Here is a 56971-nt window from a genome sequence, read left to right as displayed (position 1 = left end):
AGCGACATCGAAGCGGCGCGCGCCGAGCTCATCGCCCGCGGCGTGGAGGTGAGCGAGGTGTTTCACCGCGGACCGAAGGGCAATATCAGCGGTCCTGATCCGGATTGGCCGAGCTACGGCGCGCTGGCCACCTTCAACGATCCCGATGGCAACCAATGGCTGCTCCAGCAAATCACGCAGCGTCTGCCCGGACGGGTGAGCGCGGAGGCGACGACATTCACATCGCCGACAGATCTTGCCGCCGCGCTCCGTCGCGCAGCGGCGGCGCATGGCGAGCACGAGAAGCGGACCGGCGGGCACGACGCGAACTGGCCGGACTGGTACGCCAACTACATCGTGCGCGAGCAGAGCGGCCAGCAACTGCCTGAGTGAACGCCGGCAATGTGACCGCCGACCGTCGCGTTTGCTGAGCGGTCGGCGCAAGTTCAGGACTGTCGTCAAAGTCGATGCAACCGGCCGGATCGCGGAAGGAGACGACCGATGCCTGAGATGATCTATCCATCCGAGAGGACCGCGCTGCTCTTCGTCGATCCCGCCACCGCTGCCTTTTCGCACGACATGATGCACGCCGCCCACGACCTGAACGGACCCACCTTCGCCCACGCCATCCTGACGACAGACGAGGTGATCGCGGCACTGCCGCAGGCCACGCATTCGAAGGAGACAGTGAAATGAACACGATCGCGAAGTCAGCAGTCGCAACGCACCCGAACTCCGATGAGGTCGACCTGGACAGGCGCCGGCTTCTCGCCGGGGCCGCCATAGGACTGGCTGCAGCAAGTGCAGCCAGCATCTTTCCAGTAACTCCGGCGCGGGCCGCCACGAATGATGCGGTCCGTCCGTTCCGTATCGATGTGCCCGAAGATGACCTCGTTGATCTCCGCCGGCGCCTGGCAGCCACAAGGTGGCCCGACCGGGAGACCGTGAGCGATGACGCCCAGGGCGTGCCGCAGACCATGCTACGCGATCTCGTGCAACATTGGCAGACCGACTACGACTGGCGGAAGGTCGAGGCCCGGCTCAACACGCTGCCGCAGTTCATCACCGAGATCGATGGGCTCGACATTCATTTCATTCACGTTCGCTCAACACACGAGAACGCATTGCCTCTGATCGTGACGCACGGATGGCCAGGTTCAGTGATCGAGCAGTTGAAGATCATCGATCCGTTGACCAATCCAACTGCGCATGGCGGCAGTGCATCCGATGCCTTCCATGTGGTGATCCCGTCGATGCCCGGGTACGGATTCTCGAGCAAGCCGATCGCGACGGGCTGGGATCCTCAGCGCATCGCGCGCGCATGGATCGTGCTGATGCAACGCCTTGGATATACCAGGTATGTGGCGCAAGGCGGCGATTGGGGCTCGCCCGTATCGAACGAGATGGGCAGATCGGCGCCTCCGGAATTGTTAGGAATCCACGTCAACCTGCCGGGCGTGGTTCCGCCCGAAATCGTCAAGGCGGTGGCGTTAGGTGATCCCGCACCGGCTGATCTTTCTGCGGAGGAGAGGCACGCCTTCGACCAGCTCAAGGTTCAGTTCACGAAGCGGCGCGCCTATGCGCAGATCATGGGGACGCGTCCGCAAACCCTATCAGGGCTGGCGGATTCTCCTGCAGGCCTCGCGGCCTGGCTGCTCGATCACGGCGACGGCTATGCGCAGCCGGCGGCAGCGATGACCTCGGCTGTGCTGGGCCACGCGGTGAACGGGCACTCCGCGGGAGCGCTGACGCGGGACGACGTGCTCGACAACATCACCCTCTATTGGCTGACCAACACGGCGATTTCCGCGGCGCGGCTCTATTGGGAGAACAAGATCAACCTCTACCTGCCGGCCAACGTCTCGATACCGGCGGCCGTGACTGCGTTTCCGGGTGAGAGCTTCGTCGCACCGCGGAGCTGGGCCGAGAAGGCCTATCACCAGCTGATCTACTTCCGTCAGGCCGAGGCCGGCGGTCACTTCGCGGCGTGGGAGCAGCCTGAGCTGTTCAGCGCCGAACTACGCGCCGCCTTCAGGCCGCTGCGCCGCGCGAGCTGAGCGGCCGACGCGCACAGACATGATGATCAGCACGCGGCACCGCCGCGCTGATCGTCCTGCTAATAGTCCTTCAACAACCGCTCGATGTAGTCCAGCTCGATCTGCGGCCGGGACGGATCGGCGAGCCGGCGGCGCAGCTCTTCCAGAATGCGGCGGACGCGCTGCACGTCGATCTCGCCGGGGACCTTCTGCGAGAAATCGTCGATATCGCGACCGGGATGCCAGGGACGGCCGAGCGGATCAGTCTGCCCATTGCCCGCCTGACGGCCGACGCGACTGCCCTGACCGTCGCCCTGCTGCTCGCCGTCGCCCTGCTGCATCGCCTCGGCCAGACTCTGCGCGCCCTTGCGCAGCGCGTCGAGCGCCTTGCCCTGGCTCTCCACGGCGCCGTCGGGATTGCCGTCTCCGAGCTGGCTGCCGGCATCGCCCATCGCGCTGTCGGCTTCATCGAGACCGTCGCCTTGATCTCCCTGGTCGCCTTGATCACCCTGATCGCCTTGGCCGTTCTGGCCCTGCTGACCCTTCTGGCCCTGCTGCCCTTTCTGTCCGCGCTGCCCCTGACCCAGGCCGCGCTTGGCAAGCTGGTCCTGAAGCTGCTTCAACCGATCGCGCAGCGCCTGCTGATCCTGCTGCAGGTCGCCGAAGCTCTGGTCCTGGTCGCCCTGCTGCTTGCCGCGCATGCGGTCGCGTCGGGAGTCCTGGCCCTGCTTGAAGGTCTTGTCGCGCAACTGCTGCTGCTTGCGGATCATGTCGCCAAGCTCGTTGAGCGACTGCTCCATCTCGTTGTCGTCGCCCTGCCCGGGCTGCGCCATCTGCAGGTTTTCCAGCATCTGCTGCAGCTGTTCGAGCAGCTCGCGCGCGCCTTCCTTGTCGCCGGAGCGCGACAGCCGCTCCATGCGGTCGATCATGTTCTGCAGGTCCTGCTGCCGCAGGAACTTGGTGTTGGGATCAAGCGGGCGCTGCGCCAGCTGCGGATTGTTGCGCAGCTGCTCGGCGAGCTGGCGCATGTAGTTGTCCATCGCCTGGCGCAGGTCCTGCGTCAGCTTCTTGATCTCCTCGTCGCTGGCGCCACGTTCCAGCGCCTGCTTCAACGCGTCCTGCGCCGCGCGCAGCGCCTTGTCGACGTCGGTGATGTTGCCGTCCTCGATGGTGACGGCGAGCGCCCAGAGGCTCGCGACCACCTCGCGGAGCGCGTCGTCGGTGCGCGCGGCTTCGAGTTGGCTGGTGACCGAGCGCAGCCCGAGATACTGCCCCGTCTCCGGCGTGAACAGCTCGGGCGCGATCAGCAGCGCATCGAGCGCGGTGAACACGTCGCCATTGCGGTTGCCGTCGAGCGCCAGGATGCGGCGCTGCTCGATCAGCGCACGCGCCAAGGGCTTGGTGAACAGCCGCTCCGGCAGCCGCGTCTCGAACGGCTCGCTCTTGCCCTCATTGCCGCCTTCGTCCTTGGCCGTCAGCGTGATCGTGACATCGGCGCCGGCGTAAGGATCCTCGCTGAGATCCTTCACCGTCTGCCCGACGCCGTTGCGGGTCCGCGCATTCGGCAGCACCAGCGGAAACTCCGGCGGCTGGAACAGCGGCCGCGGCGCTTGCGCCCCTTGCTGCTTGTCGGCAGAGCGCACGGCCACGTGGGCCTGCGCTTCCGAGACGCCGTAATCGTCCTCGAGCTTGTAGGACAGTTTCAGCGCGCCTTTCGCCTGGCGCTCTGGATCCTTGGCAAAGCTGATGGTCGGCGGCCGGTCCGCCGTCGCGGCGAACGCCCATTGCGGCTGGCCGGAGGGTGCGCGCACATGGACGGTGCCGTCGGTCGCGATGGTGTAGTGCTTCTCGATGGTGCCCTGGGGCACCGGCTCGGTGGTGGCCGCCTCGGTGATGCCGCCGCCGGTGACCACGTCGAGATTGGTGCCGCTCGCGCGCACGATCAGGGTGCTGCCCGCGGGCACCGCGAGCACGCCGCTGGGCGGCAATGCCGCGTCCTTGTTGGCGGCGGACAGGATGATCGGTGGCCGGCCGGTGTAGACCGGCGGGTTCACCCAGGCGTCGACGCGAACCGCGACCGGCGCCAGCACGCCGTTCCAGTCGAAGGCCGAGGCGACCCGCATGGCCCGCTCGTCGCCGGCTGCGACATAGGTCGCGACCATCAGCACCACGACCAAAGCGCGCAGCGCCCAGGGATCATGCAGCGACAGCCGCGGGTGCGGCCGGCCAGCCCTGATCCGCTTGATCGAGGCGAGCGTGCGCTCGCGCTGCGCTTGCCACAATGCGCGCGCGATCGGGTCCTGCGTGGACAGGGTGTCGGTCAGGGCGGTGGCCGGACGGTGCGCGATTCCGGAAGCGCGATCGAGCCGCGCCAAGCCCTCGTCGCGGGTCGGCCAGCGGAACCGGAGCGCCGGCACCAGCGCAGCCAGCGTGAGCAGGCCGAACAGGCCGACCCCGATCACGCGCGCGGCAAACGGCAGTGACAGCCAGAGCCCGGCCCAGGACACCACCAAGAACAGGCCGATCGCGGTCAACACGCGCGCCAGATGCGGCCAGCCGCGCTCCCACGCGATGGCGAGGCGCGCCTGCTGCAACGCCTGCGTCAGCTTCAGCCGCGCCAGCGCATCAGGGGTGGTTACCGGCCGAGCCGGATCAGGAGTCGCACCGCTCAACAAACTCTCCAGGTTGCCCGGACCGGTAGCGTACCACAAAGGCGCTAGCCGGCCACCCGTTCCTGCGGACTTTCCCGCCTTCGATGGTCCGATCACACGCGAGTGTGACCGAGTAGGTTCCCCGGGCATTTACGGGGCAATTCCAACAGCGAAGGACCACGGCGGCGCGGCCAGCTCGATTCCGCTCGCATATCAGAGGCCGCCGCTTGCCACGAACTCGAAAGATGGTCGTCACGCATAAACACGAGCGTTCGTTCTCGCGGCAGATTGCGCCCGAGTTTTGTCCGACAATGCCGCCCTCGTGAGTTGAGGGCGCAGGGAAGACCGGGCGCCGGCCGGCGCCCATGGTCCGCGTGCAGCAAGAAAGCACGCGGCAGAACCACAGGCTCAGCCGAGATCACCCGGCCTTCCCTGCGCGATGGTGTTACGATTTATACGCGCTCTTCCCGGGGACCGGCTTTGTTGCCCCCGTCGCCAGCGATTCGTCACCGCCGACTTGGCATCAGCACCGGGATGCCAGAACCACGCGACTTCACCGTCGCATCGGGATCGTTCGTCCGCACGAGACAATTCGCGCTGCGACCCGACACGCCCACCGCATCCCGCACCCGACGTCCGTGACGATCGCGAAGCGCCCCCTCGTTGGGACGGGATGCGGGGATAGAAGCACAATTTCGGAAAAAACGCAATGAGAAATATTTGATGCGAGTACCGGACGAGCTGTGGGGGCTTTGTCGTCGATCGCAAACGGAAAGCTCATCCGAATTCGTGGCCAGCTCGGCCCCAATTGTCGGCCTGATCGGGACATGCGGCATCGGCCAAACACTTAAGTGCAGGTCACCGTAACAACGCGACTTGATGCTCTGTCGGCCTTCGAGAGCGGCAGCGCAACCTGGAGTTCTTCGATACCCGGCAGTCTGAGACTGACTCCAAGCAGAGGCGGACCGTGCGGTCCGCGCGGCTAGCCCTTAAGAAGCTCTTGGAATGTAGAAAGATTGTTGCAAGGCTCGGTACCGAGCAGGATTTCGTGCGCCTTTCCGCTTTCGAAGGTGAAGACGTGATTGTCTCTGACCAAAATCCTGAGATCTCAGGGATTTACTATCGCTCGGGAGACACTTGCATCGTAGAACCACCTTCGGCGATCCTATCAGCGCAGAGTTGACGTCCCGATTGCGGTCGCGGACTCTATCGGCGTGCGTCCTCGGAGAAGATTATAATGTCGAATGGTCCAATCGCGGTCCTCTCGTCCGAAGAGATCGAAGCGCTTGCGCACGACGCCATTGCAGAAGCACAGGCGGGACGGAAACAGGCCGCCTGGGAGAGGTTGCAGCCGCTGCGAAAGGCGCAGATCCGACAGCCTGAAGCGGCGAGGGCATTGCTGGGGGTTGTCTACGAGCAGTGCCTGCAGAGGGACGTCGCGATCGACATTTTGTCGGAGGTGGCACAGTTTCACGATCAGGACTTTCGGGTGCTCTCGGCGCTTGGGCGCTGTCTCGAAGCGGCCAGCGACATTGACGATCTGAATGCGCCGCCGCCGGCCGATCCGGTCTTTCATACTGTCGTCGAAAAGCTTAACGGGTGGGCCAAGGTCTACGAAGGACAGCCCCAAGAGGAACCGATTCTCGAAGGCCTGGCCACGGCGGCGCGAATGTTGGCGCGTCAGTGCGATGCGATCGCCGAGAGCAGCCATCGGAGACTCACTGAGATCAATCCTAAAAAAAGCGCCTATCACTACAATCTCGGCCTTCTCTATAAAACACGAGGCCGATTCGCCGAGGGAGTGACGTCAAATCAAATTGCCGCGAACCTGGTGGACGAGGTCGTCGAGAGCTATGAGTGGAATCTTGGAATCTGCGCCACAGGATCAGGGAACGCCGCGGTTGCCCTAGACGTCTGGAAACGCATGGGGCAGGCGATCGAGATTGGGCGCTTTGGGTTACCGGAAGGGCGATATGCGCAATGCAAGGTGAAGCTTGCCGAGCGGCCGCTGGCAGAGCGTACATCCGAGCTGGACGATCCGGGTATGGAGGAAACGATCTGGATCGAAAGGCTGAGTCCCTGTCATGGGATTGTCCGCAGCGTGCTCTATCAACGTCTGGGTATCGATTATGGCGACGTCATCCTGATCGACGGAGCGCCGATTACGCATCACGCTTACGGCGAGGTCAAGGTGCCGGTCTTTCCTCACCTGGCGACGCTGCTGCGGCGAAACTACCAGGTGTTTGATTTTGCCGGCACGCAGGATACAGCACGACAATTAGCTGATATCAGCGCAGACCTGGACGAAGATGCCGTCGTCTATTCGCATTCTGAAGGTTTCAGGATGCTTTGCGCGAATTGCTGGCGCGACCCCGATGTGGATCACGACGAGCACGAGGGAACGAGAAAGCACGTCGTCACGGGCCGGATCGCCGCTCCGCCCGGTCTCGCACCTGCGCGACTTCTGGATCTGATCGACAAAGCGCTCGCGAAGCGAGAGCGGTGTCAGCTTTACGCGCCTGACCTTTGCGCAGCGGCGGGACTGACAGCGCGCGAGCGGATCGATAGACGTCGGTTTGCTTTGCTGACCAGCAATTAGCAGGCGTAGCCCGCATGAGCGTCAGCGACATGCAGGAGCAGCACCCGGATGTCGCTTCGCTCATCCGGGCCACGCTTGCTGCCGTTGAGCAGCCGCTCAATTTGCCCGTGCCAGCGGCTCTTGGCGGCAGACCAATTGCTGCTGGTCCACGCCCTTGTCTCCAACCGGATCGTGACTGCATTGGCGGATCGCAAGTTCGACACCATCGTGAGCGACCTCAATACTAACGAGCATTGGTGCATTCTCGCAAGGGTTCAGCACAATCGAGCCGACGCTCTTGCCGTTCACAAGAACCTCCGCACTGTCCGTCATCATGCAGTAGCTGGACGTCCGAGCATTCTTCCCACTATCGTAATGCCCAATCACCTCGACCTTGAAACCTTCGCGTTCCCTCGGCTCCCACCCGGGGACGGCATCCAAGTGCCGGACGATGCAGGTGACTGGGTGCGCGCTCAATCCTTGACTATCAAAGATACGGTATCTGCTTTCGAGAGCGTTGACTACCGCCGGCGACGGACTAAGGCCCTCCGTCAAATAGGGCCCCTTGTACGGCAGGTTCAGCATCAGGATCTTTCGGATCGAGAAATACCCGAGTTGTGGCACGCAGGCGACCTGAGCGAAGATCCAAGGCCCGTCTGCTCTTGCCGGACCTGAGCCAGCAAAAGCAAATCCCAAGAGCGAGATAAGGTTGAGAACTAGGCGGCGCATTCTGGAAGCGCTCACCCAGCGTAAGCAAATATGACGCGCTCGACTCCGGGGATGACAATGACAACCCCGAGTCTTCCGTACGAATAGAAACTCCCCGGCTTCGAAAGCGCATCATCGATCAGCGCTTCAACAGCCGATTCGACATCGATTCCAAATCCGTATTGGTTAAGATAGTCTGAGATTGTTTTCCCCATCGGGGTTTCATGCCACTCGGAATGCGTTCGCTGCATGTCAACGCGCCGGCCGACATTTTCTGATCGATAGAAGAAGCTCAGACCCTCGCGGGCTATCCTGTCCGCGATTGCATCGGGCATACCGTACATGAAAATGCCCGTCTCATTGTCGCCGGGCAGAGGCAGAAGAACTGAACCCCAATTTTGTTCGTTCGAATATAGAATGCCGGACACTTCGAGATCGGCCGGCACGAAGGCCATCTCAGACTTATATTCGCCGACCTTGAACGCGCCGTAAAACGCCGCAACGATGACGGCGATCGGCAGCACACAACCCAAGGCAAAGGTTCGAAATTTCCGTGCAAGGAGGAGCAGAAAAGGATACGTCAGCGCGAGAATGAGGATCATATCGAAAATAATGAACCTAGTCCGACTGTCAAACGGAGAGGGAACAAACACAAATAGCGGCGCGTAGACGAAGTTAATCGGCAAGTTCAGGAATGTGTCGATTGAGCGACGGGCCCAGCCATCTTCGCAGATGAAGCTGGGCATTGCTCCGGTCGAATGGCACGCAGTCGCTTCCGGCAATTTGGGGAAAGCAGCAAGCAGAATTGCTGCGATAGCGGCGACACCCACGATGCAGAAGCAAATCAGGCATATACCTCGGAAAGCCCTCAACATCGCTCTTCCTACCATTTACGCAAGAGTACCGATTTTTGATAACAGCTTGCGACCGCCGATGACCGGCGTGCGTTTGCAGATTTAATCCGTGACGACGACGCCCTCGACGGCAAGCGCCAGCGCTCGCGATTGCAGCCCAAAACGTCCGATCTACAAGCAGCGCATATGGTTGAATCTCGGCTTCCAGGTTGCGCACCGAGGATTTATTGACCATCCACAGACCATCGCAAGCGCCGATTCCGGGACAGTTTGGCCAAGATGGTCTCGCGGTGTGCGGTCTTGTCCGTCAATGTGAGCAGCCGTGCGGTGCGGTTGGGCTCACTTTGTTAAATACGTACTACAGCAAGCGTAGCCCGCATGAGCGTCAGCGACATGCGGGAGCAGGACCCCGGATGAGCTTCGCTCATCGGGCTACGCCTGCTGGGTCCCAAGTTTTGGGATTGTCCTCAATTTGTGTCCGGCACGGGGATCAAGTCCAATTCGCGGCAGATGCCCTTCCAACCGCACTTGGGGCACTCGACGGCGGCCAACTCATCAAATTCTTCCTGATACTCGACGTCCACGTTGCGACATTTCGGACAGCACGGCAAACCTGAGCCAAGTCGCTGGACAATTCTTTGCCAAGCCATCGGATTGTTCTTTTCGCATTTTGATTGAGGCCGGCTCAGTTGGCAGCCTCCTTCATTCGAATGTCAACTATTCGGCCGTCTGCGACTCCAGAGACACGGCTTGGTTGCCCCATTCGGATTTCCCGCGCTGCCAGTTGTGTTATTGAACTTCGACATAGCGGATGATGCTCTGGTTTTGAACGTTTGCGATCAATTCATCTGCGCGAGACAAAAGCCGGCGGAGCAAGGGGGACGAATTTGCCTGGTTGTATCCCAAGGCTAAATCGACTGTCGGAGTAACCCCATCCAGCGCTCTGGCAACAACGTTGGGCATTACGGTGACAGTGCACTTAATAGCGGCCCGGTCGGGTGCACTCATCAATCCTCCACCTCCGCTGGCTTCGGCCCGCGCTTACCGGGTTTGAGCGCCCGTCCGGTCAGCTTCTCGATGCGTGTGAGGAAGCGCTCGTTGCCGAGCGGCCGGCCGATGCTCTCGGCGGCACGCAGCCGGTCGAATAGATCATCCCCGTCCTCCGGAGCGTTGCTCAGCAGCGCGGCAATGTCCGGAAAGATATCCCTGACTGGAGCATGCGCGGTAACACCGTCGTCCTTGCCGCGCAGATGCGCGCGCGTGCTCGACCAGGCCCAGTCCTGCGGGCGCGCGACCAGGCGTGCGCGGACCGGGTTAAGGCTGACATAGCGCAGCGCGGCGGCGAGATGCGTTTCATCCATCGCCACGGCGCCGAACCGCCCCTGCCAGAAATGGCCACTGCGCCTGCGGCGCGCCTGGATGATGCCGGCATAGGCGCGATGGACGCGCGAGAGCGCCCGGCGCAGGCCGTCGGCGTCCGATGGAACCAGGATCAAATGCACATGGTTCGGCATCAGGCACCACGCCCAGACCGCGACGTCGGCGGCCGCGCAATGGGTCGCGAGCAGGTCGCGGTAGAGCGCATAGTCCTTATCGCCGAAGAACGTCCGCGCCCGCCCGTTGCCACGCTGGGTGACATGGTGCGGCAGACCGGGGACAACGACGCGGGCGAGGCGGGCCATGCTCCATCTTGTCCTGGTCTTGCGCGGATGTCAATTTAGTGCACTGTCACCGTAATTCTGATGGCAACAGTGGGACGTGAAGAATCACGGTAACGCTGCATCAAGCTGCTCTCGCAGATCTCCGTGGCGGATCAAATTGACCACGCTAGTTTAATGCACCGCAATTCCGCTGTCAGTTGGCGAGAGGCGTCTGCGGCACGATCTTGTTCTGCGCGATGATGGCTTCGGCGCGCGCGAGATTTTCCAGCAGGCGCTGGCTGGTCAAGACAAGGAAGTAATAGCCGAACTGCGGGTTTTGGAAGTAGATTTCGAGCAGCTTTTCATAGCTGATCGTCAGGACGTGGCCATCCTCGATACATTCGATCGTCGCGGTCCGGCGGTTGTCGGGCGTGAGGAAACCAAGCTCGCCCATCAGACGCCCCGGCGGAAGTTCGACATTGATCTCGATGACCCGGAATTTGCCGGTAACGGTCAGCAGCATTTCGTTGGCTGCGTCACCCTTCCTCATCAGGATATCGCCCTTGCGATACTTACGGTCGGTCATGAACGGCTTGAGCCACTCCATCGACATGTCGCCCTGTGTCGCGGTGCGCGCCTTCTTCACGAGAGCGAGCATTTGACGGAGACGGTAGGCATTGATGGGAATCATCAGGAGATAAAGAAAAAAGGTCGTGACGGCTCCGGTGAGCGCACCGAAGATGGCGAAGAATGCGCAACCGATCATGTTCGCGACCCGCAGCGGCACCATCGTGTGCGTCAGCAATGTGGCGACAAAGAAGATCGCTCCGACCAGGGCGAACATATTGGCAAGCGTGATGTTGTGCAGAAAGATTTCCAGCAGGCGGTTGAAGATGGCGTCCCAGGTCACGTTGTTCGGATCGAGACCCATTTGGACCAGAATCTTCGCGAACCTGAGGTTGTCGGTTGCTGCATCGAGAATGCGGTCCAGCATGATTGACATATCTCCGTTGAAGCCGGTGAGGCCAGTTTACCTGAAGTCGCCTTATCGCAGCGCGACAAACTTGGCCGCCCGACTTCCGAAGTGGGAACTACGGTGACGCTGCACAGAACTTGCGGCTGGTGGAGGCCATTTGACTAGCGAGCCGCCGCCTGCAAAGAAACTCGCCCCTCACAACCGCGGCGCCGCCTTGTCCAGCGCGATCAGCGCTTCGACGTCGAGCCGCGGGCGGATCACCGCCGCCTGATCACCCTTGACCAGGACCTCCGGTACCAGCGGCCGCGTGTTGTAGGTGCCGGCCTGCACAGCGCCTTAGGCGCCGGAGGTCATGATCGCCAGCAGATTGCCTGGCTCCGGCAGGGCGCAGTCGAGCGCGAGATCATCGCCGCTCTCGCGGACCGGGCCGACCACGTCGGCGATCATCTGCGGCGTACCGGCTGCGGGCTGCACGACCGGGATGATGTCGTGATGGGCCTCATAGAGCGTCGGGCGGATCAGATCGCTCATCGCGGCATCGATGATGACGAAGTTCTTGGCCTCGCCGTGCTTCACATAGATCACCCTGTTAACCAGGATGCCGGCATTGCCGCCGATCACCTGCCCCGGCACGAACAGAAAGGCCCGGAATCACGACTTGCCGTCAACTCGCGACGTCGACCCTGTCCTCCGCGTCTTCCCAGTCCTGCCAATCCACCTTATTGATCTTAAGGTAACTTGAGACGGCCGCTCCGATGGTCGGAAAGAAGTAGGCCTCGCCAAGCTGAGCGTGCAAACCGAAGCGCTTCAGCTTGTCTTTCACGGGATCCTTGAGCTCGGCAAAGCAAAGTTCAATACCGCGCGCGTGGAGCGTCTCGTCCAGTTCGGCAACGATATCGCAGGCGGTGACATCCACGCTTGTGACCGGTTCTGCGGCGACGACCAGCCAGCGCACTTGCGTCGGTGATTTTGCCACCGCGTCCAGAATGCGCTCTCGGAAAAATTCGGCGTTGGCAAAGAACAGCGGCGCATCCCAGCGAAACAGCACGAGCCCGGGGATCAAGCGGGCATCGGGATATCTCTTGATGTCGTGAAAGCCCCTGACGCCGCGAGCCCGGCCCATGACGGCGGAGTGAGGACGCCAGCCGTCCCACAGAAACTCCAGAATGGCCACCGCGATGGCGAGACCGATACCCGGTATGGCGCCGAGCACGGCGACGCCGATGAAGCATAACACCGTCAACCAGAACTCCCAGCGCTGGATCCGATAGATCCGCTTGAGATCGCCGATCTCAATCAGGCCAATCGCGGCTGCGATGACCACGGCTGCCAATGCGGAATTCGGCAGATACTGCAGAAGAGTTGGCGCGACCACGAGAAGGAAAGCGATGGCGAATGCGCCGACGACGCTTGTCAGCTGCGTATGGGCGCCGGCAGCTTCAGCGACAGGCGTGCGCGAGGAACTGCTGCTGATCGGGAAACCCTGAAAAAATCCGGTGGCCAGGTTGGCGGCGCCGAGCCCCACCATCTCCTGGTTGGGATCGACCTTGTCGCCCAGCCGCGCCGCATAGGTCCGCGACAGCACGCTGGTGTCGGCAAACGAGATCATGGCGATGGCGCAACCGCCGGCCAGCACAGAAGCCAGATCGCCGTAACCGATCCAGGGAATGGAGAAGGCCGGCAGCCCCTGAGGGAGAGGCCCCAGCACCTTGACGCCATACTCCGCGCCGAGATCGAGGGTGGCGACAACCAGGGTCGCTCCGACGACGGCAATCAGGATTCCCGGCACCCGCTTGTTGTTCTTGAGCATCAGGATGACGACCAACGTGGCGAGCCCGATGACGAATGCGACCCAGTTGGTCTTGCCCTCGCTGATTCCACGCGCGATCGCCCACACATCCCGCAATGGTCCTTCGCTCTGGATCGAGAACCCGAGCAGCTTCGGCACCTGGCTGATCAGAACGGTCAAGGCGATGCCGTTCATGTAGCCGTATCTGATCGGCTTGGAGAGCAGCTCGGTGACAAAGCCCAACCGAGCGATACCCGCGAGAATGAGCACAGTCCCTGAAACCAGGGCCATCGCCGCCGCAAGCGTTACCGCCCGGACGGGATCGCCATGGGACAAGGGGGCGACAACCCCGAGAATGACGGCCGCCAAAGCCGAGTCTGGTCCGAGAACAATAATGCGGCTCGGGCCGAAGATCGCGTAGACAAGAAGCGGCACGATCGTTGCGTAGAGGCCGAAGATGCCCGGCAGACCCGATGCCGCCGCATAAGCAATTCCGACCGGGACCAGCATGGTCGCCAGCACCAGGCCTGCGAAAACATCACTTGGAAGCCACGCACTCTGATAGTGGCGCAGCGTGTCGATCCCTGGCAACCAACGTATCCAACGGCTCACTGGGCTTACTCCCAAGGAAGACCCAACTGCGGCTGTCCTTGTCATACGCCGGAGTTGCCAGGCCCAAGAGTCCACGGTGCGCAGCCCAGCTTTGAGTTCTTCGATTTGCATCGAAGGCGCGCCTCAGTCTTGGACCTGTTGACGTAGATCAAACGCTCCCCGATTGGTGGTCCTCAACGTCAGGTCAGCTTCTCGAGCAAGCGTAGCCCGCATAAGCGTCAGCGACATGCGGGAGCGGGACCCGGATGTCGCTTCGCTCATCCGGGCTACGCCTCTCCGCGTTGCCAAGTAGACGCCCATTCTAAAGTCTCGGTCCTAGATAGAGCCGCAGCCGTCATCGCCCGCGAAGCGGACGATCCAGTACGCCGTGACGTCTCTGTTCGATCTCTTCTGCCGCGGAGTACTGGATGCTCCGGCGGAGCCTGTCCTCGGGCGGCGCTCCGCGCCGACCCGGGGGCGGAGCATGACACTGTTGGAGATGGCGAGAGCTAAATCCATACTCGACAGCCGATTTCATGGAAACGATGTTCTTATTGAGCTTCGACATAGCGGATGATGCTCTGATTCTGAACGTTTGCGATCAGTTCATCTGCGCGAGACAAAAGCCGGCGGAGCAAGGGCGACGAATTTGCCTGGTTGTATCCCAAGGCCAGATCGACTGTCGGCGTCCCCCCATCCAGCGCTCTGGCAACAACGTTGGGTGCCAGCATATTTTGTGCATAGAGGGGGACAAGACTGATTCCGCCCGTGGACGCGACGAGCGACATGGCCGACGATATGTTCTCGCCTTCGTATTTGGGCTTGAGGGCGATGCCAACCCTTGATGCGTAATCCTCTATGACAGCTTGCAAGACCGGGGAGGTTCTTGCCGAACTGACGTAGATTTCCCGGGCAAGATCTTGCGGCCGAATTTTCTTGCGCGATGCCAGACGATGATCAGCCGGCAGCACGGCGATCAAAGGCTCCTTCGCCAGCATCTTGTAAACGAGACCCGCACTGTCTTTCTCCGGCCGAAGGAAGGCCACGTCCAACTTTCCTCGCATCAACGCCAGCGCGAGTTCGGGGGAGGATTGCGTACTCAGCGTGACTTCGACCTCCGGTGCTTCCTCGCGGAGGATGCGCAACAGGTGAGGCAGCCACATGACTTCCAATCCAACCAGGAACCCCATGGAAAGGGCAGGTCGTTGCGGTTCGGCCGTCCGCCGGGCGCCATCCGTCGCTGCCTCGACCTGCAACAACGCCAGCCGCGCGTGATCGAGAAACACGCGTCCGGCAGGGGTGAGCGCCACGCCGCGCGCCTGGCGCTCCAGGAGTTGAACGCCGACCTCAGATTCCAGATCGCGAATCTGTCGGCTCAAAGACGGCTGCGAGGTGTTCAATCGCCGCTGGGCAGCGGTCAACAAGCTGCCCTCCTCCACGACGGCAATGAAATAGCGCAAATGACGAAGTTCCATCCGTCCTCATATATCTTCAAGGTATAGCTGGAAGCGTACAAGGTCTTGGTCATCGACAGAAGAAGAATTTACCATCGCGCCGTTTCAGCGCAGATGGAGCGACTCGATGCCCACGATCACGACGACGGACGGCGTAAAAATCTTCTACAAGGATTGGGGCTCAGGCCAGCCGATCGTTTTCAGCCACGGCTGGCCGCTGACGGCGGACGACTGGGACGCCCAGATGATGTTCTTCCTTCACAACGGCTACCGGGTGATCGCCCACGACCGGCGCGGCCACGGCCGGTCCGACCAGCCCAGCACCGGCAACGACATGGACACCTGGGTTGCCGACCTCGCGGACCTGACCAAGCACCTCGACCTGCGCGACGCGATCCACATCGGTCACTCCACAGGTTGCGGTGAGGTGGCTCGCTATGTCGCCCGCCACCAGGAGCGCGTCGCGAAGGCGGTACTGGTCGCTTCCCTGACGCCGAACATGTACCGGAGCGAGGAAAACCCGTCTGGTCAGGCGCCGGAGTGGTTCGAAGGGGTTCGTGCGGGCATGCTGGGCAACCGGTCGGAGTTCTATCGGTTCGTCCCTGAGAACCCGTTCTACGGTTACAACCTCGACGGGGCCAAGCCTTCGGAGGCGATCATTGCGAACTGGTGGCGTCAGGGCATGGCCGGTGGCGCCCTGGCTCACTACGCGACTGTCGACTCTTGGTTGGAAGACTACACCGAAGACCTCAAGAAGATCACCGTGCCGGTGCTGATTATGCATGGCGAGGCCGATCAAATCGTTCCCTTCAAAAGTACCGTGCCGCGTGCGGTCGACCTGCTCAAGAACGGGTCGCTGAAAACCTATCCCGGCTATCCCCATGGCATGCTCACCACGCATGCGGATGTCCTCAACCCCGACCTGCTCTCGTTCATCAGGTCTTGACGACATCTTTCATCCGTTATCGCCTATGGTAGACATCTAGGGGTGTATATTGAGGAGGGTTCGGGTTTCGCCGTAGTGACGAAGGAACGAACAAGCAGCTCAAACCCTCCTCGAAAATTCATCGGCCAAAACCCCTGTCGAAAAAGTCAAGAAAGACACGCGGCACCAGACGCGTCGGCCTCTTTCCGCCGAGGACAAGATCTCCCTCGCGCTGCAGGGCCATGAGACGGCGTGACACGGCCGCTTCTCGCAATTGCGGTGACGCCGCACGAAGCGGCCCAGTTGCTCGCGTGCACCTTCGCGGCGGAACACCCCCTCGCATCCCCCACCGATCCGTGTTATTTTGCCGATATGACCGACGCGACCACCCGTGCGATGCCCTCCGCGCTGCCGCCAAGTGAAGCCGAGCTTGCCGAATGGCAAGCGTTGAGCCGCGAAGAGCAGCTCGCTCGGTATCGGGAAGTTCTGCAGCATCCCGATTGCCAACGCATCAGCGCCTCGACCATGAGCGATATTCGTGCCGAGGCACAACGGCGCGCCACGGCTCGCCGTGGCTGAGTTCAAGCTTTCAGCTCGCGCCGAGGCTGATCTGCTTGAAATTTACTAATATACGACAAGCGCCTTTGGTACCTACCAAGCCGATGCCTACCATGCCGGGCTTGAGCGCACGTTCGATCTGCTAGCGGAATTTCCCGCGCATCGGTGCGAGCGTAAACGATATCGCGCTCGGGTACCGACGATTCCGGTTTCAGGCGCATATCGTATTTTACAGCGAAGATCGCGACGGCGTGGTCATCCGCGCAATCCTGCACCATGCGCGCGAGATCAGGCCCGATCTGTTCGATTGATCGTCCTCACAGCCACGGCGCGGGCGTGTCCATCGCGATCAGCGCATCCACGTCGATCCGCGGGCGGATCACCGCGGCCTGGTCCCCCTTGACCAGCACCTCCGGCACCAGCGGCCGCGTGTTGTAGGTGCCGGCCTGCACGGCGCCATAGGCGCCGGAGGTCATGATCGCCAGCAGATCGCCTGGCTTCGGCTCCGGCAAGGTACGATCGAGCGCGAGATAGTCGCCGCTCTCGCAGACCGGGCCGACCACGTCGGCGATCATCTGGGGCGTATCGGCTGCGGGCTGCACCACCGGGATGATGTCGTGATGCGCTTCATAGAGCGTCGGGCGGATCAGATCGTTCATCGCGGCATCGATGATGACGAAGTTCTTGGCCTCGCCATGCTTCACATAGATCACGCGCGCGACCAGGATGCCGGCATTGCCGACGATCATCCGCCCCGGCTCGAACAGCAGCGTGCAGCCGAGATTGTGGGTGATGCGCTTGACCATCGCGGCATAGACATCCGGCTCCGGCGGCGCGCCGCGGTCCAGGTGATAGGGGATGCCAAGGCCGCCGCCGAAATCGACGTGGCTGATGGTGTGGCCGTCGGCGCGCAGAGTCTGCACGAAGTCGGCGAGGATGCGGAACGCCGTCTCCATCGGGCCGAGATCGGTGATCTGGCTGCCGATGTGGACGTCGACGCCGGTGACCTGAATCCCCGGCAGCGTGGCGGCGCGGGCATAGACCTTGCGCGCATGCTCCAGCGGAATGCCGAACTTGTTCTCCGACTTGCCGGTCGAGATCTTCGCATGGGTGCCGGCATCGACGTCCGGGTTCACGCGCACCGAAATGCGCGCCGTGCGCCCGGTCTCGGCAGCGAGCCGCGACAGCAAGTCGAGCTCCGGCTCGGATTCGATGTTGATGCAGTGGATGTCGGCGGCGAGCGCGGCGCGCAGCTCCGCCTCGGTCTTGCCGACGCCGGAGAACACGATCTTGCTATTGGGAATGCCGGCGGCCTGCGCGCGCTTCAACTCGCCGCCGGAGACCACGTCAGCGCCGGCGCCGAGCTTGGCCAGGGTGCGCAGCACCGACTGGTTCGAATTCGCCTTCATGGCGTAGCAGATCAGGACATTCTCGCCTTTGAAGGCGTCCGCAAAGACGCGGTAATGCCGCTCCAGCGTCGCGGTCGAATAGCAATAGAACGGCGTGCCGACCTGGGCGGCGAGTTCGGCGAGATTGACCGCCTCGGCGTGCAGCACGCCGGAGCGATAGTCGAAATGGTTCATGGGCTAACGATCCGCGCGGCCCTTCGCGAAGGGCTTAGAGTGTCTCGGCGCGAATTGCCGGGAAACCGGAGGGAATGTCAATTCGCGCTGCCACCCTCCCCTGGAGGGGGAGGGTCGCTTCACGGCGAGCGAAGCGAGACGTGAGGCGGGGTGGGTGATGCCTCCATGTGCAACGTCGCGTGTGGCTTCACCCCACGCCGCCGCCCGTCGCTGACGCGACGCACGTCGACCCTCCCCCTCCAGGGGAGGGTGGATCACCAATCACGGGGCGAGTTAGCGGCGAGGCCTATTTGCCGCTGTCCAGCAGCGGGTCGAGGATGAAGGATTTTTTGGTGCCGCGCGGTGCGGCGGGGGCGGCGTCGGCGCCGTAGTCCGAGCTGAACAGGGACGGCTTAGCCGCCCTCTCCGTGGCGGTGTCGCTCGGGGCGGACGACAATTGGGGCTGCGGCGACGCGGTCGGCGGCAGGTCCAGCGGACCCTTGCGCCCGCAGGAGGCGAGCAGCAGCGCGGCAGCGCTCACAACGACGATGGCCCAGCCTGACGGACGACGGCTACGATTCACGTTCGATATCCCCAATGCGGCCGGCACCATACAGAGAAAGGCCAGCCATGGCGAGTGCCGGAGTGCCACGCCGGCACAGCCAAATTGCCGGCCGGCGCCCTATTTTCGCTGTTTTTCCAACCGTTTCAGCCAGCTCTTCGCCTGCGCGGTCACGTTCTTCGGCGCGGTGCCGCCGAAGCTCGTGCGGCTCTTCACCGACGATTCGACACTGAGCACGCCGAGCACCTCGGCCGTGATCTTCGGCTCGACCTCCTGCATGGCCTTGAGGGGCAGCTCGTGCAACGCGACGCCCTGCTTGGCCGCCAGCGCGACGATCCGCCCCGTCACGTGATGCGCCTCGCGGAACGGCATTTTCAGGGTCCGCACCAGCCAGTCGGCGAGGTCGGTCGCGGTGGCATAGCCCTCGCCGGCCGCCGCCTTCATGCGGGCCTCGTCGGGCACGAGGTCGATCGCCATGCCGGTCATGGCGCGGATCGCCAGCGACAGCGCGGCAAACGCCTCCATGGCGCCGTGCTTGTCCTCCTGCATGTCCTTTTGATAGGCGAGCGGCAGGCCCTTCATCACGATCAGGAGCGCGTTCAGCGCCCCGATCACCCGGCCGGTCTTGGCGCGCACCAGCTCGGCCGCGTCCGGATTGCGCTTCTGCGGCATGATCGAGGAGCCGGTGGTGAACTTGTCCGACAGCTTCACCAGCCCGACCAGCGGCGAGGTCCAGATCACGATCTCCTCGGCGAAGCGCGACAGATGCACCGCGCAGATCGAGGCCGCCGACAGCGTCTCCAGCACGAAGTCCCGGTCGGAGACCGCATCCAGCGAATTGGCCATCGGCCGCTCGAAGCCGAGCGCCTCCGCGGTGGCGTGGCGGTCGATCGGGAATGAGGTGCCGGCGAGTGCGGCAGCGCCGAGCGGTGATTCGTTGAGCCGCTTGCGGGCGTCCGCAAAGCGGCCGCGGTCGCGCGCGGCCATCTCGACATAGGCCAGAAGATGATGGCCGAAGGTGACGGGCTGGGCGGTCTGCAGATGGGTGAAGCCGGGCATCACCGTTCCGGCATGCTCCAGCGCCCGCTCGGCGAGGGCCTGCTGATAGGCCGCGAGCGCGGCGTCGACCTCGTCGATGGTGTCGCGGACGAACAGGCGGAAATCGGTCGCCACCTGGTCGTTGCGGGAACGGGCGGTATGCAGGCGGCCGGCCGCGGGGCCGATCAATTCGCCCAAGCGGCTCTCGACATTCATATGGATGTCTTCGAGCGCCCGCTTGAATTCGAACGAACCCTTGGCAATCTCTGACAAAATCGTGTCTAGACCCTTGCCGATATTTTTCGCATCAGTCCCGGTGATGATGCCCTGCGCGGCGAGCATCGCAGCGTGCGCCTTGGACGCGGCGATGTCCTGGGCGTAGAGGTGACGGTCGACGTCGATGGAGACGTTGATTTCCTCCATGATCTCGTCGGGACGTTCCGAAAACCGGCCGCCCCACATCTTGTTGCTCATGCCTTGTCGCTCATGACTTGTTGGTCTTGTCTTGCCGCTCTTAAAATCTTGCCTGATCGCCAGAGGGAGACGCCATTTTGAAGCGTGCACCCGATTGGCGCCTCTGATAGCCGTAACCGACCCGATATGACAAACGATAAGCCCGATCCGTCGCCCGATCAGTCGCCCGATCAATCCCTTGCCCGCCCGGCCGCCTCGCGCCGGACCCCGCTCCTGATCGGCGCCGTCGTGGCCATCGCCGCGTTGGGTATGGTCGGTCTTTACGGCAGCGGGCTATGGCACGGACGCCCCGCAGGCGACCAGGCCTGCCTTCCGGCGGTCGATCTCGCCAAGAAGATCGCCCCGCTCGCCCATGGCGAGGTGGCGGCGCTGACCATGGCGGCGACCCCGCTCAAGCTGCCGGACCTCGCTTTCGAGGACGCCAATGGCGCGCATAAGAAGCTGTCGGACTTTCGCGGCCGGACGGTGCTGTTGAACCTGTGGGCGACCTGGTGCGTGCCCTGCCGCAAGGAGATGCCGGCGCTCGATGGCCTGCAGGCCAAGCTCGGCGGACCGGATTTCCAGGTGGTCGCGGTCAATATCGACACCCGCGATCCCGACAAGCCCAAGGCCTTCCTGGCCGACGCCAAGCTGACGAAGCTGGATTATTTCAGCGACGCCAAGGCCAAGGTGTTCCAGGACCTGAAGTCGATCGGCCGCGCCTTGGGCATGCCGACCTCGGTGCTAATCGACAGCGCCGGCTGCGAGATCGCGACCATCGCCGGCCCCGCCGAATGGGACAGCGACGACGCGGTGAAGCTGATCACGGCGGCCTCCGGACTCTAACGGCTGCCGGGCCGCGGTGATGACGCAGCCCACATCATACGGGCCGCGCTGGGCGGCCTCCCCGGTCGGCATCACCTGCGGGGGCACTACCTGCGAGATCCTGACTTGCAAGATTCTGACTTGCTGGGTCTTGGGCTTGCTCGTCTAGTGACTGGAGGATGCCACTTCAAAACGTCATTCTGCCAGCTCGGGAGGCATGGGAGTATGGCTGACGATTGTTGCTCTGCGGATCAGGGCTGCTGCGCTCCACCACCTTTGAACTTCGCTGAGCCGCCGGCCAAATCCGCCGCTGCCGCAGCGTCGATCTGCGGTGCCGAGGCCTGCGGCTGTCACGGCGGTGTGCCCGTTTTCGACGGGCTGGACCCGCGCTATCGACGCGTTCTGTGGATCGTAATCGCTCTCAATGCCACGATGTTCGTGGTAGAGATGGTCATGGGCCATCTGGCCCGGTCGCAAGCCCTGCAGGCGGATGCGCTCGATTTCCTCGCCGATAGCGTTACCTACGGTCTGAGCCTTGCCGTGATCGGTGCCGGTCTTCGGACTCGGGCAGCGGCAGCCCTGCTCAAGGGATTGTCTCTGAGTCTGATGGCGGCTTGGGTGCTGGGATCGACCATTTACCACACCCTCGTTCTTGGCTTGCCAAGCGCCGAGCTGATGGGCGGCATCGGCGTGCTCGCCTTGGGCGTCAATCTCTCGAGCGTTCTGCTGTTGTTCCGCTACAAGGACGGTGACGCCAACGTGAGGTCTGTATGGCTCTGCTCCCGCAACGATGCCATCGGGAATGTGGCGGTGATGTTGGCGGCGCTCGGCGTGTGGGGGAGCTCGACGGCGTGGCCTGACTTGGCTGTGGCAGGCCTCATGGCGGCGATCTTCTGCAGCTCGTCGGTGCAGATTCAGCGACAAGCATGGGCAGAGTACAGGGACGACGTCGCTTACGAGGTTCCGGCCGAGTAGGACAGAGCCGTAGAGGGAGACTGTCTTATGCGGTCGATCCAGCCTGCAGGCTGTTGGAGGAAAACAACCGGCTCGCGCGAGGCGAAATCAGGCGGCGATGTTGAGGTTGCCGCCGACGCCGGGACCAACATTGGCGAGCGAGAGCGTCTGCTGGGCGCCGCCGAGCAGGGTCAGTACCGCCGACTTCTGGGCATCGAGGTTCTGCTTCAGCATCGAGGTCGCAACCTGCTGCTGCACCGCGCCCTGTTGCTGCGCCATGATGGCGGTAACCAAGCTCATATCCATACGCAAATACCCCTCGTCACCGCACGTTAACCGGCAAGTCTTAACGAAGGGACAATAGCGAGCGGCGGGTTCAGCGCGTCGGCACCGGCTTGGCGCCGCGATAGTCGTAGAAGCCGCGCTGGGTTTTGCGGCCGAGCCAGCCGGCCTCGACATATTTCACCAGCAGCGGACAGGGCCGGTATTTGGAATCGGCCAGCCCCTCATGCAACACCTGCATGATGGAGAGGCAGATGTCCAAGCCGATGAAATCGGCGAGCTCCAACGGACCCATCGGATGATGGGCGCCGAGCTTCATCGCCGCGTCGATCGCCTCGACGTTCCCTACGCCCTCATAGAGCGTGTAGATCGCCTCGTTGATCATCGGCAGCAGGATGCGGTTGACGATGAAGGCTGGGAAATCCTCGGAGACCGCGACCTGCTTGCCCAGGCGGGTGACGAATTCCTTGGATGCCTCGAACGTCACATCATCGGTGGCAATGCCGCGGATCAGCTCCACCAGTTCCATGAGCGGAACCGGATTCATGAAGTGGATACCGATGAAATGCTCAGGACGGTCGGTGCAGGCCGCCAGCCGCGTGATCGAGATCGAGGAGGTATTGGAGGCGATCAGGGCCTCCGGCTTCAGGACGGCGCAGAGATCATGGAAGATCTTGCGCTTGACCTCTTCCTTTTCAGTCGCGGTCTCGATCACGAGGTCGCAATCGGCAAGGCCGTCGAGCGTCTCCGCCGCGGTGATGTGGCCCAGGGCCTGGCCGCGGGCCTCGTCGGTGATGACCTTCTTGGCAACCTGGCGGGTCAGATTGCCGTTGATCGTAGCCATCCCCGACTTCAACCGGTCGGAGGAGACGTCGTTGAGCACCACGTCGAGCCCGGCGAGCGCGGCGACATGGGCAATCCCGTTGCCCATCTGTCCCGCGCCGATCACGCCGACCTTGTTGATCTGAGCCATTTTCTTGTCCACCGGAACGGCGCGTATCCCGCGCCTGTCCATGCTCCTGATAACGTCGAGACACCGGTCGGGATCGTCCCTTCCAGCCGGTGCCGACCGGTTTATTTGCCGAGCTTGCCGAGCGCCTCGGTCAGTTCTGGGACGGCCTGATAAAGATCGGCGACCAGGCCGTAATCGGCAACCTGGAAAATCGGCGCATCCTCGTCCTTGTTGATCGCCACGATCACCTTGGAATCCTTCATGCCGGCCAGATGCTGGATCGCGCCGGAAATGCCGACCGCGACATAAAGCTCCGGCGCCACCACCTTGCCGGTCTGACCGACCTGCCAGTCGTTCGGCGCGTAGCCGGCATCGACCGCGGCGCGCGAGGCGCCGACGCCGGCGCCGAGCTTGTCGGCCAGCGGCTCGATATACTTGGCAAAGTTCTCGCGGCTCTGCATGGCGCGGCCGCCGGAGACGATGATCTTGGCCGAGGTTAGCTCGGGACGGTCGCTCTTGGCGACCTCCTCGCCGACGAAGCTCGACAGCGCCGGATCGGCGACGGCTGCAACGGTCTCGACCGGCGCGCTGCCGCCCTCGCCGGCGGCGGCGAAGGTCGAGGTGCGCACCGTGATCACCTTCTTGGCGTCCTTGGATTTCACGGTTTGGATCGCATTGCCGGCATAGATCGGCCGCTCGAACGTATCCGGCGCCGCCACCTTGATGATCTCGGACACCTGCATCACGTCCAAGAGCGCAGCCACACGCGGCATCACGTTCTTGTAGCGCGAGGTCGCGGGCGCGACGATCGCGTCATAGCCCGCGGCGAGCTGGACGATCAGCGCCGCCAGCGGCTCGGCGAGGTCGTGCGCATACGCCGCATCGTCGGCCAGCAGCACCTTCCTGACGCCCGCAAGCTTGGCGGCCGCATCGGCGGCGGCCTTGGCGTTCTGACCGGCGACCAGCACGTCGACTTCGGCGCCGAGCGCAGCGGCGGCGGTCAGCGTCTTGTTGGTCGCGTCCTTGATGGCAGTATTGTCGTGTTCGGCAATCAGCAGCGTCGCCATCACAGCACCCCGGCTTCGGTCTTGAGTTTGGAGACGAGTTCGGCGACGTCCTTGACCTTGACGCCGGCCTTGCGGCCCGCCGGTTCTGCAGTCTTGAGAATCTCGAGGTGGGGCGTGAGATCGACGCCGGTGTCGGCGGCGGTCTTCTCCGCAATCGGCTTCTTCTTCGCCTTCATGATGTTCGGCAGCGAGGCGTAGCGCGGCTCGTTGAGGCGGAGATCGGTGGTGACGATCGCAGGCCCCTTCAGCTTCACGGTCTGCAGACCGCCATCGACCTCGCGCGTCACCTGGAAGTCAGAGCCTTCGACCTCGAGCTTGGAGGCGAAGGTCGCCTGCGACCAGCCGAGCAGCGCGGCCAGCATCTGGCCGGTCTGATTGCTGTCGTCATCGATCGCCTGCTTGCCGAGAATGATGAGACCGGGCTGCTCTTCCTGGGCGATCACCTTAAGGATCTTGGCCACCGCCAGCGGCTCGACATTACCTTCGGCCTTGACCAGGACGCCACGATCAGCGCCCATCGCCAGCGCGGTGCGGATCGTCTCTGACGCCTGCGCGGGTCCGATCGAGACGATCACGACCTCGGTGGCCTTGCCGGCTTCCTTCAGCCGCAACGCTTCCTCGACCGCGATCTCGTCGAACGGATTCATCGACATCTTGACATTGGCGAGTTCAACGCCCGATCCGTCGCTCTTGACGCGGACCTTGACGTTGTAATCGACCACCCGCTTGACCGGCACCAGAACCTTCATCGATCCTCTTTCGCTTAAATCTTTCGGGTTAACCTGTTCGGGCGCGGAACCTAAATCGGCCGTACCCCCCGGTCAACGCGCGAGAGGGGAAAAATCATGCTCCGCACGGCGGGGTCCTTGGATCCGAATGCGTGCCCCCGCCGCGAGCGATCACCTTACCCCCTTGCCGCCTCCCTCGGTAATCGCAAATCCATGATTCAGCGCGGCTTTTCGATCTTGCGTCCACGCGCTGGACAGCTGACGCCCGAGCCGGGACATCATAGCGGATCGGCGCGGCCGGCGCGTCAACGATTCTGCCCGGGAACCCAAAGAACGTCGCCGGCGCCGTTCCCGTTCGCCGCGCGGCTGGCGACAAACAGGAAATCCGACAGCCGGTTCATGTAGCGCAGGGCGGCCTCGCTGACCGGCTCGTCGGGCTGGGCGGCAAGTTCCGCCATCAGCCGTTCCGCCCGGCGGCAGATCGTGCGTGCCAGATGCAGATGCGCCGCGGCCGGCGTACCGCCCGGCAGCACGAACGAGGTGAGCGGCGAAAGCTGCGCATTCAGCGCATCGATGTCGCGTTCGAGACGGTCGACCTGGCTCGAGACCACGCGCAACCGCTCGGCCTTGCCCTCACGCTGGGGAACGGCAAGGTCGGCCCCGAGGTCGAACAGATCGTTCTGGATCAGCGACAGCATGGCGTCGATCTCCGGCGCCTCGGCCAGATGAAGCCGGACCACGCCGATCGCCGCATTGGTCTCGTCGACCGTGCCATATGCCGAGACCCGCAGGTCGAATTTCGGTCGTCGCTCACCATTGCCCAGCGCTGTCGTACCGTCGTCACCGGTGCGCGTATAGATGCGGTTGAGGACGACCATACGTGTCTCCTTTAACGACCTGTCTTAGCGACCCACCTTAGCGACCCATGGCCCAGATCGCGGCCATCGCGACAACGATGGCGACGAACTGCAGGATCACGCGCCAGCGCATCAGCTTCTGCGACAGGTTGGGTGAACCACCGCGCATCATGTTGACGAGGCCGAGGAACAGCACGAGCGCAACCGCACCGACGGCGATGGGAAGAATTAACATGCTCAATAGGGACGTCATCGGCGTTAGATAACATCGGAAGCCCCTGGGCGCCATCTCGGATCAGATCTGGCGGATCAGAGATGGCGGATCGGTGCTGCGGTGATGCACGATCTGGCTTTTCGCGGAAGAATGTCCGATGGTCGCCCTGAACGGCTGCCGTCGCGGGTGCAGGTGCAAGGTGAGGCTGCTTCGTTATATCATCCACGTCAGCTGGGATGCGTTCTATACTTTCCTTGCCGATGACGGCTGGGCGATCGCGAGCCATATTGCGCTCTCGAGCCTGATGGCGCTGTTTCCGTTCCTGATCGTGCTGACCTCGCTCGCCGGTTTTCTCGGCTCCAAGAGCCTCGCCGATCAGGCTGCCAGCCTGCTGCTGCAGACCTGGCCGACCCAGGTGGCCGATGCGCTGGCCACCCAGATCCACGACGTGCTCACCACGACCCGGACCGATGCATTGACGATCGGCGCCGTGCTCTCGGTGTATTTCGCCTCCAACGGCGTCGAGGCGCTCCGCGTCGGGCTCAATCGCGCCTATAACGTGGTCGAGCAGCGGCGCTGGTATTGGCTGCGGCTGGAGTCGATCGGCTACACGCTGCTTGCCGCCTTCACCGCGCTTGCCATGTCATTCCTGATCGTGCTCGGCCCCTTGATCATGGCGACTGCACGCCACTACCTTCCGCTCGCCGTCGAGACCAACGAGCGCTTCGTGCACCTGTCGCGCTACGGCATCACGGCTACGGCCCTGACCGTCGCGCTCTTCGTTCTTCATGCCTGGTTGCCGTGCGGCCGCCGCAGCTTTCTGCAGATTCTGCCCGGCATCGTCTTTACCTTACTCGCCTCGCTGATCTCCGGCATCGTGTTCGGCCAGTATCTGGCGCGCTTCGCCAACAACTACGTCACGATGTATGCCGGGCTGGCGTCGGTGATCATTGCGCTGGTGTTTCTCTATTTCATCGCCGCCATCTTCATCTACGGTGGCGAGCTCAACGCCGCGATCATCAAGTCGCGGCTGCCGCGCGGTAGGTCGCCTCGAGCAGCGCGGTCGCCAGCGCCCGCGGAGAAACGGGCTTGAGCAGGAAGGCATCGGCGCCGGCCGCCCGTGCCGCAGCCTCGTCCTCGCCGCGACCCGATACGCCGATGATCGGGATCCTGCCCGCAGGCGCGGCGAGCTTGCGGATGCGCGCGATCGCCTCGACACCGTTGATGCCGGGCAGCACCATGTCCATCAGCACCGCGTCCAGGCCGCCCTTCTCGACCCGTTCCGACGCGGCCTCGCCGCGGCCGATGAACTCGGCCTGATGGCCGAGCTCGTTCAGGATCGTATTCAGCACGACCCGGCCGAACGGATTGTCCTCGACCCCGAGCACCCGCAACGGTCGCGCGGATGCGAGCGTGGGGCCGTCCGCCATACCGTCGACATCCGTTTCCGGCACGGCAGCAATGGTCAGCGAGACCGCCAATGTGAATGTCGTGCCACCCTTCGGGCGCGGCGCCACTGAGACGTCGCCGCCCATCGCGCGGGCCAGTTGCCGAACTGACGAGAGCCCGAGGCCGGCTCCCCCGAAACGTGATGCGATCGAGACATTGGCCTGCGTGAACGGGCGGAACAGGCGCTTGACCTCCTGCAAGCTCAGGCCGATGCCGCTGTCAGATACCTCGAAGGCGACGGCGACCGTGTCATGTTCCACCCTGCGTTTGGCTCGTCGCGTCCGGCCTGCCATGGCGACCTTGAGCGCGACCCCGCCCTGCTCGGTGAATTTCACGGCGTTGTCGATCAGATTTTCCAGCGCGGCGCGCAGCCGAACGGGGTCACCGACCACCAGCGTCGGCAATTCGTCGGAGAGATCGACCTTGGCTGCCAATCCTTTCGCCGCCGCGCGGCCGGCCAGGGAATCGCCGGCGGCGCGGGCGAGAACGCGCAGATCGAACAGATCCGCACGCGGTGCTGCACCGGTGGTCTCGTGCTTGGCGGCATCGACGAACAAGGTCGCGAGGCTGGAGAGATGCTCGGCGCCGGCCTTGATCGTCTCGACCCAGCGGCGCTCGCGTTCGCCGAGCTCGGAGGTCGCCAGCAGATCGCTGATCGCCAGGATGCCGGTCAGGGGCGTGCGGACCTCATGGGCGAACACCGCCAGCGCCGCCTCGACCACGCCGCGCGACGACGGCGTTGGTACACTTGCTTCGCGCGGTGGTTGTAGCCTCGCGCGCGCCGCTGACGTCACCCGGGGGGAGCGCTTCTTGAGCAGCCTCGTCTTGGGTGAGCTCGTCTTGGGTGAGCTAGTCTTGAGTAAGCTCGCCTTGAGTGAACCCGGCTTAAGTGAAGCCCTTTTGGGCGAATTCGTTTTCCGCGAAATTATGGCCGAATTCGCGGTCCGGGAATTCGTAGTCTGGGATTTCGCGGTCTGGGAATTCGCAGTCTGGGATTTCGCGGTCTGGGAATTCGCAGTCTGGGAATTCGCGGGCTGGGATTTCGCAGTCTGGGAATTCGTCTTGGCGGACAGCCTGCCCAAAGACATCTTGCCCAAATTCGATTTAGGCAAGCCCGAGGCCGGCTGACCGGGCTTGCTGCCCGGCTTGGCCGATCGGGCTTGGCGTCCCCCACCCCGCTTCCGAACGCGTCTCATCATGGCCCTTCTGACATGAACTCCGGCAACGAAGGGGCACCTGCATGGTCATGTCGTCGTGTGCCGCTTTCGGTTGAAGCTCCTGATTAACCCGCGCCTGTCCCCAGCATGGCACGGCTGGCCCCCGGGTGTCACGATGACGTTTGGGTTGTCCCCGCCGGAAACGACCGGACAACAATCCGAAATTTACAGCAGGCCGACCTTACGCCGGATGTCAGACGGCGACGCGCCCTCCCCGCGCAGCGCCCGTAATCCGACGGACTGACTGGACTTCGAGAGCTTCATCCCACCGGCGTCGCGAATCAGCCGGTGGTGCCGATAGCGCGGCGCAGGCAGGCCAAGCAGGGTCTGCAGCAGGCGGTGGACGCCGGTGGCGTAGAACAGGTCCTGGCCGCGCACGATATCGGTCACACCTTGGAGCGCGTCGTCGACGACGACCGACAGATGATAGCTGGTCGGGGTCTCCTTGCGCGCCAGGATCACGTCGCCCCAGGCATCGGGCTGTGCGGCGATCACCCCGGTCTCTCCCTCCGGGCCCTCGCCCTGCTCCGTCCAGGTGAGCGGGCCGGCCTGGGCGGTCGCGGCGGCCATGTCCAATCGCAGCGCATAGGGCAGCCCCCGCCGCATGCGCTCAGTCCGCGCGGCAGCCGAAAGCTGCTTCGCCGTTCCCGGATACAGGGGGGCGCCGTCGGGGTCGTGCGGCCACGGCGCCTCCGCCTGACGCTCACGGACCAGCCGCGCGATCTCGGCGCGGCTCTCGAAGCTTGGATAGACCAGCCCTTGCGCGGTCAGCCGCTCCAGCGCCGCCCGGTAGTCACTCAGATGCTGCGACTGGCGGCGCACCGGCTGTTCCCAGGCGATGCCGAGCCAGGCGAGATCCTCATAGATCGCCTGCTCGAATTCCGGCCTGCAGCGGGTCGGATCGATGTCCTCGATCCGCAGCAGGAAACGCCCGCCACATCCCTGGGCCAGGTCAAAATTGAGCAGCGCCGAATAGGCGTGACCGAGATGCAGATAACCGTTCGGACTCGGCGCAAATCGGAAAACGGGTGGCATATGATCGCATCATTGCCGGACTTGATCCGGCCATCCATCCTGCGGAAGCTTGTATCCATATGAGATGGATGCGCGGGTCAAGCCCGCACATGACGATCGGGAGGCCCGCCCATATGACCCAGCACCTCGACAGCCAGGCCACTCTCGACGAGTCCATCCTGGCGTTGGTGAAGCAAGACCGGCGGCTTCACCCGATCCTCGAGGCCACCGGCATGCCGAGCCTGCGCCGCCGCGAGCCGGGCTTTGTCGGGCTTGCGCATATCGTCTGCGGCCAGCAGCTCTCCACCGCGAGCGCCGCCGCGATCTGGGGCCGCCTCTCGGCTGCATTCGACCCGTTGGACGCCGATGCGATCAAGCGCGCCCGCGCCGACCGTTTGGGCAGGCTCGGCCTTTCGGCGGCGAAGATCAAGACGCTGAAGCATATCGCGCGCGAACTATCAGCCGAGCGGCTGAACCTCGACGTGCTCGCCAACGAAGACGCCGACGCCGCGCACCACACGCTTACCGCATTGCCCGGCATCGGGCCATGGACTGCGGACGTGTACCTGCTGTTCTGCCTCGGCCATGGCGATGCGTGGCCCGCAGGTGATCTTGCCGTGCAGGAGGCGATCAGGATCGGGCTCGGCTTGAGCAAACGCCCCACTGCGAAGGAGATGATGCCGATCGCGGAAATCTGGCGTCCGCTGCGCGGCGCCGCGGCGCATCTGTGGTGGAGCTATTATCGTGCGATCAAGAAGCGCGAAGGCGTGCTCGGCGCGGCGAACACCGCTGACGAAGCGAACAGCGTTTCAAACAAAGTTGCGGTTGCAAAACGGTCATCGTCGTCGAAGACAATCACAGGAGCGAAGGCAGCAAAGTAGTTGTGGAGGTCACGCCATGAGAGCGATCGATTTCGTCGTCAGACGCAATGACCTCCAGCAGTGCAAAACGGTCGAGATGGAACTGCCAGACGCGCTGCCGTCCGACGCCTTGCTGGTGAGGGTCGCGCGCTTTGCCTTCACCGCGAACAACATCACCTATGCGCTGCTCGGCGATCAGCTGAAATACTGGCAATTGTTTCCGGCACCGGCCGGCTTCGGCAGCATTCCGGTGTGGGGCTTCGGCGAAGTAATCGCCTCGGCCCATCCGGCCGTCAGCGAAGGCGAGCGCCTGTTCGGCTATTTCCCGATGGCGACCCATCTCATCATCGAAGCGGACAGCGTCAGCAAGCGCGGCCTGCGCGATGCGGCACCGCATCGGCAAGGCGTGGCGCCGGTCTACAACGCCTATGCGCGTGTGAGCAATGATCCCGCTTTCGCCGGGCGGCAGGGCGACTACCAGGCCTTGCTGCGGCCGCTGTTCATGCTGTCATTCCTGGTCGACGACTATCTCGCCGAGCACGGCTTCTTCGGCGCGGATGCCGTGATCCTCTCCTCGGCCTCCAGCAAGACCGCTTTCGGCCTGGCGCATCTGCTGCATAGCCAGCGGCCGGACATCCGCGTCGTCGGCCTGACCTCGGCTGCGAATGCGGGCTTCCTCCAGTCGCTCGGCTGCTATCATGAGGTCGTCGCCTACGACGAGGTGGAACGGCTCGATGCATCGGCGCCGGTCGCGATCGTCGACATGGCCGGCAATGCCGGCTTGCGGGCCCGGCTGCATCGGCACTTCGGCGACAACGTCAGATATTCCGGCCGCGTCGGCCTGACCCATCAGGACGGGGGCGACGATGCGGCCGATCTGCCCGGCGCCAAACCGTCCTGGTTCTTCGCGCCTGACCAGATCCGGAAACGGGCCAAGGATTGGGGCCCGGGCGGTATCGAGAGCCGGCTCGGCGCCGTCTGGCAGGGCTTCGCGGCGAGGCTCGATCAGTGGCTGACCGTGATCCATAGAAGCGGACCGGCCGCGGTGCAGCAGGTTTATCTCGACACGCTCGGCGGGCGGGTTCCACCGGACCAGGGATACATGCTGACCATGGCGGAGTAGCGCCCCGCCACGGGCGCGAACCGGACAGCGAATCAGCCGCAGGCGTTCTCGCAAAGGTGATCGCCGATGTTGCGAGCGAGTTGCAGCAGACCGGCCCAAACACTGCGATTGCCATGCTTCTGACGCGCTTTTTGCCCAGTCTGGGAGACGGGATAAGCTGTTCTCGGGGCTTCACAATCCCGTCACGCTGCATGTAGTATGTCGGGGCATGCTGCTTTCGCAGCCGAATGGAGGCCAGGAGCGTTACTTGAACGCACATGTCTCACAAGGCGGTTGGCCGGTGTTGGTGCTGAACGCGGACTTCCGGCCGCTGAGTTATTATCCGCTGTCGCTTTGGTCCTGGCAGGACGCGATCAAAGCGGTGTTCCTCGATCGTGTGAACATCGTCGAATATTACGACCGGGCGGTCCGAAGTCCGTCCTTCGAGATCCGATTGCCCAGCGTGGTCTCGCTGAAATCCTTCGTCAAACCGACCACGCATCCTGCCTTTACCCGCTTCAATGTTTTCCTGCGCGACCGCTTCGTTTGCCAATATTGCCTCTCCGGCGACGATCTGACCTTCGACCACATCATCCCGCGCAGCAAGGGTGGCCAGACCACCTGGGAAAACGTCGTCGCCGCCTGCTCGCCCTGCAATCTGCGAAAGGGCAACATGACCCCGCAGCAGGCCAGGATGTTTCCGAGGCAGACGCCCTACGCGCCGACCGTGCACCAGCTTCACCGCAACGGCCGCCTGTTTCCGCCGAACTACCTGCACGAAAGCTGGCTAGACTATCTCTATTGGGACACCGAGCTCGATCCGTAGGCGGCAGCGCGGCTGCTGCCCTGCTGCCTATGGCGCCGGCCTGCGCGCCAACGAGGTCGTCTCGCTGAAGATCTCCGATATCGACAGCAAGCGAATAATCATCCGGGTCGAGCAGGCAAAGGCGGCAAGGATCGCAATGTCATGCTGTCTCCGAGCCTGCTCGATCTGCTGCGCTCCTGGTGGAGGGCAGCGCGCCCGCAGGGCTGGCTGTTCCCTGGCCGTGATCCGGCGCAGCCGATGACGACGCGCCAGCTCACTCGCGCCTGCCATGCCGCTGCAGGGACGACCTTGACGACAATTCCTGCTCTCATAACGAGAGATTGAACTGCTTCGGCCGTTTTGGGAATCGTCCGAATGAATCAGACCACTAGTGACCCTCTGCAGAACTTGACGGACAAAACTTTTTCAAGTGTGAACTAGGTGACACACCTTTCGATTGTCTTGTGCTTGTAATTCGTTGTGCGCGGGTAGCCCGTTTCGATCGCGGTGACGCTTGGATTGGCTACGCCGGTCTGAGCAGCAGATTGAGCCATTGTTTGTCGCATCCTTTGCGAGATTTTCACTGCAGCCGCCGCGATATGCGCCAATGCTCCTCCGAGTGCGGGGCGCAAAGACAAACAGTGCCACGGAAGCACAGGGATGACTGATCCAGAGCGCTTTGCGCTAACCGGGAGGAAGTCACATGTCTGGTATTGTAAACCAAATAGGCAACAACACGACAGCAGATAGCCCTTTCGTCACGACTCGTGACGTAGTCTACTTTCGAGGAACCGACGACAAGCTTTGGAGGGTCAATGGCGACGGCGACCCAGCCAGCCAATGGCAAATCGGCACTAACACCACCAAATCGACACCTTTTGTATTCGACGATCCTGCGACTGGCGTCGAGTGGATCTATTTCCAGGGTACGGGCCACGAACGCGGCGACTACTTGTGGAAGGTGCAAGGCGACAAAGACGGCACCGATCTGACCCACATCGGATCCAACAAGACCGCATCGACGCCGTTCGTCTTCGCAGACCCCAATGGCGCCGTCAAAGTGTATTTCCAGGGCACCGACCACAACCAGCTTTGGGAAGTCAACAGTGACCCTTCCGGCACCGGTCTGACGCAAATCGGCAACAATTCCACTGACGCTTCACCGTTCGTCTTCAGAGACCCGACCGGCGACTGGGTGTATTTTCGGGGGACCGACAACAGGCTCTTGAGGGTCAGGACTAGCGGCGCAGATGGAATGTGGCTCGGCGAGAACAGCACGAAATCGAGCCCATTCGTCGCAATGGACACCAGTGGCGACATCTGGGTGTATTTTCAAGGCACCGACGATAGGCTCCTGAGGGTCATGAGTAACGGCTCCAGGCCCGAGGATGTCGGCAAGCCGCAGTTTAGCAATATCTACACTAGATCGACGCCGTTCGTTACCGCGGATGGCTGGGTATATTTCCAGGGGCGAGCCGCAGCGAACGGGGTATTCACTGACGGCCCGTTGTGGAGGATCTTCAACGACGGATCCCAGCTGACACAGCTTACTGATTTCGCGATCGCGTCAAGCCCCAAAGTTGGGCGCATGCAGATCTCTAATGGTACTCTGGGCGAGTGGGTGTACTTCCGGGCAGATGGTGATGGGCTTTATCGCTATTTCCAACCGGCGAGCGTTCTTGCCACTGGCACGGTGCGTCCGAAGTTCTACGTGCTCACGGTGCTTTACGCACCGCCTGGCACCAACAGCGGCAAGAGCGTCTCCCTGGTTGACTACAGCAGTGAGAGCGCGACCGGGACAAAGACTTCGACGGAGAGCTCGTGGAAGGAGGGCGTGAGTGTATCCCTCGGGAAGGAACCGGATAAGGCGGGCTTTCAATTCGAGGCGTCAGAGACCGACACTCAGAGTTCCTCGCTTGAGATCAAGAAAAGCACGACATTTGATATTAAGCTCCCGGGCCCTGCCAAAGACGGCATTGACCATGATCATGACGTCTTCGTTCTCATGCTCAACCCACTACTGAACGTCACCATCTACTCCGGAAATCATTTGGTGTGGACTCTGGATGTCGATGGCCCCGTTATGAATGTGCAGTACGTCTATGCCGGCTGGCTGAACGGTCATGCCGCCATGGCTCCCGGTGTCAAGGCACAACTCGACGAAGCCGGGCTCGGCGCCTCCGACTACAAAACGATCCTCTCGACGAATCCGTTCGTTTCGGGCGCGCCTGCTATCGACCCCGATCGCTTCTTACCTACGCCGCAAAGCTTTGCTTACGAGCCACCTTACAGCGCCAATGACACGCCGTGGACGCAGACCTTTATGCTGGAGAACACGGTGGCTAGCACCAAAAAGGTCGAGGTCAAGTATTCGGTCAGTGCCAAAGGCTCTCTTCCCATTTTAGATTGGTTGAAGATCGGCGGGGATCTCGAGTGGACGAGCACCAACTCGACCGAAACCAGCACTGAATCGAAGCAGTCGGCGGCTGTGACAGTCGGAGGGCCAGCATTTGGGTACAGGGGTCCAACTGACGTGCTCGTGTACTGGGACACGGTCTATAACTCGTTCATGTTTGCATTTCCGGCTGGGACCTCAACGAGGGTTCCACACTAGCCCGCTTGGCGGCGAGCCGTGCTGGTGCTGCCGGCTCGCATCGGCGTACCCGCGCGAGCGTTAGCCAGCGTCGTTCAGGCTTCGGGCATGCCCTTGACAGGAAAGGGGCTTGGCCTTGAGCCAGAAGCCCTCTCCTATTGATCTGAGGGCGCAGGCTTGGCAGCGGGCGATTTCGCCCAAGACGCTTTCCCGGCCTCTCGTGAGTCCTCCTGTTTGCGGCGAGGCCGAACTCGCGAAGCGGCCATCGACGGTATTTTGCACCGTTTTCGCGGGGGCGAGCGGACGCGCTACGGCGCTTTTTCGTATTGCAGAAATACAGCCTGAGGTAGGGCGCGCGCCGTCACCGCGCGATTCCGTTACGCTCTTATGAGTCCCAAACTGGTCGGGATTACACTCTTATGTGTCGCGCTACATGCTCTTCTAACTCGGCGCAACAGAGGACGTCTCGCCCGCATCATTCGACGCGCTCGCCGTGGTCTTGATGCGGGTCGAGTTGATGTCCTTATCTTCGGAAGGGAGTGCACAGGCGCCTTCGCCGAGCCGCGGCCGTTCAGTCCGCGGCCAGCGAACGCAACCAGGCCAATCTCGATATCGCCCTTTCGGCGAGCCGCTGTAGCGTTTCGACGCGATCCGCATTGTCCGAACGCTCCGCGCCTTCGAGATAGCTGTCGACCAAGGCTTCGGCGATCTCGATCGCGTCCTTCCGCTGCATGGCGCCGGGAAGGCTCCCGAAATCGCCGGCTTCGTCCGCCATCTCCATGGTCTGGTCGAGAAGCTCGCGCGTGCGCATCTTTGTCGGTCCGTCGAGACCACGTTCGAGGTCGGCGAGCTGTGCGGCGAGGCAGAGTTCGAGCTTGCGCGCATCGACCTTCACCGGCGTCGCGAGATCATCGCCGAGCCTGGGGGCATGCTCGCGGTGATAGGCGCGGCGTCTCTCCTTGCGCAGGGTCGCGACGTGCCCGAGCTCCTCCTTCGCCATGGCCTCAGCGGCCTTCTTGATTTCCTCGTCCTCGGAATAGGCCGCGAGATAGGACCAGAACGCGAAGGCCCGCTCCTCGTTGCGCACCGCCATCGCCAGCGCGCGGTACGGCGTGATCAATCGCGAGGACTTCACCTCGGCCGCTGTCTCCGTATCGAACGTCCCGGGCACCTGCCAGCGGACCTCCGCAGGATCCGGATCCTTGCCGCGGCGCGATTGCGACCAGCGCGTGACGCTATCGACATGTTCGCACTCTGCTGCGGCGAGTTTTGTAAAGACCTCCGCAAGATCATCCTTTTTCTGTCGGCGCATGTCCTCGGCAAGTTCCGCGTATCTCGTCGCAGCCTCCTGCTCCATCGCATGCGCGAGCGCGAACAGCTCGTCGAGCGAATGCAAGATTCCTGCCGGCTCGGATTTCAAGAGCAGAGATTTGGTCAACAGCACGACGCACCTGCATAGCGCAGTTTGTTGCAGAACAAACTCGACGGGCCTTCCTGCGACTAGACAACTGTCATGAACAGGAGTCAAACTACATTGACAGGATCGTCGATCCGACACCGAGCGTCAGCGGCGACGCCCAACCATCCAAGATCAGATCAAAACGGAACGTGCATCTTCAACAGATGCGCAGGTCCAGTTTGAGGTGCTCCATGCCATGGAGTCCTGGGGACGCGTTGCGGGGATTCCGTTGTCACCTGCTTGTGGCCATTGCGCTCGGCGCGATGGTGGCGTTCGGGACGCATGCCGCTTGCGCGGCGAGCGAGCTTGCAGGTTTTCTTTCCAAAGTTCAGTCCACGGACTTCTTTGCCTCAGCCGATCGATTTGGCGCGCCGCAGGGCGATCCGCCTCTCGCTCCCGCCTACCACGGCGATGAGCTCCAAGGCTTCGTCTATCTCAACTCCGACTTCGCGAACTCCATCGGCTACTCCGGCAAGCCGATCCATATGCTGGTCGGTATCGACCCGAAGGGCGTCATCACCGGCATCAGGCTCATGGATCACAAGGAGCCGATCGTTTTGATCGGGATTCCCGAGGCGCGCATCGTCGCCGCCCTGAACTCCCTGATCGGCAAGGACATGAAGCCGGTCGCCAGCGGCGCCGAACAGCCGCCGACGGTGGACATCGTCAGCGGCGCGACGGTCACCGTGCTGGTCATGAGCGACAGCATCGTGCGCTCGGCATCGAAGCTGATCCGCTCCGGACGCATCGGCGGCGGAGGCGCCGCCGCGGCTTCGGCCGCCCTGCCGACCGTCACCAAGACCGTCGATCTGGCCCGCAGCGAGGTCCGCGACTGGGCGAGCCTCGTCGGCGACGGCTCCGTACGCCGGCTGCATCTCACCGTTGGCGACGTGAACGACGCCTTCTCGAAGTCCGGCAACGCCGCTGCAGCGACCCAATATCCCGAGCCGGGCGACCCCGATGATACCTTCGTCGATCTCTACGTCGCGCTGGTCACGGCGCCGACCATCGGCCGCAGCTTGCTCGGCGACGATGGCTATCAGCGGCTCAAGGACACTCTGAAGCCGGGGCAACAGGCCATTGTGGTCGCCGGCAACGGGACCTACTCCTTCAAGGGTTCGGCCTATGTGCGGGGTGGCATTTTCGATCGCATCGAGATCCTGCAGGAGGGCAACAGCACCCGATTCCGCGATAGAAATCACACCCGGTTGGGAGGGCTTGCCGCGGCCGGGGCACCCGATTTCAAGGAGATCGGCCTGTTCGTCACGCCGCCGGAATTCACGCTGGACCCGACCCAGCCGTGGCAGCTCCAATTGCTCGTTCAGCGTAGTCTCGGCGGCCGCGACAAGGCGTTCCTGACCTTCGATCTCAGCTACGTCCTGCCCGAGCAGTACATGCGCCGCGAGCAGCGTGCGGTGACCGTGCCGGAGAACGCGCCGACGCCGGCGACGGCATCCGCCTCCGCCGCGCAGACAGCCGCGGCCGAGGCGGAGGAACCGCTCTGGGTGCGGATGTGGCGTTCGAACACCGTCTCGATCGCGATCACCGCCCTGATGCTGGCGGCGCTCACCGGCATCTTCTTCTTCCAGAACCTGCTGGTGCGACGGCCAGTCCTGTACACCTGGGTGCGCCGGGCCTATCTGGTTTTCGTCCTGGTGTGGCTGGGCTGGTACGCCAACGCACAGCTTTCTGTCGTCAATGTCGTGACGTTCAGCAACGCGCTGATCACCGGCTTTCACTGGGAATTCTTTCTCGCGGCGCCTTTGATCTTCGTTCTCTGGGCGGCGACCGCGGGCGGACTTCTGTTCTGGGGGCGCGGTCCGTTCTGCGGATGGCTCTGCCCGTTCGGCGCGCTGCAGGAACTGACCAACACGATCGCGAAATGGCTCAAGGTACCGCAGCTCACCGTGCCTTGGGGCCTGCATGAGCGCCTGTGGCCGGTGAAGTACATCATCTTCCTCGGGCTGTTCGGCCTGTCGCTCTACTCTGTCGACATGGCCGAGCGGTGCGCCGAGGTCGAACCGTTCAAGACGGCGATCATCCTGAAGTTCGCCCGAAGCTGGCCGTTCGTGGCGTATGCGGTCGCGCTGCTCGTCATCGGCCTGTTCGTCGAGCGCTTCTTCTGCCGCTACCTGTGTCCGCTCGGCGCGGCGCTCGCGATCCCCGGCCGCATGCGGACCTTCGAATGGCTGCGCCGCTGGCAGGAATGCGGCTCGCCGTGCCAGCGCTGCGCCAAAGAGTGCCCGGTGCAATCGATCCATCCCGAGGGGCACATCAACGTCAATGAGTGCATCTACTGCATGCACTGCCAGGAACTCTATTACGACGACCACCGCTGTCCGCACATGATCCAGGTGCGACTGAAGCGCGAGAAGTTTACCGCCATGTCCTCGCCGTCGATGCGAGCGGGCGGCGGCGGGCCGAAGACAGTCATCACGCATGCCGGAAAGCCCGTCGCGACGGGAGCCGGCACCACTCCATCCACTTCCTCATGACAGCAAGGAGACCAACATGGGCCGGGAAGACGACAAGAACACAGTCAGCCGACGTCAGGTCGTCGGAACTGCTGCGGTTGGCGCAGCCGGATTGGCAGGCGGCCTCGGACTTGGCAGAGCCGCGCTGCCTGAGCCTGCGGCGGCGCAAGCTCAGCCCAAGACTCCGGCCCGCGCCGGCAGCCTGAAGACCGAGGTCGCCCCCGGGGAGCTCGACGAATACTACGTGTTTTTCTCCAGCGGGCAGACCGGCGAGGTCCGCATCATCGGCATGCCGTCGATGCGCGAGTTGATGCGCGTTCCGGTGTTCAACCGCGACAGCGCCACAGGCTGGGGACTGACCAATGAATCGCTGAAGATTCTCACCGAGGGTCTGACCCAGGAGACCCGCGACCGGCTGAAAGGCCGGCTGAACGGGGTCTGGCAGAACGGCGACTGCCATCATCCGCACATGTCGTTCACCGACGGAACCTACGACGGCCGCTACATCTTCATCAACGACAAGGCGAACACGCGCCTCGCCCGCATCCGCACCGACATCATGAAATGCGACAAGATCGTCGAGCTGCCGAACCAGTACACCATCCACGGGATGCGGCCGCAGAAATATCCACGCACCGGCTACGTCTTCTGTAACGGCGAGTACGAGGTCCCGCTCCCGAACGATGGCAAAGTACTGGACGACAAGTCCAAGTATTGGTCGATGTTCTCGGCCGTGGACGGCGACACCATGAAGGTCGCCTGGCAGGTGATCGTCGACGGCAATCTCGATAACGTCGATGCCGACTACCAGGGCAAATACGCGTTTGCCACCTGTTACAATTCGGAAAAGGGCGTCACTCTCGCTGAGATGACGGCAAGCGAACAGGACTGGCTGACCATCTTCAACATCAAGCGCATCGAAGAGGCGGTGAAGAAGGGCGACTTCAAGCAAATGAACGGCGTCCCCGTCATCGACGGCCGGCACGGCTCGCCCTATACGCGCTACGTCCCGGTCTCCAACAGCCCGCACGGCATCAACACCGCGCCTGACGGCATTCACGCGGTCGCAAACGGCAAGCTTGCTCCTACCGTGACCGTCTTCGACCTTCGCAAGTTCGACGATCTGTTCGATGACAAGATCAAGCCAAGGGACGTCGTGGTCGCTGAGCCGGAGCTCGGCCTGGGCCCGCTGCACACCGCCTTCGACGGCAAGGGCAATGCCTACACCACGCTGTTCCTCGACAGCCAGGTCTGCAAGTGGAACATCGATCTGGCCAAGCGCGCGTTCAAAGGCGAGAAGGTCAACCCCATCATCCAGAAGCTCGATGTCCACTATCAGCCCGGCCACAATCACTCCTCAATGGGCGAGACCAAGGAAGCTGACGGGAAATGGCTCATCTCGCTCAACAAGTTCTCGAAGGACCGCTTCCTCAACGTCGGTCCGCTGAAGCCGGAGAACGACCAGTTGATCGACATCTCCGGCGACCAGATGAAGCTGGTGCACGATGGACCGAGCTTTGCCGAGCCGCACGATGCCGTGATCGTGCATCGCTCCAAGCTGGACGGAAAGATCATCAGCGTCTGGAAGCGGGACGATCCGTTCTTCGCCGATGCCGTCAAGCAGGCCAAGGCGGACGGCGTCTCGCTCGAGAGCGACGCCAAGGTCATCCGCGACGGCAACAAGGTGCGGGTCTATATGTTCTCCGCCGCACCGGCCTATGGGCTCGAGAAGTTCGAGGTCAAGCAGGGCGATGAGGTGACCGTCTACATCACCAACATCGACGACGTGGAGGACCTGACGCACGGCTTCTGCATCGTCAACTACGGCATCAACATGGAGATCGGCCCGCAGCAGACGTCGTCGGTGACCTTCGTCGCCGACAAGCCCGGCGTCTACTGGTACTTCTGCACCTGGTTCTGCCACGCCATGCACATGGAGATGCGCGGGCGCATGCTCGTGTCGCCGCAGAACGTGTGACGATGCGAACCGTGCGACATCTCACGATATCGGCGCTGGCGGTCGTCCTGGCCGCCGGCGCCGGCGCGCGCGCAGCGTCGGCAGAGAGGCTTTCGCTCACGCCGGCGACCGGAGATCTTCAGCCTATTCTCGACGCCGCCTCGGACGGCGACGAGGTCTGGCTGGCCGCAGGCAGCTACCGCGGTCCGGTGCGCCTGACCCATCGGATCACCCTCTCGGGAGCGGCGGGTGCCGTGATCGCCGGCCCCAGGAAAGGCAGCGTTATCACCGTCTCGGCGCCGGGCGCCATCGTCCGCGACCTGGAGGTGCGCGGCTCCGGACGATCTCTCGAGACGATGGATTCCGGAATCTTCGTCGAACAATCGGCACGCGGCGCAGTGCTGGAAAACAATCACCTCGAAGACAATCTCTTCGGCATGTACCTTCACGGCGCGCCCGACGCGATTGCGCGTCACAACGTCGTCGTCGGACTTCGTTCAGCGCGCAACAGCGAGACCGGCAACGGCATCACGGTCTGGAACGCTCCGGGCGCCCAGGTGCTGGACAACGATTTCCACTATGGCCGAGACGGCATCTTCGCGATCACCAGCCGCAAGAACACGTTCAGCGGCAACCGCTTCCGCGACCTCCGTTTCGGCGTGCACAACATGTACACCGGCGAGGCCGAGATCACGAACAACGTCTCTAAAGGGAACATCATCGGCTATGCCTTCATGTTCTCCAACCATCTGGTCGTCCGAGACAATGTGTCCGACCATGACCGCGATCGCGGCATCCTCTTCAATGCCAGCAACTACGACGACATCTCCGGCAACAGCGTGATCGGCGGGATGCAATCCACCGAACGCTGGGCGACGTCGGACAATCGCGCCGACGACGAAGGCGTGCCACAAACCGAGGCCGCGTCTTCGGCGTCCGCCCGAGGGCAGCGGATCGGACCCGAGAAGTGCGTGTTCATCTACAACACCAACAAGAACCGGATCGACCGCAACTGGTTCGAAGGGTGTGAGATCGGCGTCCACTTCACCGCCGGCTCCGAGGGCAACGAGATCACTGGCAATGCCTTCGTCAATAATGCCAACCAGGTGAAATACGTCGGCACCCGCCATCTGGACTGGTCCAAAGACGGTCGCGGCAACTACTGGAGCGACAACCCGGCGTTCGACCTCAACGGCGACGGCGTCGCCGACACCGCCTATCGGCCGAACGACCTGATCGATCGCGTGCTGTGGACGGCTCCTGCGGCAAAAGTCCTGATCAACAGCCCTGCCGTCCAGGTGATCCGCTGGGCCCAGGCGCAGTTTCCCGCCCTGCTGCCGGGTGGCGTGGTCGACAGCCATCCGCTGATGTCTCCGCCGAAGCGCCACACGGCCGAGGAGGCGCGATGACCAGCACGGTACGTGTCGCCGATGTGACCAAGGAGTACGGCCCGGTCAAGGCCGTGCGCGGAGCTTCGTTTGAGTTGGGCGAGGGCGAGCTGGTGGCCCTGATCGGCCACAACGGCGCCGGCAAGACGACGCTGATGAAGCTGATGCTCGGCCTGATCCGTCCAACGGCCGGCTCCATCGAAGTGCTCGGCGACAATCCCGCCGCGGGACAGTTCGCGGGCCGACGGGCGCTCGGATATCTGCCGGAAAACGTAGCCTTCGATTCCGCCCTGACTGGACGCGAGACCCAGACCTTCTACGCTCGCTTGAAACGGGAGCCGGTGGCCAAGGCGCTGGAGCTGCTCGACGCGGTGGGCCTCGGCGCGGCTGCGAAACGCCGGGTCGGCACCTATTCGAAAGGTATGCGCCAGCGCCTCGGGCTCGCACAGGCGCTGATCGGACATCCGAAGGTGCTGCTGCTCGACGAGCCCACCACTGGCCTCGATCCCGAGCTGCGGCAGACCTTCTACGACCTCATCCAGCGCCTTTCCGGCAGCGGCACCACCGTTCTCCTATCGTCGCATGCGCTGACCGAACTGGAGGAGCGCGCAGGGCGCGTGATCATCATGAATCGCGGCATCAAGGTCGCCGACGGCTCGATCGACGCGTTGCGGCGGCTCGCGCGCTTACCGACCAGGATCAGGCTCAAGGTATCGGGGCCCGCGCTGTCCGAGTCGCCGCCGTGGCTGCCCGCTGGTGCGGCATTCCGACGCGTCAACGGCCACATCATCGAGATCGACGCGGAGCCGCAGCGCAAGATCGAGCTTCTGCACCGCGTGACGGCGGCAGGAACGTCGGTCGAGGACATCGATCTCGCCCCACCGACGCTGGACGAAATCTATGCGCATTTTCTGCGACAGGCGGAGGAGACGCCATGAATGCGCTGATCATTGCCGCCAAGGAAATCCACCAGGCCATCCGCAATCGCTGGGTGCTCGCCGCGACCCTGCTGCTCGCGGGTCTCGCCCTGTCGCTGACCTTCCTCGGCAGCGTCCCCACGGGAACGGTCGGAGTGCGGGCGCTCGACGTCGTGATCGTCAGCCTCTCGAGCCTGACCATCTTCCTGATTCCGCTGATCGCACTCCTGATCTCGCATGACGCCATCATCGGCGATATGGAGCGTGGCACGATGCTTTTGCTGCTGAGCTACCCGGTCGCGCGGTGGCAAGTGTTGCTCGGAAAGTTCATCGGCCATCTCGTGGTGCTCGCCTTCGCCACCTGCCTCGGCTACGGCATCGCCGCCGCGGCCCTGATCGCCGCAGGAAGCCACATCGACGCCGACAGCCTGACGGCATTCGCCGCCATGATTGGGTCGTCCGTGCTGCTGGGTGCCATATTCGTCGCGATCGGCTATCTGGTCAGCGCACTGGTGCGAGACCGGGGCACGGCGGCCGGCGTGTGCATCGGCCTGTGGCTCCTGCTCGTCCTCATCTACGACATGGCGCTGCTCGGTCTCCTGGCGCTGGATCAGGGCCGCAACATTTCGGCGACCGCACTCGACGCGCTGCTGCTGCTGAACCCGACGGACGTCTACCGCCTGTTCAACCTGACCGGCTTCGCGAACGTCAGCACGTTCGCCGGCATGGCCGGGCTCGCGCAGAGCACGACGCTCTCGGCCGGAGTGCTGCTGGCAACATTAGTGCTCTGGACATGCGTGCCGCTGGGATTTGCCGCGCTCGCCTTTTCCCGGAGGCAGCTATGAAACGTAGATCCTTCGCCTTCGCTCTGCTGCTCTCGATCACCTTGGGCGGCTGCTGGGAGAAGCAGGCGGCCGAGCCGCCGTCCCCGCACCGGATGACCGCAGAGGACATCGGCCGCTACTGCGGCATGAACCTGTTCGAGCACCCGGGGCCGAAGGGGCAGATCTTTGCCGCGAGCCTGATCGAGCCGGTCTGGTTCTCCTCGGTGCGCGATACAATCGCCTTCACCATGCTGCCGGATGAGCCGAAGGACATCCAGGCGATCTACGTCTCCGACATGGGCAAGGCGCCGAGCTGGGACAAGCCGGGAGCCGACAATTGGGTTGAGGCCCGCAAGGCACTGTTCGTGATCGGCAGCCGTGCCAAGGGCGGAATGGGCGGGGACGAGGCCGTGCCGTTCTCGGATCGCGCTGCAGCCGAAAAGTTCGTTGGCGAAAACGGCGGACGGATCGTCACCTTCGACCAGGTACCACGCAACTACGTCCTGTCCTCGGATGGTGCCAAGGAGAGCACTTCCGCCGACGACGGCGACGCCAGGCGCCCACCGAACGAATGAGAAGGACACGATGATGGGCATGATCTCGCGCCGACGCTTTGTCCGGATCAGTGCCGCAGCGGCCGGCCTCGGGCTTCTTCCTTCCGGTCACCCTGTCCGCGCCGACACGACGCCCGTCACTTGGCGCGGCACGATGCTGGGTGCAGTCGCCACCATGGAGATCCACCACGAAGATCGGAGCGAGGCAGAGCGGCTGATTGCGCAGGCTTGTTCGGAAGCGCGCCGGCTGGAGCGGCTGTTCAGCCTGTATCTGAAGGAGTCCGCCCTGGTCGAATTGAACCGGACTGGCATCCTGATCGGACCGCCAGCCGAGATGGTTGATCTGCTCTCGACGTCGCAGCGCTACTCCAGACTGACCGGCGGACTGTTTGATGTCACGGTGCAACCGCTCTGGGATCTCTACGCCAGCCACTTCTCGCAGGATAATCCCGATCCGGCCGGGCCCGTACCGGCGGCCATTGCGTCCGCACTCGCTCGCATCGGCAGCGGTCGGCTATCTGTCGAGCGCGACCGCATCGTGATGCCGCGGGGTATGGCCGTGACCCTGAACGGCATCGCGCAAGGCTACGTGACCGACAAGGTCGTCGATCTGCTGCGATCCCAAGGTGTCGGCCACAGCCTCGTTGACATGGGCGAAACCCGGGCGATCGGCTCGCGTCCGGACGGGCGCCCCTGGGAAGTCGGCATCGCCGATCCGAACGTCCCGGGGCATACCGAAACTGCGCTGCCGGTCGTCGATCGCGCGGTCTCTACGTCAGGAGGTTACGGATTCCAGTTCGATGCGACAGGCCGATTCAATCATCTGTTCGACCCTCGCACCGGCGGATGCGCAGGCCGCTATCGCAGCCTGACCACCGTATCTCGGAACGCGACAGCCGCGGATGCGCTGTCAACGGCCTTCAGCCTGATGCCGGAAGAGGAGATCCGAGCATTGCTGCCGCATGTGGACGTCGAACGCGTTCATCTGATCGACGAGGCAGGCCGGCCTCTCGACCTCGTTGCCTGACATCGGCAACGCAAACTAACCACGCGAGATTGTTAGCTGTCCCAATGGCACCGGAATCGTTCGGGGTTTTGGCCTGATCTCAGACTCGTCGCGCGATGATCCGGCTGGCGCAGCTGTCTGCCGTTCAGACGTGCGCGCGTACAAACGCGTTCGAACCTCGAGATAGTTGCCGGAGGCTCGCGCTTAACGATGGTTCCTGGGCTTGCGGGCGGCGGTTGGTTCACCCGGTGCCACCACCAGGCGAGCGCGTTTCGTCCGCGTCGTCATGACATCACCGGCGCGCACATCGCGGGAGCCTTGTGCCCGACGATCGGGCACAGGGTCTCGCGATACCTCGCCGTTGTTAAATGTCGAGACGACGAGGTCGACGGCCGGTGCGGCAACGATCGCCGCGTCGGAGCGCACATTACTCACCGTCGGTGGAGCAGCCTCTTCCAATGTCCACCGGATCGCCGGAACCAGCGTGATGGCGTCGCCGATCGAGCCGGTATCCTCCCGCGCCGCTTGTTCCGGCGGCGAATAGCAAGGCACCAGCGCGCTTATCATGATCAAGCCGGCCGCCGCGCTTTTCGCGCGCCAGGTCAGACTGCGGCTCACGCCCCTCGCGACGCCGGCAGCGATGTCACGGCGACCAGTTGGCATCGCAGATGACTGGGAGCCAAGTGACCCGGCGCCAATCACCTCACGCGCGACCGGCTCGCCCACGAGGGGTGCGCGACCGCGCTCCTCCTGGTCCATCGCACCCGTCGGCACTGCGAGAATTCGCTTCAGCCCCTCCATTGTGACCACCGTGACGAAGGCCACAAGACCAAGCGAGCCGCCGACGCCGGGCAAGATCGCACAGCTTTCGATCAGCAAGGCCGTCAGGATGACTGCCGCCAAGATCGGCTGCAATGGCCCCCTCAGCTGCGCGGGCGACGACATGCCGAGGAAGCAGCCCGCATAGAAGGCATCCACCAGACATGGATCATTCGGCTGCACCTGTTGCAGCAGCATCAGGCCGACAAGCGCGACGGTGGCAGCAACGAGAATCCGTACGTCGCGACGGGAGGACGCGACCTGCCGACGTCGCAGCGCGAGCAGGGTCGCGAGCATGCCCACCGTACACAGAGCGAAGATCAACGCGACTGAAGCGAGATCATTCTCGAACATCTCGACGCGCGCGACCTGAAACAGCTCGCCATTGACACCCAGCAGCGGCGCCAGGCCGACGAAGAGAAAGGATCCGGCCGCGGCGAGGGCGCCGAGACGCCCGCCATAGCCGCGCATGAACCCGCCCCGCAGCCTGATGTCCATTGCGCAGGCGAGGCAGAACACCAGGCCGCACGAGATGGACAGCATTGTGAAAGAAGCGCCCAGCGGCAGGCCCGATCGCTCCACGCTCTGGTTCAAGGCCGCAACCGGCGTCATGCCGCCAAAGCTGCCGCCATAGGCCGCGGGAAAGAATGCGCTCGGCACCAGCTCCGCCCACCCCGTCAATATCAGGGACGCGCACAAGAGGATCGTGACCGTTGCAGACGCAATCGCTGGAGGTACGCCGGAGGCGCTCAGATGCAACGTCGCGAAACAACCGAGGAACGCGCCGATGCCGGCCGCGAGCGGCGGACAACCGATCTGTACACCTGTCGTCGCATGCTTGCGACGTATCGCCGGATCGTGCTGGGCCTCCCGCCAGGCCCGCGCGTCAAACATCTGACCCGCTTCCATTCGGCGAGAATGGAAGTCGGCTACTCCGTTACTCATACGCACAGCACCCCACACGTACTCGCGCAGTCCGTGATACCGCCCTGCAGACGCGTGCGCCCGAATCTTCCTCGCTCGGCCTTCGCCACTGCGAAGCTGGTCTGACGCGTCCGCTGCAGGGTGCGGCATCACCTGACGTCTGATTAGAATGACTCAAAATCTCTCGACGCGGAAGTATTCGGCTCCAGATCGCGCCAAAAAAGCTGTCTGCAGACGTCGGCTTGCAGTTTGTGAGTGGTAAGTAAATCACTACACAACCTAAACGACCAAGGTGATAGGGCCGTCGACAGGACGTTCGCGCGCAAACGATGCGTGTCTGCCCGGTTCGGTTGCAAGGTGCGTTGCGTGATTCGCAGCGTCCGCCGTCACGCGAGACGCCAGATCCTCGCCACGCTGATCGCGGCGTCTCGCGCCAGCTTCCGAAGAAAGGCGGTGATCTAGAGCCCTGCAACAATCGTCGCACCGGGCCCTTGTTGACATGAATCAGGCCGTCGACGCGCACCCTCGCCTTCGGCGGGATGCCGAGAAATCCGGGTGATGATCAGCGGCAGGCCGCACAACGCGGGCCGTCATTCCGGGGTGACACGACGCCGCCAAGCGGGTAAGCCGTCGCCTCTGACTGACACGAGCAAGACGAGCATGGTTGCGGCCTGTTGCGGCATAGACTTCGGCACTTCGAACACCACCATCGGCATCAGCGAACCAGAAAAAGCCCGTCTGCTCCCGCTCGAAGGCAGCCACCTGACGCTGCCGAGCGCGATGTTCTTCGATTTCGAGGATCACGGCACCCATTTCGGGCGCAGCGCCATCGATCGTTACCTGAAGGGCCATGACGGGCGCTTCATGCGCGCGCTGAAGAGCATCCTGGGCACCGCGCTGATCCAGGAGAAGACCTATATCCGCCAGAAGGCCGTGCCGTTCTCGGGCATTCTGGGATTCTATTTCGCGCACCTGAAGTCGCAGATGGAACGCCAGCTCGATCGCGAGATCACGGAGGTCGTACTCGGCCGCCCCGTGCGCTTCGTCGACAAGGACGACGCGGCCGATACCGAGGCGCAACGCGCGCTGGAGGACATTGTGCGTGCGCAGGGCTTCCGGACCATCGCGTTCCAATACGAGCCGATCGCGGCCGCGCTCGATTATGAGCAGCATGTTCGCGATGAGGAACTGGTCCTGATCGCCGACATCGGCGGCGGCACCTCGGACTTCTCGATCGTCCGCGTCTCGCCCGAACGGCGCCGGACAGCCGAGCGCGCCGGCGATATCCTGGCCAATGGCGGCATCCATATCGGCGGCACCGATTTCGACCGGCTGTTGAGCCTGAAGAGCGTGATGCCCCATCTCGGTTATGGCAGCCCGACCGCGGACGGCAAGCGCAGCCTGCCCTCGCTCTACTACCATGAGCTCGCGACCTGGCACCGCATCAACCAGCTCTACAAGAAGAACGTAATGCCGGAGCTGCGGCAGATCCGCTACGAGGCGGCGCGGCGCGATCTTGTCGATCGTTTCATCGCGCTCATCGAGGCCCGCCAGGGGCATGCGGTCGCGATCGGCGTCGAGGAGGCCAAGATCGCGCTGACGCGCGCAGAGGCAGCGGTCTCGGCGCTGGCCGATCACGGCGCATGGGCGCGATTCTCCTTCACGCGGACAGCATTCGACGCCGCCATCACGGATGCCGTCGAACGCATCCTTGCGACGGTGCAGCGCCTCCTGAAGAACGCGCGCGTTGCGGCCGCCGACATCACCACGATCTTCCTGACCGGCGGATCGAGCATGGTGCCGCTGCTGCGCCAGGCGATCCTGGCGCCGTTCCCCGAGGCCCGCGTCGCCGAGACCGACCTGCTCGGCAGCGTCGGCATCGGGCTCGCGCTCGATGCACGGCGGAAGTTCGGTTGATAGTCGCAGGCTGCATTTACTACGACAGGTCAGCCGCCCCCGATCGGCATCCGCAAGCGGACAAATTTGCTCTCATAACGCCTCCAAAGCACCGCGCGAGGGTGCGATCGGCAGCCAATCTGGGATACGCTGCTTCGCAAGCCAATAGGGCCGCCAAAGCGCAAGCCAGCTGCAACGATCAAGCGGCACGGCTCCCCAGCTCGGCCGGTCCAGTTGGATTGTTGACAGGTCATGCATGTGAAGCCATTGCCGGGCCGCCCACCAGATTTCGCGCGAGGCCTTCGCGTTGCCCGCGGCCTCGAGCTCGACAATATTGAGCAATGGATCCTTCCAACGGATCGCAACCCTCAGCGTAGCTACGCGCTCCCCATCCCGCCGTATGCTCCAAAGCCGCGACCGGTTGTGCGCCAAGCCTAGGCCGTAGGTACGAAGGCAATTCTTCATCGCCTTTGCTTCGCTGGTAATGGACGCAACCGAGCTCAAGGGCACGAAATCATATCCAGCCACGTGACCCGCCCGGAGCCACATGTTGACGATTGGCTCGGGCCCCAGATTCACATGCAAGGAGATTTCGGTTCGCCAGGCGTTGGCCGCGGCGAGCGCCGCATCGATACGCATCTCTGGCCTCCAGGGCTTCTCGATCAGGCCGTAGCCAACCGTCGCCGTCTCGCGGGAAAACCACGACCACAAACCGACGAGCCGCAAACGAGTTGGATTCAGCCGCACTGGCGCGCGAACGAACTCGCGCACGGCCCACACCGCCGCCGGCTCGTGTGCGATCGCGGCAACGTCGGTGAAGATTTTCAGCCAAGTCGATGCATGCTTCGGCGATCGCGGCAGATGATTGGCAATCTGCCGTCGAAACAAATCGCCGTCGGGAAGCTCCGCGATGGGGGCCACGAACGCCTCCGGCGGCAGCTTGCGCAGCCACATCGGCAGGTCAGCCGCGGCAGCGACCTCCACCAGCGTTCGCCCTTCGATAACGGATGCGATTGCCGGCGCAGGATCGAAGCCGCGCCGCGGAACGGCCAGCGCGAAGAGAAGCGCTGGAAAGCTCGCTGCAAGGTCCGCGATGCGCGGATGACGCATCACGAGCGAGCCTACGGCTTCTCGGTAACGGGAAGGAAATCGCTGAAGCTGACGATGCAGCACAGCAGATCGTGCGGCCTCCCGCTGCGGGGACCGCGACAGATATCTGGACATGACAAAAATTCCGCGAGAAGCGGACCTGCTGGCAGTTTCGATCAAATGGGCATGATGCTCACCGGGATTCATCTCCCGGGACTGCGATCAAATATCGCGCAGCGAACCCAGGAAGCGCACGAACATCGACATGATCGCCTCCATGTTTTGAAATTGCGGAAAGGCCTTTTAGATCGTGTCGCATCAACGCGCAACCCTGTATGATCGGCGTTGATTGCTCTTTGGCGCAACTCCAACGCCTGTCGTGTGTCGAGATAGGATAGTGAAACGATCGCACGTGCGGCATGGCCGGCCAAGCAGGGTCAATCGCGTCGCTTGCGCTTGAAATCTGAGTACGCCACGGCCAATCTCTGCAGCATGCGCCCCTGCTGCAAACCGAACGTTTGATGCTGCGACCATTGGCGCTGTCGGATGCGCCGGCCATTCAGCGTCATTTCAACAACTGGAGCATCATCCGCAATCTCGCGACCGTCGTTCCATGGTCCTATCCCGACGACGGAGCCGAGACCTTCATCAGGCTCCAGCTCGACAAGATCGCGGCGGGCGAAGAGATCTATCAATGGGTCCTTGTGCTGCGTGAGGGCGATGGCGAGGCGATCGGCAATATCCATTTCCGTCCTCGCTCCGACTCCCGCAAAGGAAACCGCGGCTTCTGGTTGGCCGAGCCCTACTGGAACCGCGGACTGATGACCGAAGCGATCGCGGCGGTGAATGATTTCGCCTTCGACGTTCTCGGTATCGAGCAATTCTTCGTCTGCAATGTCGCTACGAACGGAGGATCACGCCGCGTCAAGCAGAAGACCGGCGCGGAATTTGTCGGCTTCATCGACCTTCCGCACCACAATGGCGAGTCCAAATCCGAAAGATGGATTGTCACGCGCTCCAACTGGGCGCGATGGCGTCGATCGGAACAGCGATGATGATCTGCAGGTGAAGCGCCATCCGTCATCGGCTATAGTGCGTGAATACGAAGTCGTGATCCTTTGCATGCGCGTCGTGGCAGGCGAAGCAGGTCCGATGCTGCGCTTCGTCGGCCGGCTTGCCGTCCACGAACCGGCCAAAGCCCCAGCCGCCACTCGACGCATATTTTGCGGCATCCTTGACCATGACCTGCACCGTGGTCGGTGTACCAGAAGTGAAGGCGCCATCGAGACCGTCGATCGGAACATGTTTCCACGCGAGCTTGACCAGCACGCTGCCGTCGGGGAATGGCAGCTGGCCGTCACGATAGGCGTTCACTGCAGTGGTGTTGCCCACGATGCCGCGCAACTCCTTGAGGCCGTCCTCGCGCCCCACGCCGATCAAAGTCCAATCGCGATAACCTTGCGGGATCGTGACGCCGAAGATCGGCGATGCGGCCTCATCGGCTACCCCCGTGAGCGGCAGAAGCAATATGGCCCCTGCGGCCACCGCGGCGGCGATGGTCATCTTGGCTAGTTCATTCATCGATTGTACTCCGCGTGGCGCCGTCAACCCGCCGCCACGTCGAGCACGGCCTGCGCAAAGGTCTGCGGCGCCTCCTGCGGCAGGTTGTGGCCGATGCCGCCCTTGATCAGCCGGTGCTCGTAGCGCCCGGAGAACTTTTTCGCGTAGGCCTCGGGCTCCGGATGAGGCGCGCCGTTGGCGTCGCCCTCCATGGTGATGGTCGGCACCGCGATGACCGGGAAGGTCGCGAGCTTCTTCTCCAGCTCGTCATATTTCGCTTCGCCCTCGGCGAGCGCGAGCCGCCAGCGATAATTGTGCACGACCACGTCGACATGGTCGGGATTGTCAAACGCGGCTGCGCTGCGGTCGAAGGTGGCGTCGTCGAATTTCCATCGCGGGGAGGCGATCTGCCAGATCAGCTTGGCGAAGTCGTGCCGGTACTTCGCATAGCCCTCGCGGCCGCGCTCGGTCGCGAAGTAGAACTGATACCACCATTGCAGCTCCGCCTTCGGCGGCAGCGGCATCCGGCCCGCCTCCTGGCTGCCGATCAGATAGCCTGACACCGAGACCATCGCCTTGCAGCGCTCCGGCCACAGCGCCGCGATGATATTGGCGGTGCGCGCGCCCCAATCATAGCCGGCGAGCGTCGCGGTTTGGATCTTGAGCGCATCCATCAGCGCGACGATGTCGGCTGCGACCGCCACCGGCTGGCCACTCCGCATGGTCGCAGGAGACAGGAAGCGCGTCGAGCCGTAGCCGCGCAGATAGGGAATGATGACGCGATAACCGGCCGACGCCAGTGCCGGCGCGACGTCGGCATAGCTATAGATGTCATAGGGCCAGCCGTGCAGCAGGATCACGACGGGGCCGTCGGCGGGCCCGGTTTCGGCGTAGCCGACATTGAGGAGCCCGGCATCGACCTGCTTGAGCGGGGCGAAGCCCGTCGTGGTCCCGGCCTTCACCGCAGGCAGGGTCGTTTTCGCCTTGAAGCCCTGCGCCTGCGCCGCGGCGAACGATCCGACCGTAGCGGCGGCGATGCCGGCGGCGGCAACGCCGAGCAGACGGCGGCGATGGTGGTTGATGATCTCTGACATGGCGATCTCCTCGGTTTGGATGGCCAAGCTCTTGCCCGAACCTACTTCGCTGCGCTTGGAGACGGCTTGGAGTTTTCCTTCAGATGCGCCTGATTTTGCCGTGCCCCAACCCATGTTAGATTGCCAGCGCCCCCATCGAACTGCCGGCAGGTCGACGTTTGCTCTATTCTTTCAACGACTTCATCCTTGATCCCGGCCGCCGCGAGCTGCGCCATGGCGACAGCGTGGTGGCCATGGAACCGCAGGTTTTCGACCTCTTGGAGTTCCTGATCCGTGCCCGGGACCGCGTCGTCAGCCGCGACGATCTGCTGGCTGCGGTCTGGCACGGCCGCATCGTCTCGGAGGCCACCTTGAGCAGCCGGATCAGTGCTGCGCGAGCTGCGATTGGCGACGATGGCGAAGCCCAGCGGCTGATCCGCACTGTCCCGCGCAAGGGCTTTCGCTTCGTCGGCGAGGTCAACGAGCAGAGCGGCGAACCGGCGGGCGCGCGTTCGGATATCGCTCCGGCGCGCGGTTTCGAAGGTCCTGCGATCGCGGTGCTGCCCTTCGCGAACATGAGCGGCGATGCTGAGCAGGATTATTTCGCCGATGGGATGGTCGAGGACATCATCACCGCGCTGTCACGCTGCGGAGGCCTTGCGGTGATCGCGCGCAACTCGACCTTCACCTACAAGAACAAGCCGGTCGACGTGCGCGAGGTCGGCCGCGACCTCGGCGTCGGCTACGTGCTGGAAGGCAGCGTTCGGCGCTCCGGATCTCGCCTGCGGATCACCGGCCAGCTGATCGACGCGGCAACGGGCGCGCACCTCTGGGCCGACCGCTTCGATCGCGATGTGGGCGACGTCTTCGCGCTGCAGGATTCCATTACGGAACGCGTGGTCGCGGCGATCGAGCCGACATTGGAATTAGCGGAGGTGGAGCGGCGACGATCCATGCCTGCGAACGCGCTGCAGGCCTACGACCTGCTGCTCCGGGCCGCGAGTCTTCGCGATGCGTTCACCGCCGACAGCATTGCTGCCGCCATTGCATGTCTGGAGCAGGCACTTCAGATCGATCCGGTCTATGCGCCGGCGATGGCGGCGACCGCCTATTGCCACGCGCTGCGTCACTTTCAAGGCTGGATCAAGCCGGACGAAACCTATCGCGACAAGGCCGTCGCGCTCGCCTGGCGCGCGACCGAGCTCGCGCCCAACGATCCGCAGGTGCTGTGGATGGCGGCCTTCGCGATCTGGAACATGGCCGACGAGATCGAGCCGGCGCGCGAGCTCTTCAGCCGCTCGCTCGCGATCAATCCGAATTCCGCCATGGCGCTCACGCTGGGCGGCTGGATCGAAGCCATGCGCGGCCACCAAGCCGCCAGCCGCGCCATGGTCGAACGGGCAATGCGGCTGAACCCGCGCGATCCGCGCGGCTGGTTCGCCTCCGGCGCCATGGCGATCTGCGCGCTCGCCGACTGCGATTTTGCACAAGCCATTCTGTGGGCGGAAAAGGCGCTGGCGCAGAACCGGCGCTTTGCGGTCGCATTGCGCGCGCTCGTGGTGGCGCTGGTGAACATCGGCGAGCTGGCCCGCGCCACGCAGGTCGCGCAGGAGCTGCAAAAGCTCGAGCCGGAGCTGACCGTCTCCGGCTTCCTGGCGCGCATCCCCTTTCCCGTGCCGGCGATGGCTGCGACCTACGCGGAGGCACTCAAGGCGGCAGGCGTCCCGATCTGACCGGCCACGGCCGGTCAGATGCGCTCGGCGACCACGACCTGATACATGCTGCCGAACCGGGTGCGCTTGCGCCAGCGGAAGCCGCCGCCGCGAGGTCCGGCAAGATCCTTGATCTCGTGCCGCCACATGCTGGTCGCGAACGGCTCGAGCCAGGCGAAGATCCTGCGCATCAGCGGTTTCAGCGGGTGAAAGCGATGCGGCCGATGATAGTCGACGAACACCGCCCGTCCTCCCGGCGCCACCAGCTCCAGCATGGCGCGCGTAACCTGGAGCTTCACCGCATCCGGCACCTCGTGCAGCAGGAAGAAGCACACGACCACATCGGCGCTCTCGTCCTGCGGGTCCGCGGCGTCGCCGCGCGCGACATGCGCCTGCGGCAGATCGGACAGCTTGCGCCGGGTCAGCGACACCTGCAGCGGCGCGATATCGCGGACCTCGAGCTGGCCGCGGCGGCCGATCTTGGCCGCGACCTGGCGGGAGAAATCGCCGTAGACCGCAGCCGCCTGAAACACCCGGTCACCCGGCGCGATCTCGTCAAGCACATCGCCAATCAAGCGCTGGGCGTTGCCCCAGAGAATTGTCTGCACCACGACCTGCCGGTCGAGCCAGCCGGCAAGCCACGGAGTGAGATAGGCCCAGCTATAGACATCGCGAAGATACGAAGGCAGCAGCGCCTCAGCCGAAGTTACATCGAGCACGTTCAGTCACCTGTATGAGGAAGGGAGAAAGCGATCAGAAGCCGATCGCAAGGAGGACAGCCGTGACGACGAGCGTCAGCACGGCTGCGAGCCCATAAGTTGCCCAGCGCAAGAGCAGCACCGGGCCGACACGCATGTCGTGCAGGGTGAGGAAGGCGCGTTCCGCCGCGTGCCAGAACAGCAGCGCGATCACGGCGAGCAGAACCAGCTTGCCGAGCGGGTTGCGGGCGAAGGCCAGCGCACTCGCGTAGCTATCAAAGCTCTCCGGAACGCCCCAGCCATGGGGAATCATGATGCCGGTGATGATGATCAGCCCTGGACCGATCAGCGCAGCCATCATGCCGCCGGCGCCGAACAGCAGCCAGAATATCGGCGAGATGGACCGCTTCGGCAGTGTTGCGTTCTTCGGCGAACTCATGACCAGACTCCGATGATGACGATCAGCAGGACCAGGACCGCCGAGCAGCCCGCGGCCAGCACTGTGGCGACCGTGGTGATCAGTTGCTGGCGAACCAGCTTGCCGCGCCAGACCAGCTTGGGCAGCGTTTTCGGCAGGATCTGAAACCAGGTCCACATGTGCCAGAGCGCGGCCGCGAGCAGCGCGAGATGCAGCACAAGCGATACCGGGCTTGCCAGAAAGCGGCGGAACGCCTCGTACGCCTCTGGGCCGCGCGCGAGGCAGATCAGCCCGGCGAGCAGGACCGCGGCATAGAGCGCGAGCGCGACGCCGCAGAGCTCGCGGATCGTATAGGCGCGGTAAGGCGGATGCGCCCACCAGTCGCGCGGCTGAGGTCGCAGATACGGACGTCGTTCGCTCATGTCACGTTCTCCGTGCGCAGGCGGCTCAGGAAGAAGTCGAGCGCACTCTTGCTCTTGTTCTGGTTGACGGCATTGGCGGGATCGACCTGCTTGGGGCAGACCTCGGAGCACAGGCCGACGGCGGTGCAGGACCACACACCATCCTCGCCACGGATCTGGTCGAGCCGCGCCTGCTGGCCGCCGTCACGCGAATCGCTGTTGTAGCGCTGCAGCAGCGCCATCGCGCCCGGACCAATGAAATCAGGATTGGCGCCGAACTGCGGACAGGCGGCGTAGCACAGCATGCAGTTGATGCAGTCGGCGAAGGAGGCGTATTCCTGCATCTCGGCCGGCGTCTGCAGATAGGTGCCCTGCTCCACCGTCTTCGGCTGCCTGGGCATGATGTACGGATAGATGCTCTCGATCTTCTTGACGAAGTCGCCCACGGTGACGATGAGGTCGCGCTCGATCGGAAAATTCTGCAGCGGCTCCAGCGTGACCGGGCCGGGCGCGAGCTCGCGCAGGAAGG

51 protein-coding genes and 4 pseudogenes (2 of these 55 cut by a window edge) are annotated in these 56971 nt (G+C 63.3%); 26 read left to right on the top strand and 29 right to left on the bottom strand.

Annotated elements, in window-relative coordinates:
- The 3 genes and pseudogenes from ACQR1W_RS07715 to ACQR1W_RS07705 all read left to right on the top strand — a co-directional run.
- A protein-coding gene (locus ACQR1W_RS07715; protein ID WP_434850211.1) for a VOC family protein crosses the window boundary here: on the top strand, positions 1–372 show its 3' portion. 237 nt of this gene lie to the left of the window's left edge; the window shows 372 of its 609 coding nt (coding positions 238–609); its start codon lies off the left edge, out of view; the stop codon is at positions 370–372.
- Between the two features lie 153 nt (positions 373–525).
- Positions 526–675: pseudogene (locus tag ACQR1W_RS07710) on the top strand (cysteine hydrolase); the annotation flags it as partial.
- The gene (locus ACQR1W_RS07705; protein WP_434850210.1) at positions 672–2036 is read left to right on the top strand and encodes an epoxide hydrolase family protein; all 1365 of its coding nucleotides are present in this window, start codon (positions 672–674) and stop codon (positions 2034–2036) included. The pseudogene ACQR1W_RS07710 and the gene ACQR1W_RS07705, both read left to right, overlap by 4 nt.
- A 59-nt stretch (positions 2037–2095) precedes the next feature.
- On the opposite strand, the gene ACQR1W_RS07700 is transcribed toward ACQR1W_RS07705, so the two are convergent.
- Positions 2096–4687 (bottom strand): TIGR02302 family protein, encoded by a 2592-nt coding sequence (locus tag ACQR1W_RS07700; protein ID WP_434850209.1) that lies wholly within the window; start codon positions 4685–4687, stop codon positions 2096–2098.
- Positions 4688–5903: 1216 nt separating this feature from the next.
- Here ACQR1W_RS07700 and ACQR1W_RS07695 point away from each other — a divergent pair.
- A complete protein-coding gene (locus ACQR1W_RS07695) occupies positions 5904–7265 on the top strand; it encodes a tetratricopeptide repeat protein (protein ID WP_434850208.1) in 1362 nt (453 codons plus the stop codon).
- Between the two features lie 96 nt (positions 7266–7361).
- Here the strand turns inward: ACQR1W_RS07695 and ACQR1W_RS07690 are convergent, their stop codons facing one another.
- The 8 genes and pseudogenes from ACQR1W_RS07690 to ACQR1W_RS07655 form a co-directional block, all read right to left on the bottom strand.
- Positions 7362–7973, bottom strand: a complete 612-nt coding sequence (locus ACQR1W_RS07690) for a hypothetical protein (RefSeq protein ID WP_434850207.1) — start codon at positions 7971–7973, stop codon at positions 7362–7364.
- An 11-nt stretch (positions 7974–7984) separates the two neighbouring features.
- Positions 7985–8827: a hypothetical protein gene (locus ACQR1W_RS07685; RefSeq protein ID WP_434850206.1), complete on the bottom strand. Its 843-nt coding sequence runs from the start codon at positions 8825–8827 to the stop codon at positions 7985–7987.
- 768 nt (positions 8828–9595) lie between these two features.
- A pseudogene (locus ACQR1W_RS07680) lies at positions 9596–9766 on the bottom strand (LysR family transcriptional regulator); the annotation flags it as partial.
- Positions 9767–9813: 47 nt separating this feature from the next.
- Entirely contained in the window at positions 9814–10488 is a 675-nt protein-coding gene (locus ACQR1W_RS07675; protein WP_434850205.1) for a transposase, read from the bottom strand.
- Between the two features lie 172 nt (positions 10489–10660).
- Positions 10661–11449, bottom strand: coding sequence for a Crp/Fnr family transcriptional regulator (locus tag ACQR1W_RS07670; protein ID WP_434850204.1), 789 nt, complete (start codon positions 11447–11449; stop codon positions 10661–10663).
- Positions 11450–11617: 168 nt separating this feature from the next.
- Positions 11618–12061 (bottom strand): annotated as a pseudogene (locus ACQR1W_RS07665) (diaminopimelate decarboxylase family protein); the annotation flags it as partial.
- A 25-nt stretch (positions 12062–12086) separates the two neighbouring features.
- The gene (locus tag ACQR1W_RS07660; RefSeq protein ID WP_434850203.1) at positions 12087–13868 is read right to left on the bottom strand and encodes a SulP family inorganic anion transporter; all 1782 of its coding nucleotides are present in this window, start codon (positions 13866–13868) and stop codon (positions 12087–12089) included.
- Positions 13869–14353: 485 nt separating this feature from the next.
- Complete coding sequence (locus ACQR1W_RS07655; RefSeq protein WP_434850202.1) at positions 14354–15277, bottom strand: LysR substrate-binding domain-containing protein; 924 nt, start codon at positions 15275–15277, stop codon at positions 14354–14356.
- Between the two features lie 106 nt (positions 15278–15383).
- On the opposite strand from ACQR1W_RS07655, the gene ACQR1W_RS07650 reads away from it, so the two are divergent.
- From ACQR1W_RS07650 to ACQR1W_RS07640, 3 genes are all read left to right on the top strand, one after another.
- A complete protein-coding gene (locus ACQR1W_RS07650; RefSeq protein ID WP_434850201.1) occupies positions 15384–16202 on the top strand; it encodes an alpha/beta fold hydrolase in 819 nt (272 codons plus the stop codon).
- Positions 16203–16433: 231 nt separating this feature from the next.
- On the top strand, positions 16434–16760 hold the full coding sequence (locus ACQR1W_RS07645) for a hypothetical protein (RefSeq protein WP_434850200.1): 327 nt from the start codon (positions 16434–16436) through the stop codon (positions 16758–16760).
- A gap of 140 nt (positions 16761–16900) precedes the next feature.
- A complete protein-coding gene (locus tag ACQR1W_RS07640; RefSeq protein WP_434850460.1) occupies positions 16901–17050 on the top strand; it encodes a type II toxin-antitoxin system RelE/ParE family toxin in 150 nt (49 codons plus the stop codon).
- Between the two features lie 6 nt (positions 17051–17056).
- Here the strand turns inward: ACQR1W_RS07640 and lysA are convergent, their stop codons facing one another.
- The 3 genes from lysA to argH all read right to left on the bottom strand — a co-directional run bounded on the left by lysA (position 17057) and on the right by argH (position 20375).
- A complete protein-coding gene (gene lysA / locus ACQR1W_RS07635; protein WP_434850199.1) occupies positions 17057–18322 on the bottom strand; it encodes a diaminopimelate decarboxylase in 1266 nt (421 codons plus the stop codon).
- 286 nt (positions 18323–18608) lie between these two features.
- Complete coding sequence (gene lptM, locus ACQR1W_RS07630) at positions 18609–18914, bottom strand: LPS translocon maturation chaperone LptM (RefSeq protein ID WP_434850198.1); 306 nt, start codon at positions 18912–18914, stop codon at positions 18609–18611.
- A 69-nt stretch (positions 18915–18983) separates the two neighbouring features.
- Positions 18984–20375 carry an argininosuccinate lyase gene (argH, locus tag ACQR1W_RS07625; protein WP_434850197.1) on the bottom strand — a complete coding sequence of 464 codons (1392 nt, stop codon included), beginning with the start codon at positions 20373–20375 and terminating at the stop codon, positions 18984–18986.
- Positions 20376–20501: 126 nt separating this feature from the next.
- Here argH and tlpA point away from each other — a divergent pair, with 126 nt between their 5' ends.
- Together tlpA and ACQR1W_RS07615 are read left to right on the top strand one after the other, a co-directional pair.
- Positions 20502–21200, top strand: a complete 699-nt coding sequence (tlpA, locus tag ACQR1W_RS07620) for a thiol:disulfide interchange protein TlpA (protein ID WP_434850196.1) — start codon at positions 20502–20504, stop codon at positions 21198–21200.
- A 204-nt stretch (positions 21201–21404) separates the two neighbouring features.
- On the top strand, positions 21405–22154 hold the full coding sequence (locus tag ACQR1W_RS07615) for a cation transporter (RefSeq protein WP_434850195.1): 750 nt from the start codon (positions 21405–21407) through the stop codon (positions 22152–22154).
- 87 nt (positions 22155–22241) lie between these two features.
- Here the strand turns inward: ACQR1W_RS07615 and ACQR1W_RS07610 are convergent, their stop codons facing one another.
- From ACQR1W_RS07610 to ACQR1W_RS07585, 6 genes are all read right to left on the bottom strand, one after another.
- Entirely contained in the window at positions 22242–22439 is a 198-nt protein-coding gene (locus ACQR1W_RS07610) for a putative motility protein (protein WP_008968550.1), read from the bottom strand.
- A 70-nt stretch (positions 22440–22509) separates the two neighbouring features.
- Complete coding sequence (locus tag ACQR1W_RS07605; protein WP_008968551.1) at positions 22510–23388, bottom strand: 3-hydroxybutyryl-CoA dehydrogenase; 879 nt, start codon at positions 23386–23388, stop codon at positions 22510–22512.
- Positions 23389–23489: 101 nt separating this feature from the next.
- Positions 23490–24434 carry an electron transfer flavoprotein subunit alpha/FixB family protein gene (locus ACQR1W_RS07600; protein ID WP_434850194.1) on the bottom strand — a complete coding sequence of 315 codons (945 nt, stop codon included), beginning with the start codon at positions 24432–24434 and terminating at the stop codon, positions 23490–23492.
- Positions 24434–25183, bottom strand: a complete 750-nt coding sequence (locus ACQR1W_RS07595) for an electron transfer flavoprotein subunit beta/FixA family protein (protein WP_434850193.1) — start codon at positions 25181–25183, stop codon at positions 24434–24436. Before ACQR1W_RS07595 ends, ACQR1W_RS07600 begins: the two co-directional genes overlap by 1 nt.
- Before the next feature lie 284 nt (positions 25184–25467).
- Positions 25468–26040 (bottom strand): cob(I)yrinic acid a,c-diamide adenosyltransferase, encoded by a 573-nt coding sequence (locus ACQR1W_RS07590; RefSeq protein WP_434850192.1) that lies wholly within the window; start codon positions 26038–26040, stop codon positions 25468–25470.
- Positions 26041–26077: 37 nt separating this feature from the next.
- Entirely contained in the window at positions 26078–26272 is a 195-nt protein-coding gene (locus ACQR1W_RS07585) for a twin transmembrane helix small protein (RefSeq protein ID WP_008968555.1), read from the bottom strand.
- Positions 26273–26390: 118 nt separating this feature from the next.
- Between ACQR1W_RS07585 and ACQR1W_RS07580 the strand changes: the two genes are divergently transcribed.
- Positions 26391–27326, top strand: a complete 936-nt coding sequence (locus ACQR1W_RS07580; protein ID WP_434850191.1) for a YihY/virulence factor BrkB family protein — start codon at positions 26391–26393, stop codon at positions 27324–27326.
- Here ACQR1W_RS07580 and ACQR1W_RS07575 read toward each other — a convergent pair.
- Positions 27253–28389, bottom strand: coding sequence for an ATP-binding protein (locus ACQR1W_RS07575; protein ID WP_434850459.1), 1137 nt, complete (start codon positions 28387–28389; stop codon positions 27253–27255). The two genes, ACQR1W_RS07580 and ACQR1W_RS07575, sit on opposite strands and share 74 nt — an antisense overlap.
- A gap of 103 nt (positions 28390–28492) precedes the next feature.
- Here ACQR1W_RS07575 and ACQR1W_RS07570 point away from each other — a divergent pair, with 103 nt between their 5' ends.
- Complete coding sequence (locus ACQR1W_RS07570) at positions 28493–28810, top strand: hypothetical protein (protein ID WP_434850190.1); 318 nt, start codon at positions 28493–28495, stop codon at positions 28808–28810.
- Positions 28811–29064: 254 nt separating this feature from the next.
- Here the strand turns inward: ACQR1W_RS07570 and gluQRS are convergent, their stop codons facing one another.
- Positions 29065–29934, bottom strand: a complete 870-nt coding sequence (gene gluQRS, locus ACQR1W_RS07565) for a tRNA glutamyl-Q(34) synthetase GluQRS (RefSeq protein ID WP_434850189.1) — start codon at positions 29932–29934, stop codon at positions 29065–29067.
- A gap of 113 nt (positions 29935–30047) precedes the next feature.
- Between gluQRS and ACQR1W_RS07560 the strand changes: the two genes are divergently transcribed.
- The 5 genes and pseudogenes from ACQR1W_RS07560 (at position 30048) to ACQR1W_RS07540 (ending at position 35294) form a co-directional block, all read left to right on the top strand.
- The gene (locus ACQR1W_RS07560; protein ID WP_434850188.1) at positions 30048–30794 is read left to right on the top strand and encodes a DNA-3-methyladenine glycosylase family protein; all 747 of its coding nucleotides are present in this window, start codon (positions 30048–30050) and stop codon (positions 30792–30794) included.
- 16 nt (positions 30795–30810) lie between these two features.
- Positions 30811–31896: a DUF2855 family protein gene (locus ACQR1W_RS07555; protein ID WP_434850187.1), complete on the top strand. Its 1086-nt coding sequence runs from the start codon at positions 30811–30813 to the stop codon at positions 31894–31896.
- Between the two features lie 247 nt (positions 31897–32143).
- Entirely contained in the window at positions 32144–32701 is a 558-nt protein-coding gene (locus ACQR1W_RS07550) for an HNH endonuclease (protein ID WP_434850186.1), read from the top strand.
- Positions 32702–32726: 25 nt separating this feature from the next.
- A pseudogene (locus tag ACQR1W_RS07545) lies at positions 32727–32980 on the top strand (tyrosine-type recombinase/integrase); the annotation flags it as partial.
- Between the two features lie 403 nt (positions 32981–33383).
- Entirely contained in the window at positions 33384–35294 is a 1911-nt protein-coding gene (locus tag ACQR1W_RS07540; protein WP_434850185.1) for a hypothetical protein, read from the top strand.
- A gap of 550 nt (positions 35295–35844) precedes the next feature.
- Here the strand turns inward: ACQR1W_RS07540 and ACQR1W_RS07535 are convergent.
- Positions 35845–36717 (bottom strand): ferritin family protein, encoded by an 873-nt coding sequence (locus ACQR1W_RS07535; protein WP_434850184.1) that lies wholly within the window; start codon positions 36715–36717, stop codon positions 35845–35847.
- Positions 36718–36995: 278 nt separating this feature from the next.
- Between ACQR1W_RS07535 and ACQR1W_RS07530 the strand changes: the two genes are divergently transcribed.
- Genes ACQR1W_RS07530 through ACQR1W_RS07500 form a run of 7 tightly spaced genes read left to right on the top strand, consistent with a single transcriptional unit; the run spans position 36996 to position 45873 of the window.
- Entirely contained in the window at positions 36996–39227 is a 2232-nt protein-coding gene (locus tag ACQR1W_RS07530; protein ID WP_434850458.1) for a 4Fe-4S binding protein, read from the top strand.
- A 16-nt stretch (positions 39228–39243) separates the two neighbouring features.
- Complete coding sequence (gene nosZ / locus ACQR1W_RS07525; protein WP_434850183.1) at positions 39244–41184, top strand: TAT-dependent nitrous-oxide reductase; 1941 nt, start codon at positions 39244–39246, stop codon at positions 41182–41184.
- Between the two features lie 2 nt (positions 41185–41186).
- The gene (locus tag ACQR1W_RS07520) at positions 41187–42572 is read left to right on the top strand and encodes a nitrous oxide reductase family maturation protein NosD (RefSeq protein ID WP_434850182.1); all 1386 of its coding nucleotides are present in this window, start codon (positions 41187–41189) and stop codon (positions 42570–42572) included.
- Positions 42569–43489 (top strand): ABC transporter ATP-binding protein, encoded by a 921-nt coding sequence (locus tag ACQR1W_RS07515; RefSeq protein ID WP_434850181.1) that lies wholly within the window; start codon positions 42569–42571, stop codon positions 43487–43489. Before ACQR1W_RS07520 ends, ACQR1W_RS07515 begins: the two co-directional genes overlap by 4 nt.
- Entirely contained in the window at positions 43486–44313 is an 828-nt protein-coding gene (locus tag ACQR1W_RS07510) for an ABC transporter permease (RefSeq protein WP_434850180.1), read from the top strand. The genes ACQR1W_RS07515 and ACQR1W_RS07510 overlap by 4 nt, the downstream gene beginning before the upstream one ends.
- Entirely contained in the window at positions 44310–44867 is a 558-nt protein-coding gene (locus ACQR1W_RS07505) for a nitrous oxide reductase accessory protein NosL (protein WP_434850179.1), read from the top strand. Before ACQR1W_RS07510 ends, ACQR1W_RS07505 begins: the two co-directional genes overlap by 4 nt.
- Positions 44868–44877: 10 nt before the next feature.
- Complete coding sequence (locus ACQR1W_RS07500; RefSeq protein WP_434850178.1) at positions 44878–45873, top strand: FAD:protein FMN transferase; 996 nt, start codon at positions 44878–44880, stop codon at positions 45871–45873.
- 183 nt (positions 45874–46056) lie between these two features.
- Here the strand turns inward: ACQR1W_RS07500 and ACQR1W_RS07495 are convergent, their stop codons facing one another.
- Positions 46057–47283: a hypothetical protein gene (locus ACQR1W_RS07495; protein WP_434850177.1), complete on the bottom strand. Its 1227-nt coding sequence runs from the start codon at positions 47281–47283 to the stop codon at positions 46057–46059.
- A gap of 972 nt (positions 47284–48255) precedes the next feature.
- Between ACQR1W_RS07495 and ACQR1W_RS07490 the strand changes: the two genes are divergently transcribed.
- Positions 48256–49512 carry an Hsp70 family protein gene (locus ACQR1W_RS07490; RefSeq protein ID WP_434850176.1) on the top strand — a complete coding sequence of 419 codons (1257 nt, stop codon included), beginning with the start codon at positions 48256–48258 and terminating at the stop codon, positions 49510–49512.
- Between the two features lie 72 nt (positions 49513–49584).
- Here the strand turns inward: ACQR1W_RS07490 and ACQR1W_RS07485 are convergent, their stop codons facing one another.
- Positions 49585–50787: a hypothetical protein gene (locus tag ACQR1W_RS07485; RefSeq protein ID WP_434850175.1), complete on the bottom strand. Its 1203-nt coding sequence runs from the start codon at positions 50785–50787 to the stop codon at positions 49585–49587.
- Between the two features lie 314 nt (positions 50788–51101).
- Between ACQR1W_RS07485 and ACQR1W_RS07480 the strand changes: the two genes are divergently transcribed.
- Positions 51102–51635, top strand: coding sequence for a GNAT family N-acetyltransferase (locus ACQR1W_RS07480; RefSeq protein WP_434850174.1), 534 nt, complete (start codon positions 51102–51104; stop codon positions 51633–51635).
- Positions 51636–51660: 25 nt separating this feature from the next.
- On the opposite strand, the gene ACQR1W_RS07475 is transcribed toward ACQR1W_RS07480, so the two are convergent.
- A complete protein-coding gene (locus ACQR1W_RS07475) occupies positions 51661–52161 on the bottom strand; it encodes a cytochrome P460 family protein (protein WP_434850173.1) in 501 nt (166 codons plus the stop codon).
- Positions 52162–52184: 23 nt separating this feature from the next.
- On the bottom strand, positions 52185–53234 hold the full coding sequence (locus ACQR1W_RS07470) for an alpha/beta fold hydrolase (protein ID WP_434850172.1): 1050 nt from the start codon (positions 53232–53234) through the stop codon (positions 52185–52187).
- Positions 53235–53392: 158 nt separating this feature from the next.
- Between ACQR1W_RS07470 and ACQR1W_RS07465 the strand changes: the two genes are divergently transcribed.
- Positions 53393–54946, top strand: a complete 1554-nt coding sequence (locus ACQR1W_RS07465) for a winged helix-turn-helix domain-containing protein (protein ID WP_434850171.1) — start codon at positions 53393–53395, stop codon at positions 54944–54946.
- A 14-nt stretch (positions 54947–54960) separates the two neighbouring features.
- Here the strand turns inward: ACQR1W_RS07465 and rquA are convergent, their stop codons facing one another.
- The 4 genes in view from rquA to ACQR1W_RS07445 are tightly spaced (at most 34 nt apart) and all read right to left on the bottom strand, a layout consistent with a single transcriptional unit that may run on beyond the window.
- Positions 54961–55644: a rhodoquinone biosynthesis methyltransferase RquA gene (rquA, locus tag ACQR1W_RS07460; protein ID WP_434850170.1), complete on the bottom strand. Its 684-nt coding sequence runs from the start codon at positions 55642–55644 to the stop codon at positions 54961–54963.
- A gap of 34 nt (positions 55645–55678) precedes the next feature.
- Complete coding sequence (frdD, locus tag ACQR1W_RS07455) at positions 55679–56062, bottom strand: fumarate reductase subunit FrdD (protein ID WP_434850169.1); 384 nt, start codon at positions 56060–56062, stop codon at positions 55679–55681.
- On the bottom strand, positions 56059–56463 hold the full coding sequence (locus ACQR1W_RS07450; RefSeq protein ID WP_434850168.1) for a fumarate reductase subunit C: 405 nt from the start codon (positions 56461–56463) through the stop codon (positions 56059–56061). The genes frdD and ACQR1W_RS07450 overlap by 4 nt, the downstream gene beginning before the upstream one ends.
- Positions 56460–56971 carry the 3' portion of a succinate dehydrogenase/fumarate reductase iron-sulfur subunit gene (locus ACQR1W_RS07445; protein ID WP_434850167.1) on the bottom strand. 247 nt of this gene lie beyond the right edge of the window, so the window shows 512 of its 759 coding nt (coding positions 248–759); the start codon falls outside the window, past its right edge — the gene reads right to left on this strand; its stop codon occupies positions 56460–56462. The genes ACQR1W_RS07450 and ACQR1W_RS07445 overlap by 4 nt, the downstream gene beginning before the upstream one ends.

The sequence above is a fragment of the Bradyrhizobium sp. HKCCYLS1011 genome (genome assembly GCF_051167795.1).
GTDB lineage: Bacteria > Pseudomonadota > Alphaproteobacteria > Rhizobiales > Xanthobacteraceae > Bradyrhizobium.
Note: the sequence above shows the minus strand (reverse complement) of the source record. Positions and strands in the feature narration are given on the sequence as shown.

Coding starts and splice junctions, on each gene's coding strand:
- ACQR1W_RS07705 (WP_434850210.1), top strand. CDS start 672: ATGAACACGATCGCGAAGTCAGCAGTCGCAACGCACCCGAACTCCGAT.
- ACQR1W_RS07695 (WP_434850208.1), top strand. CDS start 5,904: ATGTCGAATGGTCCAATCGCGGTCCTCTCGTCCGAAGAGATCGAAGCG.
- ACQR1W_RS07690 (WP_434850207.1), bottom strand. CDS start 7,973: ATGCGCCGCCTAGTTCTCAACCTTATCTCGCTCTTGGGATTTGCTTTT.
- ACQR1W_RS07685 (WP_434850206.1), bottom strand. CDS start 8,827: ATGTTGAGGGCTTTCCGAGGTATATGCCTGATTTGCTTCTGCATCGTG.
- ACQR1W_RS07675 (WP_434850205.1), bottom strand. CDS start 10,488: ATGGCCCGCCTCGCCCGCGTCGTTGTCCCCGGTCTGCCGCACCATGTC.
- ACQR1W_RS07670 (WP_434850204.1), bottom strand. CDS start 11,449: ATGTCAATCATGCTGGACCGCATTCTCGATGCAGCAACCGACAACCTC.
- ACQR1W_RS07660 (WP_434850203.1), bottom strand. CDS start 13,868: ATGACAAGGACAGCCGCAGTTGGGTCTTCCTTGGGAGTAAGCCCAGTG.
- ACQR1W_RS07655 (WP_434850202.1), bottom strand. CDS start 15,277: ATGGAACTTCGTCATTTGCGCTATTTCATTGCCGTCGTGGAGGAGGGC.
- ACQR1W_RS07650 (WP_434850201.1), top strand. CDS start 15,384: ATGCCCACGATCACGACGACGGACGGCGTAAAAATCTTCTACAAGGAT.
- lysA (WP_434850199.1), bottom strand. CDS start 18,322: ATGAACCATTTCGACTATCGCTCCGGCGTGCTGCACGCCGAGGCGGTC.
- lptM (WP_434850198.1), bottom strand. CDS start 18,914: ATGGTGCCGGCCGCATTGGGGATATCGAACGTGAATCGTAGCCGTCGT.
- argH (WP_434850197.1), bottom strand. CDS start 20,375: ATGAGCAACAAGATGTGGGGCGGCCGGTTTTCGGAACGTCCCGACGAG.
- tlpA (WP_434850196.1), top strand. CDS start 20,502: ATGACAAACGATAAGCCCGATCCGTCGCCCGATCAGTCGCCCGATCAA.
- ACQR1W_RS07615 (WP_434850195.1), top strand. CDS start 21,405: ATGGCTGACGATTGTTGCTCTGCGGATCAGGGCTGCTGCGCTCCACCA.
- ACQR1W_RS07610 (WP_008968550.1), bottom strand. CDS start 22,439: ATGGATATGAGCTTGGTTACCGCCATCATGGCGCAGCAACAGGGCGCG.
- ACQR1W_RS07605 (WP_008968551.1), bottom strand. CDS start 23,388: ATGGCTCAGATCAACAAGGTCGGCGTGATCGGCGCGGGACAGATGGGC.
- ACQR1W_RS07600 (WP_434850194.1), bottom strand. CDS start 24,434: ATGGCGACGCTGCTGATTGCCGAACACGACAATACTGCCATCAAGGAC.
- ACQR1W_RS07595 (WP_434850193.1), bottom strand. CDS start 25,183: ATGAAGGTTCTGGTGCCGGTCAAGCGGGTGGTCGATTACAACGTCAAG.
- ACQR1W_RS07590 (WP_434850192.1), bottom strand. CDS start 26,040: ATGGTCGTCCTCAACCGCATCTATACGCGCACCGGTGACGACGGTACG.
- ACQR1W_RS07585 (WP_008968555.1), bottom strand. CDS start 26,272: ATGACGTCCCTATTGAGCATGTTAATTCTTCCCATCGCCGTCGGTGCG.
- ACQR1W_RS07580 (WP_434850191.1), top strand. CDS start 26,391: ATGGTCGCCCTGAACGGCTGCCGTCGCGGGTGCAGGTGCAAGGTGAGG.
- gluQRS (WP_434850189.1), bottom strand. CDS start 29,934: ATGCCACCCGTTTTCCGATTTGCGCCGAGTCCGAACGGTTATCTGCAT.
- ACQR1W_RS07560 (WP_434850188.1), top strand. CDS start 30,048: ATGACCCAGCACCTCGACAGCCAGGCCACTCTCGACGAGTCCATCCTG.
- ACQR1W_RS07555 (WP_434850187.1), top strand. CDS start 30,811: ATGAGAGCGATCGATTTCGTCGTCAGACGCAATGACCTCCAGCAGTGC.
- ACQR1W_RS07540 (WP_434850185.1), top strand. CDS start 33,384: ATGTCTGGTATTGTAAACCAAATAGGCAACAACACGACAGCAGATAGC.
- ACQR1W_RS07530 (WP_434850458.1), top strand. CDS start 36,996: ATGGTGGCGTTCGGGACGCATGCCGCTTGCGCGGCGAGCGAGCTTGCA.
- nosZ (WP_434850183.1), top strand. CDS start 39,244: ATGGGCCGGGAAGACGACAAGAACACAGTCAGCCGACGTCAGGTCGTC.
- ACQR1W_RS07520 (WP_434850182.1), top strand. CDS start 41,187: ATGCGAACCGTGCGACATCTCACGATATCGGCGCTGGCGGTCGTCCTG.
- ACQR1W_RS07515 (WP_434850181.1), top strand. CDS start 42,569: ATGACCAGCACGGTACGTGTCGCCGATGTGACCAAGGAGTACGGCCCG.
- ACQR1W_RS07510 (WP_434850180.1), top strand. CDS start 43,486: ATGAATGCGCTGATCATTGCCGCCAAGGAAATCCACCAGGCCATCCGC.
- ACQR1W_RS07505 (WP_434850179.1), top strand. CDS start 44,310: ATGAAACGTAGATCCTTCGCCTTCGCTCTGCTGCTCTCGATCACCTTG.
- ACQR1W_RS07500 (WP_434850178.1), top strand. CDS start 44,878: ATGATGGGCATGATCTCGCGCCGACGCTTTGTCCGGATCAGTGCCGCA.
- ACQR1W_RS07495 (WP_434850177.1), bottom strand. CDS start 47,283: ATGACGCCGGTTGCGGCCTTGAACCAGAGCGTGGAGCGATCGGGCCTG.
- ACQR1W_RS07490 (WP_434850176.1), top strand. CDS start 48,256: ATGGTTGCGGCCTGTTGCGGCATAGACTTCGGCACTTCGAACACCACC.
- ACQR1W_RS07485 (WP_434850175.1), bottom strand. CDS start 50,787: ATGAATCCCGGTGAGCATCATGCCCATTTGATCGAAACTGCCAGCAGG.
- ACQR1W_RS07480 (WP_434850174.1), top strand. CDS start 51,102: ATGCTGCGACCATTGGCGCTGTCGGATGCGCCGGCCATTCAGCGTCAT.
- ACQR1W_RS07475 (WP_434850173.1), bottom strand. CDS start 52,161: ATGAATGAACTAGCCAAGATGACCATCGCCGCCGCGGTGGCCGCAGGG.
- ACQR1W_RS07470 (WP_434850172.1), bottom strand. CDS start 53,234: ATGTCAGAGATCATCAACCACCATCGCCGCCGTCTGCTCGGCGTTGCC.
- frdD (WP_434850169.1), bottom strand. CDS start 56,062: ATGAGTTCGCCGAAGAACGCAACACTGCCGAAGCGGTCCATCTCGCCG.
- ACQR1W_RS07450 (WP_434850168.1), bottom strand. CDS start 56,463: ATGAGCGAACGACGTCCGTATCTGCGACCTCAGCCGCGCGACTGGTGG.